The following is a 51,396-nucleotide window of genomic DNA, read 5'->3' as shown; positions in this document are numbered from 1 at the left end:
GACCGACCCCACCACCGACCCCATCCGGCCAACGCCGTTGGCCCAGCTCACGCCTGTGGCACGGCAGTCGGTCGGATAGAAGCTGGCGGACAGCGCATTCGCACCCACCTGCGACCCTGAGACGCAGAAGCCCGCAAGGAACACCGCCATGCCCGCAGCCACCGGGTCGGAAGCAAAGCTGCCCACCGCCGCGATGCCAAGCGCCGCCAGTGAATAGCTGGACGCCAGCACATAGTGCGGATTGATCCGGTCCATCAGCCAACCCAGCGCAATCGCCCCCACCGTCCCGCCGACCTGGAACATGGTTGTCACCAGCGCGGCCGTGCGCAGCGAATGGCCCGCGGTGCGCAGCAGCGTCGGCAGCCAGCTGGACAGCAGGTAGATCACCAGCAGGCTCATAAAGAACGTCAGCCAGAACAGCAGCGTGCCCCGCAGCAGCTCGGGCCGGAACAGGTGCCGCACGGGCGAGCTGGTGCTGCGCTGTTCGCCGACCACGAAGGTGGCGTCGCGCAGGTCGGCTTGCGGCGCGATCTTCTGCAGCGTGGCGACGATGCGTTCGCGCTGCTTGCCGGCCAGCACGAGGTAGCGCACCGATTCCGGCAGCAGCCACAGCAGCAGCGCCGCCAGCACCAGCGGCATGACCCCGCCGGCCACCAGCACCGAGCGCCAGCCAAAGGCATCGATCAGCCCGGCGGAAGCCAGGCCGCCGAAAGCCGAGCCCAGCGTGAAGCCGCAAAACATGGTCGTGACCAGGAACGAGCGCCGCTTTTCCGGACAGAACTCCGAGGTCAGCGTGATGGCGTTGGGCATGGCTCCGCCCAGGCCCAGGCCGGTCAGGAAGCGCAGCAGCACCAGCGTCCACAGGTCCTGCGACCAGGCCGAGGCCAGGCTGGCGGCACCGAAGAACAGCACCGACAGCACCAGCACGCCCTTGCGGCCGAAGCGGTCGGCCAGCGGGCCGAAGACGAAGGCGCCGACCATCAGGCCGCCGAGTCCGGCGCCGAACAGCGGCGCCAGCTGGGCCGGCGTCAGCTGCCATTCCGCGCGGATGGCTGGCGCGATGAAGCCGATCGCCGCGGTATCGAAGCCATCGACCGCAACGATCAGGAAGCACAGCACGACGATACTCACCTGGAACGCCGACAGCGGCTGGCGGTCGATGAACGCGGTGACGTTCAGGGGTTGGCTGGCAGGCATGGTGGTCTCCTCCTTGATGCCAGGATTAGGGGCGAGTCACGTCCGGCTGCCTTATGCGCGGCCGCCAGATCGTTTCGGATTGACTGCGAAGAAAAGTTGCGCCAGCGGCTTACAGCCACGGCGTGGGGCTCAGGCACTGGTCGGCACGCCAGCCATGCAGCCACTGCAGCGCGTCGTAGAACTGCGCCTGCGTGCGGCCAGTCCACAGGCTGTTGCGCACCAGGCGGTCCACACCCTTGGCGTGGTAGACGCGGCCCATGTCGCGCGCGGCGTACAGCACGCGCGCGGTACGCGGGATGCGGGCCTGCTCGTACAGCTTGAATGCTGCCTCGTAGTCGCCGCCGGCGGCCTGCACCGCGGCGCCCAGCGTGACTGCGTCTTCCAGCGCCTGGCAGGCGCCCTGGGCCACGTATTGGGTCATCGGGTGTGCGGCATCGCCCAGGATGGTGGCGCGGCCGAAGCTCCAGCGCTCGACCGGGTCGCGGTCGGCGGTGGCCCAGCGCTTCCAGGAAGTGGGCCGGTCCAGCATCTGGTGTGGCAGCGGATGGATGCCTTCGAAGTACGACAGCACTTCCGCCTTGCTGCCGTCGCGCACGCCCCAGGCTTCCTGCTCGCGGCTGTGGAAGGTCACCACCAGGTTGTACTGCTGGCCGCCGCGCAGCGGGTAGTGGACCAGGTGGCAGTGCGGGCCGGCCCACACCACCGGTGCATTGACCTGCAGGTCCTGCGGCATGTCGGCGACGTCGACCACGGCGCGGTAGACCACATGGCCGGTGACGCGGGGTTCATCGCCGATCAATGCCTGGCGGATGGCGGACTTGACGCCGTCGCAGCCGATCACCGCGTCGCCATGGTGATGCTCGCCGTGCTGGTCGATCACGGTCACACCCTTGTCGTCCTGCAGTAACCGCTCCACGCGCGTGCTCGTGCGAAAAGTGATCAGCGGATGGTCCTGCACCGCCTCCAGGATCGACACGTGGATATCAGCGCGATGGATCACCGCATAGGGGTTGCCGAAGCGTTCACGATACGCCTGCCCAACGTCAACCTCGGCGATCACGCTGGTATCGATCGCATCGCGCAGGCTGAGGTAGTCGGTAAAGACAGCCCGGCTGCGCGCAGCTTCGCCTACGCCCAGCGCATCCAGTGCGGCAAAGGCGTTGGCGGCCAGCTGGATGCCCGCGCCGATCTCGCCGATCTGCTCGGCCTGTTCCAGCAGTTCGATGCGGATGCCCTGGCGTGCGAGCGCCAGCGCAGCGGCGAGGCCGCCGATGCCGCCGCCGATGATGAGGACCTTGCCGGTCGCGTTGTTGGTACTGCTCATGCTTGTCTCCTGGCCTGCGTGGTGGCGTCAGGCGGTGTAGTCGGGCTGGTGCGCTGGCGCGGCCTGGGCAAAGGCGGGATGGACGCTGGCGTGTGCGTAGACCGCCATCGCGCGCTGGTACCGGCTCAGGTCGCAGCCCATGCGCAGGGCGTTGGCAACTTGCGGCACCAGCGTGACGTCAGCGAGCGTCGGCGCATCGCCGAAGCACCACCTGCCATGCCCGTGCTGCGCCAGCAGGCGTTCCACGCCGGCCATGCCTTCATCGATCCAGTGGCGGTACCAGGCATCCTTCTGCTCGGGCGTGACCTTCAGCACGTCCTGCAGGTAGCGCAGCACGCGCAGGTTGTTGACCGGGTGGATGTCGCAGCCGATCAGCGTGGCCAGTTCCAGCACCCGCGCGCGCTGCACCGGGTCTTGCGGCAGCAGGCGCGGCACCGGCTGGAGCGCGTCCAGGTAGTCGATGATCGCGAACGACTGTCCGAGCGCAAAACTGCCATCCACCAGCGCGGGCACGGTCGCGGACGGGTTGATGCTTCCGACATATTCCGGCTCGCGGTGCTGGCCGGTGCGGATATTGACCGGCAGGTAGTCGTACGGCAGGCCCTTGAGGGCCAGCGCGATGCGCACCCGGTAGGACGTGGAGCTGTTGAAGAAACTATAGAGCTGCATGATCGGTAATGCCTGTGCTGCGATTCAGAGGTTCAGACCACGCGCACGGCCAGTTCGCCGAGGCCGTCCACGCCCGTGACCATGGTCTCGCCGGCCTTGACCGCGCCCACGCCTTCCGGTGTGCCGGTAAAGATCACATCGCCCGGTTCCAGGCGGAAGAACTGCGACAGGTAGGCCACCGTCTCGGCTACCGACCAGATCAGGTGCGACACGTCGCTGCGCTGCTTCGTGTCACCGTTGACGGTCAGCCAGATGCCGGCCTGCTGCGGATGCCCGATCTCGCTGGCGCGGTGGATCGGGGCGACCGGCGCCGAGGCATCGAAGGCCTTGCCGATTTCCCAGGGGCGGCCCATTTCGCGCATCTTCATCTGCAGGTCGCGGCGGGTCATGTCGAGGCCGACGGCATAGCCCCAGACGTGTTCGAGTGCCTGTTCGACCGGGATATCCGAACCAGCCTTGCCGATCACGGCCACCAGCTCGGCCTCGTAGTGGTAGTTCTGCGTCTGCGCCGGATACGGCAGGTCCAGCGTGGTACCTGCCTGCACCGGGACGATCGCGTCCGCCGGCTTGCAGAAGAAGAACGGCGGCTCGCGGTCGGGATCGAAGCCCATCTCGCGCGCATGGGCGGCGTAGTTGCGGCCCACGCAATAGACGCGGCGCACGGCGAACTGGTCGTCGCTGCCGGCAACGGGGATGGAAACGGTGGCGGGGGGCGTGAAGACGTAGGACATGGTTCGAGGTTTCCGGAAGTCGTCAGGTAAGCGGGAGCCTCAGGCGGTGCGCGCAGGCACCGCCCGGGGCAGGTCGGATCAGGGTCGCGAGACGCTCAGGTGCGCGCTTCGCGCAGCAGGTTCATCGCGGACAGCACGGGTCGGTCGGAATAGCTGAACAGCACCGCGTCTTCCAGCGCGCCCAGCTGCACCGGCGCCCACGACGGGGCCACGAAGGTGTCGCGCGGCTCGAACTGGAACTGGTCGTCGCCGATGCGCACCGTGCCGCGCCCTTCCACCACGCTGTAGACGGTGGCGTCGGTGCTGCGGTAGGTCTTGCCCTGGAAGCCCGCCGGCAGGTACTGCATGAAGGTGGCGATGGTCGGCATCGGCCAGCCGCCGGTGGCCGGGTTGATATAGCGCAGCTTGACGCCGTCCCAGGCATCGAGCTCGCCGTTGCGGTAGAGCTGGTCCAGCGCCTCGCGCGAGCGCTCGTACGGGTAGCTGAAGACCGGCGAAGTGGGATCGGTCACGCGGTGCCGCACCGGCACCATGTTATGGCCGAAGCGGGCAAAGCTGTCGCCCTCGACGCGGGTCACGGGCTGCTGGGCTTGCGGGTAGTTCTCGGCAAACCCGGCATCGAACTGCTGCACCAGCGGAATATCCAGCCCGTCCAGCCACACCACCGGCTCGCCTCCGTCCTCGACGGCGGGGTTGCCATGGTCATGCCAGGTCCACGACGGCGTGATGATGAAGTCGCCGGGATGCATGGTGGTGCGCTCGCCGTTGACCGCGGTCCAGGCGCCCTTGCCTTCCACGATAAAGCGCAGCGCGGACTGGGTATGGCGGTGGCTGGGCGCAATTTCGCCCGGCAGGATCAGCTGCAGGCCGGCGTACAGCGTGGAGGTGATGCTCGACTTGCCGGGAATGCCCGGGTTCTCCAGCACCAGCACGCGGCGCACCGCTTCCTCGGCGCTGATGACGCCGCCGGCCTGCATCACCAGCGGGCGGATCTGGGCGTACTTCCAGATGGCGGGAACGATCTGCGGCCGCGGTTGCGGCGGCACCAGCGCGTGCAGCGACTCCCACAGCGGGGTCATGTGGCTGCGGCCGATTTCTTCGTAATAGGCCACGCGGGCCGGGTCTGGGGTGTGTTCGGACATGCTGTCTCCGTGACTTTTGCAGGTGCTTTGGGGAGCGCTCTTTGCGGGTGCCTGTGTCGATGCACACCGTCTTGTTGTCGTTATACGCCCGGCCCTATAAGATTTGAAATGAACTTTTCATCTTATCGATACGTTTTTTTATATAGGTAGCTTCATGGACTGGACCCAGAGATTGCGGCTGCGCAACCTGCAGATGCTGCTGAGCCTGGCCGAGACCGGCAATATGAGCCAGTCGGCGGCCATGCTGAACACGACCCAGCCGGGCCTTTCCAAATGGCTGAAGGACCTTGAGGACGATATCGGGCTGCCCCTGTTCGAGCGCCAGGCGCGCGGGCTGCGGCCCACGCCCTACGGCGAGTCGCTGATCGAGCACGCCCGCCGGATCGAGGCCCAGCTGGATACCGCGCGCGACGACCTGCAGGCCATGCGCGACGGCGGCAGCGGGATCGTGGTGGTGGGTACGTCGGGCGCGTCGTCGGCGGATACCGTGCCGCTGGCAGCGCTGCAATTGCTGCAGCAGATGCCCCGCGCCAGCGTGCGGCTGGTGGAAACGACCATGGACCGGCTCATGAGCCAGCTGGCGCACAGCGAGCTGGATATCGTGGTGGGCCGCTCGGCGCCCGAGCTGCAGGACGCGCACATGCGCACCGAATCGCTCTACATGGAGCCGATCCACTTCGTCGCCCGGCCACGCCACCCGCTGCTTCAAGGCGGGCGCATCGGCTGGGACGACCTGTATCGCCACCGCTGGGTGGTGTGGCCGCGCGGCACGCCCATCCGCAACGCGCTGGAAGGCGCGCTGGCCAGCGCCGAGCGTGCCCTGCCGGCCGATTGCGTGGAGAGCAATTCCACTGTGCTGAATCTCACGCTACTCAACAACAGCGACATGATCGGCCTGGCCTCGCACCGCACCGCGCGCAGGCTGGAAGAGCTGGGCGCGCTGCGCATCGTGCCGCTGCGGCTGGCGGGGTTCGGCTCGGTGTCGATGTACTGGCGTGACGACGCGCAGTCGCGCGCGGCGGTCATGGCCATGCTGGATTGCCTGCGGCGGGCGGCGGGGGCACCGCAGGTGCCGGCGGAAACGCCGGCCTAGTCCAGATCGGGAGACTCTGCCGGCCGCTGCCGGCGTGGCTCAGCGGCTGACCGCGCGCTGGATCGCGAGCGCCGCGGCCACCATGGCCTCGGCGGATTCCAGCGCCCGGGCCGGATCGTCGCGCTTGCGCACCGCGGCTGCGCTGGTCGCACGCGCGGCGCCGTCCGGGCTGGCGGAGAACTTCACCACCGTCAGCCCCCTGGCCGGATTGATATAGATCTTCTGTCCGAAGCGCCCGCTGGCCTCGATGCTGCCGTCGCCGTCGTTGCGCTGGAACCAGTAGTTGCGGTAGCCATAGCCGTCGCGGCCCGGCATGGTGTTGCCGCGCGCAAATCGGACCTGGTTGCCGGCCGGCTGCAGCGCAATGCGAACCGCCGCCGGCGAGATCCCGCCCGAGGCGTCGCCCGCGGCCGCCCGGCGCACGGCCTCGGCAAAGCGGGCGGCGTCGCGCAGCGTGGAATTCATGCCACCGCTGGCCATTTCCGTGCCCTGGCGGTCCACCTGGGTGTAGGCATCATCGTCGGCAAAGCGGGCCCACAGCCGCTCGGTCACCAGTTGCGCCCAGCTCTTGCCGGTGATGCGCCGCAGCGCCCATGCTACCGCTTCCGGCGAGCCGTTCTGGTAGTACCAGACGCCGCCATCGTCGCGCCCGCCGGTGGCGTGGACGACCTTGAGGAAGTCATAGATGGTGTCCGGCGCCTCCGCCTTGCGCGGCACGATCCCCACCGCCCCGAACAGCGCCAGGTCCGGCGGCAGCCCCTCCGGGTAGCCCACCGGCACCTCCATATCCAGGTTCTGCTGTACCGTGGCCTCGCCGAACGGATTGCCGGCCAGTTCCGGCACATACTGCGCCAGCCGGGCCTGCGGATCGAGCTTGCCCTCCTCGACCAGCATGGCGGCCAGCAGCCCGGTGACGGACTTGGTCATCGAGGCCCAGATATGCGGCTGGTAAGGACCAAAGCCCGCGAGGTAGCGCTCATAGACGACCTTGCCCTGGTGCAGCACAATAAAGCCGTCGGTATGGGTGTCGCGCAGGTAGTCGGCCAGTCGGACCGTCTTGCCGGCCACGGCAAAGGTGGTGCCGTCCAGTTCCGTGCCGGGCTGGCCGGCCAGGGCCAGCGGCTGGCTGGCATGCCGGATGCCCGCCGTCGGCGACATCTCGCGCGCATGCCGGAACGCCCAGCGCATATACGGCGGACGCAGCCCGCTGCCGCGGCTGACCTGCTTGTCGGGCGGCGGCGGAAAGCCCTGCATGACCTCGTCCTCGGCAACGGCCAAAGGCTGGCCGGTGCCCTGCGCCAGCGCAACGCTCATGGGCGCCACCAGCAGCGCCACGGCCAGCCACACCCGACTGCGTCCGAATCCCGTCCTGCGCGACACTGTTTGCGCTTGCATGCTGTCTCCATTCCTGTCCAGGCGGTTGCACGCACGGTGCGCCGCCTTGTATGCATGAGGTGCAAGCCCGCATGGTGCAGGCCGCGGGCGCCATCTTGGAGGAAGCGGATTCCGACCACAATGATGCATTCGGAATAGAGCCATAACCCGGTGGAATGTCAGGCATCGAAGCCGCATAATGGCGAAACCCCTTCCTCTCCGATGTCTGCCATGCAGCTTCCCGACGCCCGCGTCCGTGACCTGCTCCGCCATCCGGGGCGCTTTGCCTGGCACACGCTCAGGCAGTTCCGCGCCAACCAGGGGCTGCTGCTGGCCGGCGCGGTGGCCTACTACGCGCTGCTGTCGATCGTGCCGCTGCTGATCCTGATGATCATTGCCCTGTCGCACGTGATCGAACCAGACCTGCTGTTGTCCACGCTCGCGCGCTACCTGGAGTGGGTGGTGCCGGGGCAGTCCAGGGCGCTGATCACCGAGCTTGCCGCCTTCCTGCGCAACCGTGGCACGATCGGCTGGGTGCTGCTGGTCACCATGCTGTTCTTCAGTTCGCTCGCCTTCACCGTGCTGGAGAATGCCATGTCGGTCATCTTCGAGCACCGCGTGGCGATCCGGCGCCGGCATTTCCTGGTCTCGGCGCTGCTGCCCTACTGCTATATCGCGGTACTTAGCGTGGGCCTGCTGCTGGTCACGGTGGTGTCAGGCGGCCTGCTCGCCATCGGCGAACGGCATGTGGAAGTGCTGGGCCGCGACTGGTCGCTGGACCGGCTCTCGACCGGCCTGCTCTACCTGCTCGGCTTCATTGGCGAGGTGCTGATGCTGACCTCGATCTACATGGTGATGCCGGTTGGCAGGCTGTCGCTGCGGCATGCGCTGAGCGGCGCGTTGGTTGCGGCCGTGCTGTGGGAAATCTCCCGCCATGTGCTGGCGTGGTACTTCACCACGCTGTCGCAAGTGAGCCGGGTCTATGGTTCGCTGACCACGGCGATCGTGGTGCTGCTGAGCCTGGAGATCGCGGCGACCTTGCTGCTGTTTGGGGCGCAGGTGATTGCGGAGTTCGAGCGTGGCGGCTGGGAAGGAAGGCCGGCGCATGCGGAACCGGAAGAATTCCACACCTGAGCGGCGCCGCAGCGACGCCGTTCGCGCGCCCGCTCAGGCGAGCGCCAGATCGAGGCAGGCGCGGATACGCCTCTCCTCCTCCGCACCGAAGGCACCGATCAGGACCATTGCAGACCCTGCCGCATCGCCTTGCGCCATCGGACTCAGCCGCATGCGGCCCGCGACCACATGCAGTTCGTGCAGGCGCGGATCGGCTGCCAGCCTGACCATGCCCTTCGCGCGCAGCAGCCGCACCGGCAGCGCCTTCAGCGCCTGCCGCAGCAGCGCCTTGTCGAAGCCGCGGCCGGTCTGGTATGAAATGCTGCGGATGCCGGCGGGCACGGTGCCGACGGCTCGCCGCCAGTGCCCGCCCGCCTGCAGCACGGCATCGGCATGTGGTTCCGGCGGGGCGGCGTCGACAAAGACCGACAAGGGCACCTCGCCCTCGCATGCGGTCAGCACCGCGGCATGCGGCGCGATGGCGTCGACCGTGGCGGCAGCCATTGCCAGCGCATCCGCATCGGCAAGGTCTGCCTTGGTCAGCACCACTACCGAGGCCCCCGCGATCTGTTGCCGCACCATGTCGCCCACCAGCGGATCGTGCAGGTTGTGGCCGACCTCGGTCACGTCCACGGCCACCGCCACGGCATTGAGCACAAAGGCCCGATCCAGCAAGCCGACCTGAGCAATGCGCTGCGGGTCCGAGACGCCGCTGGCCTCGATCACCAGCAAGTCCGGCCGCTGCTCCCGCGCTGCGATGGCCACCAGCGCCTCGGCCAGCCGGCCGCCAATCGAGCAGCAGATGCAGCCGTTCTCCAGCTGGATCACGTCGTCGCTGCGCGTGCGGATCAGCGCGGCATCGATATTGATCTCGCCGAAATCGTTGACCAGCACCGCGATGCGGCGCCCCTGCGCGTTGGCCAGCAGGCGGTTGAGCAAGGTGGTCTTGCCGGCGCCAAGGTACCCGCCGACCACCGCCAGCGGGACCGGAGCCCGCGCGTTCATCGTGCCGGCGCCGCGAACACGCGCCCGCCCAGCACCGTGCCCCAGACGCGCACATCCTTCAGGCGCTCTGGAGCCACCTCGGTCGGGTCATCTTCCAGCACGGCAAAGTCTGCCAGCTTGCCGGGCGCGATGCTGCCGATGCGGTGATCGAGCTTCAGCGTATAGGCCGCACCCATGGTGATGGCATACAGCGCGTCGGCGGCCGGCAGGCGCTCAGCTTCGCCCAGCACGCGGCCGGAAGCGGTCTGGCGCTGCACCGCGCACCACGCCGTAAAGAGCGGGTTCAGCGGTGTGATCGGCGCATCGGAATGGATCGCGAACGGAATCCCCAGCCGCCGCGCCGTGCCCGCCGGGTTCATGCGCGCGGCCCACGCCGGTCCCACGGTCTGGCCGGCATGCGCATCGCCCCAGTAGTACAGGTGGTTGGAGAAGAAGTTGATGCACAGGCCCAGCCGCGCCGCGTGCGCCAGCTGTGCCTCGTCCGCCAGCTGGCAGTGCTGCAGCGTATGGCGATGGTCCGCGCGCGGATGGCGCGACAGCATGGCTTCCAGCACGTCCAGCACCACTTGCGTCGCCTCGTCGCCATTGGTGTGGATATGCAGCGGCAGGCCGGCCAGGTGGAATGGCGTGAAGGCGTCGAGCAGTTGCTCGGGCGGGATCAGCCACAAGCCATTGGCCTGGCCCCCGGCATACCCCGGCGCGCGCAAGCGCGCGGTAAAGCCCTGGATCGAGCCGTCGACGATGAACTTGACCGGACCGAAGTGCAGCTTGTCGGTGCCGGCCGCCGCCGCGGCCTGCACGCGGGCGGGGCCGCCCTGCGCATTGCGCTGCGGCGAGAACGCCGGAACGATGCGCAGCGGGAAGCCGGGGTCGGCAGTGACCGCCTGCAGCGTCTCCAGCCCCTTGGGCGACAGGTCGTTGACCAGATCCGTCGCCGTGGTCACGCCCGCCAGTTGCGCCACGCGGCCGAAGCGGCGCACCGCGTCGGCATTCTCGGCCGCCGCCAGCGACAGGCCGCTGCCAAGCACGCGCTGCACCGGGAACATCGCCGCGAATTCCTGCAGCTCGCCGGTGGGCAAGCCCCGCGCGTCCTTGTGCACGCCGTCGATATCGGTGTCCTCGTCGATGCCGGCCCGCGCCAGCATCGCGGAATTGACGTTCATCAGATGCACGCTGGCATGCATCACCACGATGGGCCGCGTGGCCGACACACGATCCAGCTCGCGCACCGACAGCCGGCTGGCGCCGAAATAGATCGGGTCGAAGCCCCAGGCCAGCAGCGGTGTGTCCGGGTCATGCATCTGGCTTGCCGCGCCCGCCAGGCGATCGATCACCTGCTCCAGCGTGCGCAGGCCGCGCCACAGCTTGCCGTCCGGATCGCGGCGGTCGAAGTAGCCGACGTAAACCGCATCCCACATCGCGCCTTCCATCAGGTGGCAATGGCCTTCCACCAGCCCGGGCATCAGCACGTTGCCACGGAAGGTGTCGACCTGCACCGCATCCGGCCAGCCGGCCATCTCGGCGGCGCCGCCCACGGCAAGGATCCTGCCGTCGCGCACCGCGACATGTGTCGCCTCGGGCTGGCCGGCTTCCATCGTGAGGATCTTGCGCGCCACGAATACCTGCGTGCGCGCCGTGTCGTCTTGTGTCATGGATTGCATGATTCCGGTCATTCACGCCGCCTGCACGCGGGCCAGTCGGGGCGTGTAGTTCACCAGCGCGGTCACCAGCAGGTTGACGCCCAGGCTGACCAGCCCGAGGTTGATGCCGCCGAAGTCGACCTGCTGCACATACAGCGCGATCGCCAGTGCCTGGCCGGTGACGATGCCGAGCGCAATCGCCAGCGGACGCACCTTCAGCGAGAACAGGATCACCAGCACGCCAGGGAAGAACTGCGTCACGCCGTAGTAGGTGGTATTGATCAGCGTCAGCATCAGGTTCGGCGTGGCCAGTGTCATGGCGATCGACAGCACCAGGTAGATCACGATCACCACCTTGGCGCCCTGCTTCTGGCGCGCCTCGGGCATGCCCGGCAGCAGGTTGCGCGTGACGATGGGGCCGATCGCCAGGCAGATGCCGGCCAGCACCAGCAGTCCCGACAGCGCCGCGCCGGCGGTCACCAGTCCGAGCAGCCAGTCCGGCAACAGCCGCACCGCGGCCGCGAAGAAGGCCTCGTTGGGGGAGGCGAGCTGCAGGTTCTGGCTGATCGCGTAGTACGACGCCAGCACCAGGAACGGATACATCAGCATGTACAGCGGCATCGCCACCTGCGTGCGCCGGATGGTGTTGGCGCTCTTGGCCGTGAAGAAGTTCTGCACCGCGAACGGCATCACGTAAAAGCCCAGCGCCTGGAACAGCATGGTGCTCATCGAGAAGCGCAGCTGGGTGTCATTCATCTGGTTGCTGACCTGCATGCTGGCGGCATGGAACACTTCGCCCACGCCCGCCTTCCAGCCAACCGCAACGCCGGTGACGACGATCGCCACCACCATCAGGATGTCCTTGAGGATGGCGATATAGGCCGATGCGCGCACGCCGGAGATGGCAATGTAGGTAAAGGCCAGCGCCGCCGAGATCATCACCAGGTACACCGGCTCGAACTCCCAGCCCAGCCCCTTGAGCGCCGCCACCAGCCCGGTGAACTGCAGCTGGCCCCAGGGCAGCAGGAACAGGATCGCCGAGCCCGCCACGATCAGCTCCAGCGCACGGCTGCCATAGTGGCCCTTGAACAGGTCTGGCAGCGTGATCGCGTTATAGCGCGCGCCCGCCTGCCAGATCTTGGGCCCGAGGAAATAGCCGAGCGGATACGCCAGCAGGATGTAGCCGAGGAACCAGACCCCGTAGGTCGGTCCCTTGGCGTAGATGCCACCGGGAAAGCCCACCATCGTGCCGATGCTGTAGATCTCGCCCGCCGCGAGGAAGAACACCAGGTAGGCGCCGAACTGCCGCGACGCCACGAAGAAGTCATGCACGCTCTGCGCGCCGTGGCCTTTCTTCGAGCGGATGGCGAGGTAGAGCGAGAAGACAATGAAGCCGACGAATACCGCTGTGGTCATGGTGGTCTCCCTTCAGGCTTCATGCGCCGCGTCGGCGGCGTGGCGGTCGAACAGCAGCCAGCACGCCAGCATGCAGCCGGAGGTCAGCACGAACCAGGCAAAGATCCAGGCGTAGATGAAGGGCACGCCGAGCACGAAGCGCTCGACAGCCGCCACCCAGGGCAGCATTCCGATGACGCCGATAAACGGCAGGCCTAGGCCGATAAACAGCTTGAGCATGATGTCTCTCCGATTTCCGATGGACGGTGGATGGCGGACGCCGTGTGTGCTGTCACCGGCCCGCTCTTGTGTTCCGGTCATCATAGGGAGCGCGGGGGTATGATTCAAATGCAAATGTTGAACCGCTCCCATAACCAACGCGCATGGTTTTCCGCATGGACACACAGAAACTTCTGCATCTGCTCGCCGTGGTCGAGCACGGCACGTTCTCCGAAGCGGCCCGTGCCGTGCACCTGACCCAGCCGGCGCTGAGCCGCAGCATCCGCGCGCTGGAAGACGAACTCAAGGCGCCGCTCTTTGACCGCGGCGCGCGGCGCGCGCGCCTGACGGTGTTCGGCGAGCTGGTGGCCGAACGCGCGCGCCGCATGCGGCTGGAAGAACGCCAGTTGCGGCGCGACCTGGACCTGGTGCGCGGCGCCGAGGAGGGCTCGCTGACGATCGGGGTGGCGCCCGCGCCGGCGGCGCTGCTGCTGACGCCGTTCCTGATCCACATGGCGCAGGCCCACGCGCGCGTCAAGGTGCGCACCGAGAGCGGCGCCACCAGCGCCCTGCTGGAGGCCCTGCGCAACGAGACCATCGACGCCATCGTCGGCGATGCCTATGTGCTGCGTGCGGCCGACGACATTGACGTGGAGCCACTGGGTGAATTGCCCGCAGGTCTTGTATGCCGCGCCGGGCATCCGATCCTGCGCAAGCGCCGCATCGATATCGAGACCATCCGCGCCTACCCGGTGGCAACCACCACGCTCAGCACCGTCATCAGCCGGCAACTGGCGGAGCTATGGGGGCCGGGCGCCGCGCCGGACAAGCTCTTCACCCTGCATTGCGACAACCTCGACATGCTGCGCAGCGTGACGCTGGCCAGCGATACGCTGTTGTTCGGCGTACTCTCGATCACGCGGCAGGAGCGCGCCGCGGGGCTGATGGCCGAAGTGCCGATGCCGCCCGATCCGCGCCGCTGCGGCCGCTATGGCATTGCACGCATGGCGGCGCGCTCGCTGTCGCCGGCGCTGGAGGTGCTCTATCGGTTCACGCGCGAACACTGGAAAGCGCTGTCGTCCGAAGCTGGCGGTGCCAACGCGCGCCGCTGAGCCTGCCCCTTGCCGCGCGCTGTTGTATGCTCCGCCCTGAACCATCGCCCGTGTCCCGCATGACCGAATCCACGCCAGACCGCCCTCGCCGCATCACCATCCATGACGTCGCCCGCGCCGCCGGCGTGTCGCTGACCACGGTGTCGCACGCGCTGAACGACCGTGGCGTGCTGGACCCGGCCACGCGTGCGCGCGTCAAGCGCGTTGCCGCCGAGCTGGGCTACCGTCCCAGCGTGCGCGCGCAGCGGCTGCAGTCGGGCCGCGCCAACTGCATCGCGCTGTTGTCGTCGATGCCATTCGCGGTGGCGGGCGGCACATCGCGGCTCGGCTTCATGATGGAAGTGGCGGCGATTGCCGCCGAGGCGGCAATGGGGCGCGGCCTGGGCGTGGTGCTGGTGCCACCGCTGGAAGGCGCGGGGGGCCTGCTCGATACATTGGATATCGACGGCGCGATCGTGATCGAGCCGATTGCGGGCGACCCGCATATCGCGCGGCTGCGCGAGCGCGGCGTCAGCATCGTGTCGATCGGACGCGAGCCGCTGACCGACACGCCGGTGCCTTGCGTCGACCTGCAATCGGCCGACACCGCCCGGCTGCTGCTGGAGCACTTGCACGGGCACGGGCGCCGGCATATCGGCCTGATGATCGGCGCGGCGCCGCGGCAGTCGTATGTGGAAACCGAACGCGCTTACCGCGAGTTCACGCAGGCAATGGGCCTGCCCTGCCATATCGTCAAGGCAGCCGAGGAACACGGCGAAGCCGCGGGCGCCGACGCCTGCGCGCAATTGCTGGCGCAGATGCCGGCGCTCGATGCGCTGTGCGCGCCGGTGGATGCGTTTGCGGTGGGCGCCATGGCCCACCTGCAAGCGCTGGGCAAGCACGTGCCCGACGATGTGCTGGTGGTGACGCGCTATGACGGCATCCGCGCCCGCAGCGCGCAGCCGCCGATCACCGCGGTCAACCTGCACCTGGAGCGCGTGGCATCGCTGGCCGTGGAGCTGCTGTTCGCACATCTGTCCGGCGACCGCAGCCGCGACGTGATCACCGGGCCCGCGCCCGAACTGGTGGTGCGGGCATCGTCCACGCCAGGCGTCTAGGACACTAACCGCGCAGCAGCACCACCGCACCGGAAACCAGCGCAAACACCAGCACGCCGATGCGCAGCATGCGCTGGTTGATGCGCTTGTGCACCAGGTGGCTGGCCACCATGCCGACCATCAGCACCGGCAGCAGCCCGATGGCATAGAGCACCTGCTCCATGCCGAGCCGGTCGCTCAGCGCCAGCACCACCAGCGAGATCGCTTCACCGACCAGGAAGCACAGCGCCACGGTGGCGCGCAGCGTCGCGACCGGCGCATGCTGGTAGGCCAGCGCCAGCGGCGGGCCGCCGACACCGGTTGCGGTCTCGGTCACGCCGGTGATCAGGCCGGTCGAGGCAAAGGTCAGCCGCCCCGGCGTAAAGGCCGGCGCCAGCAATGACACCACCGCTGCGGCAATGGTGCTGCCGCCGACCAGCGCGTTGAGCCATGCCATCGGCATCGCCACCAGCACCCACAGCCCGCCGAAGGTGCCGGCCAGCCGCCCGGCGCTGATCCAGCCGGCCCCGCGCATATCGATGGCATGGCGTTCGCGCCAGGCCACATAGGCGTTGAGCGGCAGCATCGCCAGCAGCAGCGCGCCGGGCAGCATTGCCGGCGCGGCCAGCGCCAGCACCGGCACCACGATCAGCGCGAAGCCCATGCCGGTCGCACCCTGGACCAGCGCGCCGGTAAAGACCGCCACGCCGACGCTGAACAACGTCATGTCCATGGTCAGGATGCCTCCGTGCCGGCATGGCGGACTCGGTGCACGTCCGCGGCTTCATGCAGCTTGCGGATCGGGGCGTTGGCGACGGTGTCCTCGGCCATGGCGTGGATCGCCCGCATCAGCGCGCGTGCGTCCCAGTCCGTGGGCCAGCCCTGCCACAGGCGCAGGCTGCCATCGACAAAGACCGCGCGGATCTGGTCGCGGTTGGCCAGGCGCACCAGTTCCCAGGTCAGGTCCCAGGACGGCGTCAGCTCAGGCACGTCCAGGTCGACCAGCAGGAAGTCGGCGCGCTTGCCTGCGGCGATCTCGCCGGTGAGCGCACCGAGACCCGCCACATCGGCCGCATCGTGCGTGGCCATGTCGACCCAGCGCCAGCCCGCGCCGCAGGAGGAATCGCCCACGCCGATGCCGAAGGCGAAGCGCTGGGCGGCCTCGGCATAGTCCAGCAGGCGGAAGCCGTCGCTGCGGGTGCCATCGGTGCCCAGGCCCAGGCGCACGCCGAAGGTAGCCATGGTCTCGGCCGGTGCCACGGCGTTGCCCTTCCAGGCGCTGGCCACGGGGTTGTAAGCCACCGCGCTGCCGGTGTCGGCCAGCAAGCGGATCTCTTGCGGCGTCACCAGCGTGGCATGCGCCAGCAGTGCCGCCGGACCCAGTGCGCCGACTGCGGCGAGATGTTCGATCGGACGGCGCCCGCAGGCGTTGAGCGAGCGCTCCACCGCCACCAGGTGCTCGTTGGCATGGGTCTGGAAGATGCGGCCGGACTCGGCGCACAACTGGTAGACGTGGTGCAGCATCGCGTCGGAGGCCACCTCGGGAATCGAGATCGCCAGCGACGGGGCCACCAGCGGATCGCTGGCGTACTTGTCCAGGTGGGCGGCGGCGCGGCGCAGGATCGGCGCGGCGTCGAGCGTTTCGGCGCCGGGCTTGTCGTTGCAGATCAGGCCCAGCACGCAGCGCACGCCGGCATCGGCGACCGCGCGCGCGACCGCATCCAGCCCGGCGTCGCTGCGCGTGCCGGCATCGACCACGGTGGTGAAGCCGCCGCGCAGCGCTTCCAGCGCCGCCAGCTTGGACGACAGGTACAGGTGCTCCGCCTTCAGGCTGCCTTCCAGCGGCACCCACACGCGCCGGAAGATCTCCGATGGTTCGCCGAACACCAGCGACTTGCCGAACGACTGCGTCAGGTGGTGGTGCGTGTCGATCATGCCGGGCATCAGCAGCATGCGCGGCAGCGGCAGGGTTTCCAGCTCGGGGAAGCGCGCGGCGACTTCCGCGGCCGTGCCCACTGCCGTGAAGCGGCCGCCCTCCACCACCACCGCGTGGCCGCGTACCGCGCCCTGGCGCAGCAAGGTCCATTCCGGCAGCAGGATGCGCGGCTGCCTGAAGCTGTCCGGCACCAGGGCCGGGTTGGTATCGCCGGGCCAGGCCGGCGTCGAGTCAGAACGATCAGTCATTGCAATTCAGGAAGCCGGGTCAATGCGTGGCGGCGGCATCGTCGCGGGCAACCGCGCCCGCTGCCGCGGCTCGCAGGCCCGTATGGAAAAACAGGAAGTTGAGCAGCGCCGCGGTAATGGCACCCATGGCCACGCCATTGCCCACCAGGATGCGCACATTGGCCGGCAGGCCGCCATAGATGCCGGGCACCAGGATCGGCAGCAGGCCCACGGCCAGCGCCACGGCCACCACGTACATATTGGCGTGGTCGCGCAGGTCCACCTTGCGCAGCATGTCGATGCCCATGGTGCCGACGATGCAGAACACCACCAGCCCGGTGCCGCCGACCACGGCCTCGGGAATCGCGCTGATCAGCGACGACACCGGCACCAGCAGCCCGAACACCACCAGGATCGCGCCCGACATCGCCGTGACGAAGCGCGAGCGCACGCCGGTGGCACGCACGATGCCGATGTTCTCGCCGCTGGTGATGATCAGCGAGGTGCCGAACATCCCGCCCAGCAGCGAAGTCAGCGCATCGGCGCGGATGGTGCGCGGCACGTCGCGCTGCTGGTCAACCGGCCGGCCCACGGCATCGCTGATCGCCAGCGTCTGGCCGGTGGCCTCCACCATCGAGATCACGGCGAACACCATCAGCGGGATTGCCGCCACCACATCGAAATGCGGCCACCCGAACGGGAACGGCGTGGGCAACGCGAACACGGGCGACATCGACACATGGCCAGGCTGGAACGCGCCGGCCAGCCCGGCCACCAGCGCACCGCCCAGCAGCCCCAGCAGGATCGCCAGCTGCGCCAGCATGCCCGACAGCAGGCGCGATGCCGCCACGGTGCAGGCAATGGTGGCGAACGCCAGCAGCAGGTTGAGCGGGTCCACCGTGCTGCCCGCGGCCGGGTGGCCGGCAACCAGCTTGCCGGATACCTGCGCCAGGTTGATCGCCACCAGCAGCAGCATCGTCCCCACCACCACCGGCGGGAAATAGCGCAGACAGCGCCGGAACACCGGCAGCACGCAGAAGTAGAACACGCCGGTCAGGATCACCGCGCCGGCAGCGGTCTGCACGTCGGTCTGCTGCGCGATCAGGATAAACAGCACGATCGGGGCGCCGCCGGGCAGCATCACGAACGGCAGCCGGGCACCGATGCCGCGCTTGCCCAGCGACTGCAACAGCGTGCCGAGGCCGCAGATCACAAAGGTGGCGCTCAGCAGCTGCACCGCCAGCGCGGGCGGGAAGTTCAGCGCCTTGCTCATCAGGAAGACGGACGCGATCGGCGACGCGGCCATGACCAGTACGTGTTGAAGCCCGAAGACAAACAGGCGCCGCCATGGCAGCCGTTCATCCACCGGCGCGGGGGCGGGGTGGGACATGCTTTGCTCCTCGTTTGGTGTGTGAGCGTTTGTGCCGGTGGCTCGCAAGCCACTTGCTGCGTCTGTGCGCAATTCGCCTCGGATATTATCGATTTCCGCCAACAAAAACGTTTTGGTAAGTGTAGGGAAATGGAATTCGCGATGCAAGCGGTTTCTCGGCGGAACGCCCGTGGTCTTCCCCTATATCGATTCAATCGATAAGTGCTAGCAGCAAAACACGTTTCACAAGTTGATGCCGCGGCCTCAAAGTACCCGCCATAGCGCCTTGCGAGACACAACAAGCCCCTGAAGGAGACGCCCCATGCGAGACAAGAACAGTCCGGCGGAATCTGCCGACCCCGCCCAGCCGCTGCCGGCCCGGCGCCGCATCGTCCAGGGCGCGGGCCTGCTCGCCCTCGGCGCCACCCCGCTCGGCGCACTGGCCGCGCGCATCAGCGACGGCGTCACGCTGGCCGACGGCCCCCGCCCGCTGGTGCGCTATCCGGGCAAGCGCCCGCTGGTGCGCGTCAGCACCCGGCCGCCACACCTTGAGACGCCCTTCTCTGCGTTCAACGAGGGGCCGATCACCGCCAACGACGCCTTCTTCGTGCGCTACCACCTGGCCAACATTCCGCTGTCTGTAGACCTTGCCACCTTCCGCCTGACGGTCGGCGGCCACGTCAACAAGCCGCTGAAGCTGTCGCTCGATGAACTGAAGCGGCTGGCCGATCCGGTGGACATCGTCGCCGTGAACCAGTGTTCAGGCAACAGCCGCGGCTTCTCCGAGCCGCGCGTGTTCGGTGCCCAACTTGCCAACGGCGCAATGGGCAATGCGCGCTGGACCGGCGTGCCGCTGCGCAAGGTGCTGGAGCACGCAGGCGTCAAGGCCGGCGCCAAGGTGGTCACGTTCAACGGGATGGATACGCCGGTGTTGCCGAGCACGCCGGACTTCCGCAAGTCGCTCGATATCGCCCATGCCATGAACGGCGAGCCGATGCTGGCCTGGGGCATGAACGGCGAAGACCTGCCGCTGCTCAACGGCTACCCCGTCAAGCTGGTGGTGCCGGGCTACTTCGGCACCTACTGGATCAAACACCTGTCCGAGATCGAGGTGCTGGACCACCCGTTCGAAGGCCATGATGCGTTCTTCATGACCAAGGGCTATCGCGTACCGGATAACGACTGCCAATGCGTGGCGCCGGGCACCCCCGCCAGCAAGACGCGACCGATCTCGACGCTGGCGGTACGCAGCTTCATCACCAGCGTGGGCGCCGGCGGCGTGCTGCCCGCCGGGCGCACGGTGGAGCTGAAAGGCATTGCCTTCGATGGCGGCTCTGGCATCCGCGGCGTCGAGGTCTCGGTGGACGGCGGGCAGAGCTGGCAGGCCGCGACGCTGGGCCAGGACCTGGGGCGCTTCTCGTTCCGCGCCTGGCAACTGCCGGTGAAGTTCGCGCGCAAGGGCCCGGCGGTGCTGATGGTGCGCGCCACCAGCGTCCAGGGCGAGGTGCAGCCCGCCAAGGCCAACTGGAACCCGGCCGGCTATCGCCGCAACGTCATTGAATCCACGCCGGTCACCATCGCCTGAGGAGCGCACCATGCATCGATCCATCACCCCAGTGCTGCTCGCGCTCGCCCTGCTGGGCGCGGGCAGCGCGTCCGCGGCCCCCCAGGACATCAAGCTGCCGGCGGAGAACGTCAAGCTCAAACCGGCCAAGCTGCCCGGCTACGGCATCGCCATGCAGAAATGCGCGATCTGCCATTCGGCCGACTACGTCTCCTACCAGCCGCCCGGCCTGAGCCTGACGCAGTGGACCGCCGAGATGAAGAAAATGCAGCAGGCCTATGGTGCGCCGATCGACGATGGCGAGGTCGAGCAGCTCGGCGCCTACCTCGCGGTGGCCTACGGCTCCGCCAGGATCAAGGACCCGGAGATCGTGGCGATCGCGCAGAAGGCGGGCAAGCCCGCGCCGGCCACACCCGCGGCCGCCTCGGCGCCTGCCGCCGCCGCGGTGGACGTGCAGGGCCTGCTGGCCAGGAACGCCTGCCTGAGCTGCCACAGCGTGACGCAGAAGGTGGTCGGCCCGGCTTATCACGAAGTCGCCACCCGCTATAAGGGCGATGCGCAGGCACAGGCCAAGCTGGAAGCCAGCATCCGCGGCGGCAGCAGCGGCAAATGGGGATCGGTGCCGATGCCGCCGTTTGCCGGCTTGAAGGCGGATGAGGTCAAGGCGCTGGCGGCGTACGTGCGGCAGCAATAGCCTGCGCCCCGCTTCCCCGATCACAAGACGCCCCGGCTGATGCCGGGGCGTCTTGCATTTCGCGCTTGCAGTTTCCGCTTGCCTCCCTATACTTAGCCCCATGGCTAACCATTGTGCCGAGTTTGCTGACGTGTCCCAGGCTGTCGATATTTCCCCGCTTTCCGACGTGTTCTACGCGCTGGCGGACCCGACCCGCCGCGCCATCGTCAGCGTGCTCGGCCGCGGGCCGGAAACGGTCTCGGCGCTGGCGGCACCGTTCACGATGGCACTGCCCTCGTTCATGAAGCACCTGCAGGTGCTGGAGCGCAGCGGCCTGATCCGCTCGCGCAAGACGGGGCGCGTGCGCACTTGCGAACTGGTACCGCAACCGCTGTCAGACGCGCAGCAATGGCTGGCCGACCAGCGCGCCATGTGGGAGGCCCGTACCGACCGCCTGGCCGCTCTTGTCGAAGCCCTTCATCAGGAGGAACAGTCAGATGCCGAATGAAAACGCCGCCAGCCCTGAAAGCCAGGACCTGGTCATCTCGCGCCTGCTCAAGGCCCCGCGTGCCAAGGTCTGGCGTGCATGGAGCGATCCCAAGCTGCTCAAGGAATGGTGGTGCCCCAAACCCTGGACCACCGAGGTCCTGGCCTTCGACATGCGCCCCGGCGGCGCCTTCCATACCCTCATGAAAGGCCCGGACGGCGGCGTCAGCGACAACCCGGGATGCTTCCTCGAGATCGTGCCGATGGAGAAGATCGTCTCCACCTCGGCCCTGGTGGCCGGGTACCGGCCCAACAAGCCGTGGCTGTCGATGACCGCGGTCATCACCATGGCCGACGAGGGTGACGGCACCCGCTACATTGCGCGCGTGATGCATCCGGACGAGGCCACGCGCAAGCAGCATGAGGAGCTGGGGTTCTATGAAGGCTGGGGCATCTGCATTACGCAGCTGGATGAGTTTGCGCAGCAGTTGAAGTAGGGCTGCGGCAAGTGAATGGCGCCGGCACGGGATACCGTGCCGGCGCGACTTCCTTGATATTTCGCCGGTCTGCATGGTGAGGTGAGGGTCTCAAATTACATGGCCTCAAGGAAAGGCTGAATTGAACAACGTGTCGTCTGGCCGAGACGCTCCGAATCAACGTCAGCCTACCGTGGCGCTGTCGCCGCCTCCATGTGGGTGATTGTTCTCCGGCACATCGTCCATCGTCTGGCAAGGGACAAAATGCCATTGTTCCGCCTCCGGATCGAATACGGCGATCTGGTTCACGACCTGGCCAGCCGAATGCACTACCGTACTTGCGGTTGCCAGCGCGCTGTCTATTGCGTGCTTCATGCGGTCGCCCTTCCAGATCCTGGCTAGCGACTGCAGTGTGTCCTGCCAGGCAAAGAGACCTGCGCCCTCAAAGAGACGGCTGATCGCGCGTCGGCCATCGGTGGTGTATTCAGGCATAAGAATTCCCATCCGCAATGGCGCGCGCACGTCATGCACCAAGACGTTGCGCCGCCACTTGCCGCTTGGGCTGAGCAGGAGCTGTCCGTCGCGGGCGAGAAAGCCGCAGGCAATGTCCAACTCCACGCCGGTCGGGAAGGTTTGCTTCACGCGGGCTGCGGGCAGCCGGTCAAGGGATGGAAACTTGAAGGCTTGATTGGGGGCGCTGCCCCGCATTGAGTCCAACAGCAGGTCGATCGGCGACAGGTAGGCAGTCAGGACCGTCTTGTTCCCGTGAAGCCTTCCATTCCGCGCTTGCCCGGTACCTTGGAAGGTTGCTCTATCAAGATAACGTGAGGCGCTGGTAGCGGCGAAGTGGCGGTCATGTGGTCTGTTCCGTAGTGCTTCGAAGCAGGGCTTCCGCTTCCGCGCGGGTCAGCGCGCCACGCTTGCGTCGCTCCTGCTGCTGGTCGAGCATTCGCGCCAGATCCTCGCGGGAAGGCCTGGCATCCGGGCCGCTCGGCACGCCGATGTAGTCGTCGGCGTACGGGCGCGCGTACGGGTCATTGGGCATGGGCTTGCACGCCGCCTCGATCTCCGGCGGCCACACGGGATCACTGCACGTGACGAGCACGAGCCAGCGGGCGATCGCATCCAGCAGTGCGAACGGTGCAAAGATGACGTCGGTCAAGGTGAAGAACGCTCCGGAGAATTTACCCCCTCTGCAGATCTTGTAGCCTTCCCAGAACGTTTCCCGCGGCGCCCAGAAGCGATATGGCTCGGGCAGCCCAGCCGGCCCGTCCTGCATGTAGCGGCGGTAGTATTCCCACTGCGCGTAGGCTTCTTCCAGGGTGAAGACGAACTGGCCGAGCACGAATGCGCGGACGACGTTGCCACTCGCGTCGAGCTGGTAATGGCGGATGTCGTACATGTCATAGGCGCGTGACAAGCCGCCCATGCGCCGATGGCCCACACAGAAGAATTCGTCATGGTTCCATGGCACTTCCCAGATGCCGCCCGGGTCCTTGGTGCGAATGGCATAGATACGACGGGTCTTCCGGTTCAGGCGGATGGGGCGGCGCTTCAGCGTGAACATGTTGCGACGCATCGGATCGAAGGCAAGCAGACCGAAGAAGCCTGCAGAACTAAAGCCAAGTAATATGCCGACGATCGTACCGAACCAATACCCGTTCTTCGCCATCATTTCCTCAGAGTCTCTGAATGGGCTAGTTGCAAGCAATAATCCGTAAAAGAGAGAAAACGACGCAAATGCTGAACAGATAATCCAAAGCAGACCAACGTTCTGCATCCGAGCCTGCGACTCATCGGTGATCTCCAGGCAGGTCGAATCAATGCGGTAGACATTGCCGCTCTCCAGCACATGCTCGCTGGCAGGCTGGCCGACATGGAGCCGGTGTTCTTGCTCCCACTTGCCCAGCGGTTTGCCCTGTTGGCGGAAGTAGAAAGGCGTGCGTTCATCCTTGGTCGGGAATTTCATCGAAGAGTCCTATTTGACGTCCTTGAGGCCCAGTTGCACGAACTCGAACGACTCGGTCTCCAGGCTGGTGTAGCGTTCGCTGGCGGGTCCCTTGCTGAAACGGCAACGCTTGGCCCACTTGAGCGTCGCCGGGTCGTCTAGTATCAGGATGCCGATGTTCACCGCGAGCAACACGACTAGGAACGGCCAGCTAGGCACGCCAACGAGGAAGGCCAGGAATTCTTCAGTCGCCAGCGGGAGGACGGCTGCTGCGCCTCCGGACATCGCAGAGCCAAAATATAGTATTGAGACTGTCCGGTTTCCCCTCATGCCTTCATCGTAGGCATGGTACGCATCCCATCCCACCCCAACTGCAGCCCCGGCAAAACCAATCCAACGCCCTCTGACAGCCAGCTTCTTGCCCATTTCCAGCCATTCCGCCTTCGGCGGCGAGCGCATGATGCGCCGGACAATTACGTGCGTCGGCGCCTTCTCCAGCACGACGCCAGTCTGCTCGGCAAGGGTCCCGGCCATGGACACCAGGCCGCCGACCAGCTTGATTCCTCTTTCGGGTTCGTCGAACTCGCCCGCTGCGCGGAACGATTGCGTGGCGTGATAGAGTGCCAGTCCCTGCAGGATGCAGGCGACCGCCCCGACATTCACGAAGCGTGAACCCAGGACCGCCTTGACTTGCCGCACCCCAGGCACGTCATTGGCGGTACGCAGTTTGAGGGCGCTCAGTTCCGGAATGCGCTCCAGGTCCTCTGTCTTGAACCACACCAATCTGGCGGTTTGAGCCATGCGCTTGGCCGCGCGTCCGAGTGCCACGGCGTCCTCGCGCCGTCGGGTGCGGTCCAGTTGCTTGTACAACTCCGGATTCACTGTGGAGAGATCGTTCAGCACGACCGCGCGGATTTGCATGACGCTGGCCGTCGGGGCGATCAGGCGCACGCCGCCTAGCAGGCTCATCCCGTACAAGGCGAGCCTGGCCGATGCCGAACTGAAGCTGTTTGCAAGGGTCGGGATGATCTGGTCGGCCAGTATCCAGGTCAGGCGCGGTACCAGGCCCATCTTCGCTAGGGCTTCGGGAAGAGTGAGGCCCTTTGCCATGGAGTCCATCTTGTCGAGACCGCTCTTCAGGATGCCGAAGATGGCGGCATAGCCCTGGTCGGTCGGGTCCGGCACCGTGTCGATGATGGGCTTGTGGTCCAGCAACAGGGCGCGCGCAAGCAGATTGCTGTGGTTCTCCGGATTCGCCTCGTTGAACCAACGCTGGATGACCCGACGGCATTCCACGGTGTCGAGCGCGTTCTCCAGGCAGCGCGTCAGGGATTCGTTGTAGACATAGCCGTGCGGCAGGTCCATCTTGTCATGCCGGTATTGCATGTAGGAAGCAAGCTGAGGACTCATGAGCCACTGTGCGAGCGAGGTCGCAATGGGTGCCAGCACGTCCTCGTTGAGGGCCTTCAGTCTGGGACTCAGGTCCTGGTGGCGCTTGCCTGGCGTGAGTTCGTCTTCGTAGGGTTTCCAGGCGGCGTCACTGGCGGCTTTCTTGCGGGCAAGTCGCGTGGCTTCACGCTCCGCATCTTCGCGCTTCCATCGCTCGGCCGTCGCTTTTCCATTAAACAGAACCGACATGAGTTCGTAAGCCGGAAATCCATCCGGCGTGGTCTTCATGCGCTCAGCCTCGGCCGCCGCGGCCTCCGCCTCTTTCGTGTGCTGCGCCTCGGCGTTGGCCCGGATGTTCTTTTCGAGCGTATCCAGGAACAGATCTGTTGCCTTGTCCCAGATGACGCCGTTGTTTGCCTTAGCGTGCAGCTTGGGATTGGTCAGGATGCCCAGGTCTTCAGTGATTGCGAGCGGATCATTGAACGCCAGCATCATCGCCTTGCCGGGGGACACGATCTCCATCCGATCCGCAAGCATCGAACCGCTTATGGGGCCAATCGGAGCAATCTCGCCCAGGTTAATGGTTCCGGGTGGTGTGGCGCTCAGATGCCGGAATGCTTGTTGCTGCGCTTCGGGCGTCATGGCGAACGATGCCACGCGCTTGTTGATTTCCGTCGCGCGGCCGGCGTGTGGCTGGTTCTGGTTGCCCATCCAGGCGGCCACGTCGAGGCATTGCATATGCGCCCTGCGCACATCGACTTTGTGCTTGTTGTCGTTCAGTTGGGCCTTGGTCCAGGCCACATGCGAATAGGCGTACCAGACACGCGTCGCGTGCGCGGGATCGGGAATGGTGAAATACAGGGATTCAAGGCTGTGGTGCGAACTAACACAGCAACTGAACGCCTCCGGGACTTTGGCTGGGCCAGGATTCTCCGGTATGACCTTCCACAGGTGACCGCCCTTCATGACCACATAGGCATCCCACATTTGCATGGCTTCATGGAAGACGTACAGGAAGCCGGGGCGCATCGTGCGAAGGATGTACTGCACCCCGCTGCCGAGCTGGGCAGGGGCGTTCTCGATCCTGAAATTCCCTGAGAGCGGCGGCGCCCCGTTCTTGTCCTCGGGTCCGACGACGGCGTACCGGACCGGCAGCACGGCCAAGCCGGGCGCATGATGGCAAAAATTGCACGCCTTCACCGGTTTGGATGAACATTCCAGCGTGCTGTCAACCTTATACATGACCATGGTGGCGTTCCGATGAGATTTGCCTGGCGTGCTGCGCCATGATTTTCATGAGTTCCCAGTCGTCGCTGGACAGCGATCCCAGTGCCTGGCGCAGCGTCATTTCGCCTGCGGCCACGGCGGGCCATGCGGCCTGCAGTTTCGGTTGGTCTTCGAACGGCTGCCCAAACGCCGCGACGTGTGTGGCGTAGTGACGGCGATCCGCCGGCAGGGTCAGATGCAGCACTTCGTCGGCGTGCCGCAAGGCGCGGTCCACTGTGCGGGCCTGTGCCAGGGACGGCTTGTTGCGCCCGGCAATGCGTGTCAGGACCTGCGCAATATCGGCGGTTTGCTCGACGGTGGGCCACTGCCTGGCGTCTGGCCACCAGGGTCGCGGCAACGTCGGCGGTGCCTCCGCCAGCGTCGGTCTGGCGAACTGGTACCAATCGCCCGCCCAGGCGAAGCCCCACGACTCGCTCGGGCCAAGGAGCGCATGGAGTTGGACGGGACGCAGCAGCCACGTCATGTGCGCAAATACGCGAGGGTCGTAGAAGCGCCACAGCGCGTGTCCGCCGGCATGGTCGGTACCGGTGAGGCAGGACGCCAGATGGCTGCTGACTTCCTGGACAGGGGCGACGCTCTGCAGCCACGCGCAGATGAGGGGCGGATCTCCACGCGCGGCTTCATCCTGGGCCACGTTCAATAGCATCTGCCGGTCTGCCGGCGACACGGTGGCCAGCTCTACCACGGCGGGCATCAGGTGTGCGTTGTCGCCGATGCCGGCGGGCAAGCACTGATGTAGCGTCAGGGCAGACAGATCCGCGAGGGTGGGATCGTGATTTAGCGGATCGAGCACCAGGTAACCGTCGCCCCAGGCCTGCGGCCAGGGCAGTTGGGTCAATGGGTTGCCGATGGGTGCGGCCATGTTCGTCCTCAATGCAGAGGCACGGCACCGGCGCCGGATGCCGCCGCTCCCGCCGCCAGGTGCGAGCAGATCTTGGTGGTGGGCATCGTATAGGGAGCATTCTTTGGCCCGGTGAGCGACTTGCTGGCCGAGAACACAATCCACTTGCCCGTCGAAATGTTCTCGATGCCCTCCGGCGTGATGCGCAACTCGTTGCCTTCGACATTGACCCGAACGCCTTTCTTGCCGCTGATCTCCACCCAGTCAGTTGTGGACAGCAGGCGCAGCACCTTCTGTGCGATCACATCGACGTCATCCGACTGGGCCTGCACCTCCACCTTGCCCTTGGCCGAATACAGCTTGATCCCGTCGCGCTGGACGAAGAGCGAGAAACGGTCGCTGATCGTGGCGTACATGCCACCGCCGCAGGAGAATGAGAGGTGCTGGCCGCTGGTCAGCGCAATGTGTTCGCCGCTGTAAAGGTGCGTGGATCCCGGCGCGGTGGTGGCGATGCCCGCCCGGCTGGCAACGGTGATGTGCGGCTCGGTGAATTCCCCCAGCTTGCCGCCGCCCTTGACCGCATCGGCCTGGCTGCGCAAAGTCTTGGCAACCTCCTGCTGCTGCCCGGTCTGGGCCTGGGCATTGACCGCGCTCTGGGCGAGCGAATCCGCCAGGGTCAGGGCTTCCATGAACACATGGATGACATCCTCCACGTTCATGGCGTTGCCCTCGGCCCGTTCGCGCGGGTAGGTGGTTAGCAGCATGCCCAACGCCGCGCGTAGCGCGGCATGTCCATCGGTGCGCGCCTCCAGCCCCTCACCACGCTTGTCGCGGCGTCCCTGCACGTCAGGAATGCCGGTGATGTACCCCATGCTGATCTGCGACTGCAGGTGGTCCGATGCGAGCTGCGCCTGGATTTTTCCCTTGGTGTCGTCCAGCACCAGGTGGTTACTACGACCACCATCGTGCTCGCGGCTGCGAATGCCGGTGAGAGCGAGCTGGTCCGGCAGCTGCCATGGCGGCATGTTGAGGCTGTTCGGCACCGCCCCCATCACAATGGGCTTGTCCGGATCGCCGCCGTCCAGGAACATCACCAGAACTTCGCTGCCGATACGCGGGATGCTGATCTGGCCGTACTGTGAGCCCGCCCACGGCGTGGCCACGCGCACCCAGCAGGACATCTTGTTGAAGCGGTCCCACGGAAACTGGACGCGGACGCGCCCATACTGATCCGGCCACACGACATGGCTGTCTTCCGGCCCGACCACGGTCGCGCTTTGCGGCCCAGCGACCACCGGCCACGGGATGCTCAGCGCCGGACGGAAGACCTCATGGGTGGGGTGGCACTCGAACTCGACGCGGCAATGCCAGCGCTGGCCCTCGCCGGAGGCCTCGGCCACGTCTTCCAGCCTGAGGTTGGCGCCAAGCACCACGTACTCGCGGTTGGCCGCCTGCTGGGGGTGTCCCTTCACATTCATGGTGCAGCCTGGCACCACCGCGCGCAGGTTGCCGGTGCCAAAGCAGCGCAGGCCACGCGAACGGATTTCCTCCATGCGGATGCGGGCGATCATGTCGCCTTCGTCCCACGGGCGGTTGTCCGTGGCCGGCTGGGCATGCTCGCTGGGGAAGTCGTACACCTCCTGGTGCAGCGCGCCAGTGTTCAGGCCCGTGTCCCGCGGGTCCGAACTGCTGGCGCTCAGGTTGCCGCGCGGCTGGGTGAAGCTGTAGGCATTGGTCGTGTACTTGCCTGCGACCACGGCATCGACAACCGAGAACGCATCGAGGTGTTCCTGGTCGACCCTGACGCCAGGCGGATGGATTTCCAGCACCTGGTACGCCTCGCTCGGCATGCTGAAATAGCCACCGACGTGATCGACCAGAACCAGGCGGTGCTTGCCGTCAGAATGTTCGAAGAACCACGATATGCCCCAGTGCTGCATGAGGCGGGCGATGAAGGTGTAGTCGCTCTCTTCGCACTGGGTGCGGTAGACCCGCCTGGGGTATTTCGCCACGTCGAGCCTGCGCTCAACCGGAAAGGAGTATGCAGACAGGACCTCTTCGATGATCTCGATGTCGGTGCGGTTCTCGAAGACGCGGCTGTCCCGGTTCTGGGAGGCGATCCACAGCCAGGGACGCAGGGTCAGTCCGTAGACAAAGTGCCGCCCTTCGGCGCGCAGGTAGCGGGCGCGGTCCACTATGCCGCTGATCTCACGCGTGCCGGCACCCACGCCGCCTGCCATCCCGGTGCCCATGCCATCCAGTTCGATGCGAACGGTCAGCTCGCGCCCGTTCATCTCGCGCAAGTCGAAGTTGCCTTCCGGGCCGTGGAAGTTGTAGGCCTTGTCCGGCGTCTTCAGTTCGATGTCGTATTCGAACAGGCCGCAGACGCCTTCCTTGCCATCCAGGCGTACGAAGGTAAAGGGGGACTGTCCGAAGAGTTCCGGCAACGCCGGACCAGACACGGTGACGGTGCGGGAGGAAAGGAACGGCGGTCGGTTATCCAAGTGCAGCACTCCGTAGCGTTGAACTTTCTCTTGCCGCAGAAGCACCAGTGTTCCGGTGCTTTGCTTCTCGCGTCATTTGCATGACCGTCAAGAAGATGCGTTCGTCGCGTACGGTAGCCGTTATGCGTTGAGGAAGGAAGGTGGATTATTCAGATATCGCCATTGTTTTCGATTGAATGAGAATTCCAATAGAAATTAAGGGATGTCCTATATCAATCTCGTATCGCCATGATCTATAGGGTCGTTCCGTGCGATTTCGTTCGCCTTGTGAAGCGCGAAGAGTAAGCACAAAGGAAAATGACCCGACACGAGCGACAGCCCGGGATGCGTTCTAGAGATTGGCGCCTTCCCCCACTTTGCGGGGAGCGCCACGGGACAGGTGGCAGCCCGCCCCGGGTCTCCGTAGCCTCAGCCGCTTGGCCTCAGCGCCGCATGAACGGGCAGCAGTCCGTTTCAGAACCGATGCCGCAACCCCACGCTCACCGACTTCGCATCATCCCCGCTACCCGGATCGATCACGATGCTGTTGTTGCTCACGCTGCCGCCAGGGCTGTTATGCACCAGCACCGCCCGCACATAGGCGGTGGTGCGCTTGCTCAGGTCATGGTCCCACCCCAGCGTCACCGCCAGCGGCCGCTGGCCGCCGCCCAGGATCTGGCGCTTGAGTGCGGCGGCCTTGAAGGTGTCGCGCTGCGTCACGTTCCAGCTGAAGGTCACGCCGTAGTGGCGTGCCGAGCGGGTCTCGGGCCGGTCGCTGCTGGCGGCGCTGTACAGCAGGCCGATTTCCACCGGCTTGAAGCGATAGGAGCCGCCGACGAAATGGTTGGAAGTCAGCGTCGGTTCCACCGGCACGTTGGCGCCCGAATACATCCCCTGGTAGGAGTAGAACGCGTAGACGTTGCCGGCCTCGTAGGTCGCATTCATGCCGAAGTTCAGCCCTGAGCGCGCCGACCCCGGCACCTCGCCCGGCGCCACCGCTGCGCCGAAGGAAAAGCCGCCCCACTTGGGCGAGAAATACTGCACGGCGTTGTCGAAGCGGGCGCCGTAGGCCACGTGCCCGGTGCCCTGCGATGCAGTCGCGCTCAGCAGGTTGAACGGCGACACCGCGCCATTGAGCAGGAACGGATCCAGCCGCAGCAGCGCATAGAACGACGGCGTGTACTGCCGCCCCAGCCGGAACTCGCCCCAGTTGCCCGACAGGCCCAGATAGGCCTGCCGCCCGAACAGCCGGTTGTTGCCGAAGAACTCGGTGCCGTTGTCGATATTGAAGCCCGACTCGACCAGGAAGTTGGCCTTGAGCCCGCCGCCCAGGTCCTCGATGCCGCGGATGCCCCAGCGCGACGCGGCCTGCTGGCCTTCGCGCATGCGCACCACGCTTTCCGAGCCCCTGGCGTATTCGATCGATGCATCGACCACCCCGAACAACTGCATCGTGCCCGCCACGGCATTGCCCGCGGCCAGCGCCGCACCCATCACCATCCACTGTCTTACCTTCACGCTGCCTGTCTCCCGTTGTTGTTGTGGTCCAGCCTTACTTCGCCTGCAGCCCCGCCACCTTCACCACCTCGCCCCACGCGGCCAGGTCGGCGCTGACCAGCTTGCCCAGGTCGGCCGGGCTCGACGGCGCGGCCGGCTGCAGGTTCATGGCGGTGAATTTCTCGCGGTCGCCCGGTGTCTGCAGAATGCGATTCACCTCGGCGTTGAGCCGGTTGACGATCGGCGCGGGCAGGCCCCTGGGGCCGAAGATCGCGACCCAGCTGGCTTGCTGGAAGGGCACGCCCTGCTGCGACATGGTCGGCACGTCCGGAGCCGTCAGCAGGCGCTCCGGTCCGGAGATCGCAATGCCCCGTATGCGGCCGGACTTCAGGTGCGGGACCGACGAGATGGCGTCGGTGATGCCGACGGTGACGTGGCCCGCGGCCAGGTCGTTGCTGCACTGGGTGGCGGTCTTGTAGGGGATATGGCGCAGGTGGATGCCGGTCTTGGCCTTCAGGTATTCCATGGCCAGGTGGCCGCCCGAGCCCACGCCCCAAGAGCAGTACGCCAGTTCCGTCTTGCTGGACCTGGCGTAGGCAATCAGCTCCTGCAGGCTGTGCACCGGCACATTGGCGCTGACCGCGAGCAGGTTGCCGCCGGGCTGGCTGGGGCGTGCGATGGGGGTGAAGTCCTTGATCGGGTCATAGGGCAGCGACGGCGTGGTCCACGGGTTCACCGTCATGGTCGCGGCATAGGTGAACAGCAACGTGTAGCCGTCGGGCGCGGCGCGCGCCACGGTCTCGTTGGCGATGATGCCGTTGGCGCCGGGGCGGTTGTCGACCACCACCGGCTGCCTGAGCGCGGCGGTCAGGCGCTCGGCCACCAGCCGTGCCGTCTGGTCGGTGACGGTGCCCGCGCCCGAGGGCAGCACCATGCGGATGGGCTTGCTGGGGTACGGGGCCTCGGCGTGCGCGCTGGCGGCGCCCGCCAGGGCCAGCGCCGCGGCCAGGGCTGCTGTGCGCGTGGCACAAGCCCTGCGGGCGCCAGTGTGCTGGCTGCTCATATTGCTGTCTCCGTTGCGGCGCATTGGCCGCGCATGCCGGTGCGTTGCCGGCGTGTCATGGGTGGGCGCACCGGGCAGCGGCCCGGGCGCCCTGGCTGAACCGGCTCAGGCTTGCGCCTGCGCCGCGTGATCGAGTGCCGCCAGCCGTTCGTAGTGCCAGTCGGCATCGCCGAACAGGTTGGCGTGGGCTGCCAGGCGCTTGTAGCAGTGGCCGATTTCCATCTCGTCGGTCATGCCCACCGCACCGTGCAGCTGCACCACGTCTTCGCCGAGCGCGCGCCCGGCATCCGAGACAAAGGCCTTGGCATGGGATACCGCGCGCATGCGCGCCACCGCATCGCCATGCAGGGCGTTGGCCGCCAGCTCGGTGATGGCGCGTGCCTGCTCGACGCTGACATAGAGGTCCACCAGCCGGTGCCGGATCACCTGGTTGGCCGTCAGCGCGCGGCCGAACTGCTCGCGCGTCACCAGGTAGTCGCGGGTCAGGTCGAACGCGCGCGACATGGTGCCCACGGCTTCGGCGCAGGCCATCACCGTGGCCTGGTCGATGGCGGCTTCCACCAGCGGCCAGGCGCCGTCCACCGGGCCGATGCGCGCGCTGTCCGGCACGGTCGCGCGGCGCAGCGTCACGCTGGCGGTCTGGCGGCCGTCGTAGGTCGGCAGCGCATCGACGCTGATGCCGCGCATGTCGGCCGGCACCGCGAACAGTGTCAGGCCGTCGCGGTCGCGGCGCTGGCCGCCGCTACGCGCCAGCACCAGCAGCACCGCGGCGCTGCCGCCGCCCAGCACCAGGGTCTTGCGGCCGTCCAGCGTCCATTGCCCCGGCTCATGCTGTTGCGCGGTGGTGCTGATATCGAAGGCGTCATAGCGTCCCTGCGTTTCCCATGCGGCCAGCGCCAGCATCGCGCCACCCTCGGCCATCGACGCCGCGATCGCGGCGTGGGCGGGATCGCCGCAGGCGGCCAGCAGCGGCGCGCACAGCGCGGCATTGGCCAGCCAGGGCTCGGCAGGCTGGGCGCGGCCCAGTTCCTCGGCCAGCAGGGCCTGGTCCGCGGCATCGCCCAGGCCGCCGCAGGCTTCGGGCAGCCCCACGGCCAGCCAGCCCATTTCGGCAAACGCCTGCCAGTGCTTGCGCGAGAAGCCATCGGGCTCGGCCAGCGCCGCGCGGCGCTGCTCGAAGCCGTAGCCGCGTTCGACATAGCGCCGCACGCTTTCCTGCAGCATGCGGCGATCGTCCGTTGGATCGCTCATGTGTTCAGTTCCTTGTCCTGGGTTGCGGGCACGATTGGAGCCACTACAGGCCCAGCACCTGCTTGGCCAGCAGTTCGTGCTGGATCTCGCTGGAGCCGCCGGCAATGGAGTAGCCGCGGGTGACGAAGCGGCGCGCCGATGCCGCCGCGGCGTACGCCGACTGTCCCGCTTGCGGCACGGCGGGCTCGAAGTGCGCGGCGCGGTCATAGGCCAGCGTGTCCGGCCCCAGCGCATCGACCGCCAGGTTCTCGATGTCCTGGATCAGCCGGCTGCCCAGCAGCTTGAGCATGCCGGTCTCCGGCCCCAGCGTTTCGCCGGCGCGCGCCCGCTTGCGAAAGCGCAGCACGGTTGCAGCCAGCGCTTCGAGCCGCACCTCCAGCGCGCGCATCCGGCGTGCAAACCACGGGCGCTGCGACAGCGGCTGGCCGCCCTCCTCCAGCTCGTTGCCGATGGCGCGCACCTTGGCCAGGCGGCGGCGGTTCTCCGCCACGCGCGCCAGGTTCAGCCGCTCATGCTCGAGCAGGGACTTGGCGATGGTCCAGCCGGCGTTCTCCTCGCCGACGAGGTTCTGCACCGGCACTTCCACCTCGTCGAAGAACACCTGGTTGAACAGGTGCCAGCCATGGATGCCCACCAGCGGCCGCACGCTGACGCCGGGGCTGCGCATGTCGATCAGCAGGAAGCTGATGCCCCGCTGCGCGCGCGCCTCGGTATCGGTGCGCACCAGGCAGAAGATCCAGTCCGCGTACTGCGCGTAGGAGGTCCAGATCTTGCTGCCGCTGACCACGTAGACCTCGGTGCCGTCGGGCCGCGTCTTGCGCACCGCACGCGTCTTCAGCGAAGCCAGGTCGGAGCCGGAGTTCGGTTCGGAATAGCCCTGGCACCACCAGTGCTCCTGGTTCAGGATGCGCGGCAGGAAGTACTGCTGCTGCGCCGGCGTGCCGTAGCGGATCAGGATCGGGCCGATCATCTCGAAGGTGATGCCGCCGCTCTCGGGCGCGTGCGCCAGCACCAGTTCTTCCTGGAATGCGGCGCGGCGCTCGGCGCTCCAGTTGCAGCCCTGCCATTCAGCCGGCCAGTGCGGCGCCAGCCAGCCGCGTTCGGCCAGCCGGCGCTGCCAGTCGACCAGCTCTGGCTTGCTGAGTTCCAGTCCGAGGCGGACTTTCTCGCGCACGGCATGGGGCAGCGACCGGGCGACGAACTCGCGCACCTCGCGGCGGAAGTCCTGCAGCGACGCGTCGTCGTCGGTGGTGATGGAATCTGTCATGGAAATATCGGTCCTCAGGAATTCTTGTCGCGCGCAGCAGATGCCATGCGCCTCGTCGCGGCGCGCATGCCGCCCTTGATCGCAGCCACGCCACCAGCCGGAAAACCCCCGATGGTGGCGGCCAGGCCGCGCGCGCGGTCCAGCACCTCGGCGTCTTCGACCAGTTCGGTGGCAATGCCCAGGCGCAGCAGCTCCGGCGCGGGCACGCGGTCGCCAAGCAGGCACAGGCGCGCGGCCACGGCCTCGGAATGGCGCAGCGCCAGCCAGTCGGCATTGCGCGGCGCGGCCATGCCCAGGCGGATCTCGCCGATCTGCAGGAAGGCCCCGGCGCCGCACACCAGCAGGTCGCCGGCCAGCGCCAGCGCCGCGCCGCCGTTGATGGCATGGCGCTCCAGCGCCACGATCCATGCCTTGCGGCTTTGCAGCAGGCCCAGGTGGACGCGCTCCCAGAGCGGCGCAAACGCGGCCAGCCCGCCGCGCTCCGCCTGCAGTGCCTGCAGGTCCAGGCCGGAACAGAAGGCGCCGTCGGCGCCGCGCAGCAGCACGGCGCGCACGCTGTCGTCGGCGGCCAGGGTCTCGATGGCGTCGCCCAGCGCGCGTGCCAGCGACATGTCGACGGCATTGCGGCGGGCCGGGCGGTTCAGCACCACCTCGGCCCAGCCGGCATGGCGCTGCAGCAGTACAGGGGATTGGGGGGTGTTCATGCGGGCTCCTGCCGGGCTTGTTCCACGCCGATCGCGCCGGCGCGGGCCATGGTGTGAATCTCCGCGGCGCTGAAGCCGAGCTCGGCCAGCACCTCGGTCGTATGCTGGCCGAGGCGCGGCACCGCGGGCATCGCGCCTGCCGGCATGCTGGCCATGGTGAAGGGCAGTCCCGGCAGCTCCAGCTGGCCGCCCTCGCCGTCGTCAACGGCTTGCAGCACCCCACTGGCGCGCACGTCGGGGCTCGCGTTGACCTGGTGGTAGTCGCGCACCACGCCCACCACCACCTGGTGGCGCTCCAGCAGCGTGCGCGCGGCGTCGCCGCTGAGGTGGCGCATGGCGTCGTGCAGGATGGCCAGCAGCGCCGGGCGGTTCTGCACGCGCAGCGCGTTGCAGGCAAAGCGCGGATCGTGCGCCAGCGCCGGCTGGCCGATGGCCTCGCACAGGCGCGTCCAGTGCTCGTCGAGATAGGCCGACAGCACGATATGCCCGTCCGCCACCGCGATCACATCCGCGGCCGGCGCGGCCTTGGGCTGGCTGTTGCCGCTGCGCACCGGCAGCGCGCCGGAGCACTGGTACTCGGCCCACAGCTGGGCCTGCATCTGCACGCCGACCGACAGCAGCGAGGTCTCGATGGTCTCGCCGGCGCCGGTGCGCTCGCGCCGGAACAGCGCCGCCAGGATGGCGTTGCCGGTCGCCAGCGCGGTGGCCGCGTCGATCAGCGCAAAACCGGCCTTCAGCGGCTGCCCGCCGGCCTCGCCGGTGACGGACATCATGCCGCTCTCGGCCTGCGCGGCAATATCCAGCCCGGGGCGCGTGCGCGACGGCCCACGCGTGCCGAAGCCGCTGATGGAGGCATGGATCAGGTCGGGACGCGCCGCGCGCAGCGTGGCGGCGTCCAGCCCCAGCGCTTCCATCACGCCGGCGCGGGTGTTGTGCAGCACCACGTCGCTGGCCAGCGCCAGCCGCCGTGCGGCGTCCAGCCCGCCGGGCGTGCGCAGGTCCAGCGCTATGCCGCGCTTGCCGCGGTTGTAGGCCAGGTACATCGGGCTCTGCGGGCTGGTGCCGTCAAAGCGCCGCGCGCTGTCGCCGCGCAAGGCCTCCACCTTGACCACGTCGGCGCCCAGGTCGGCCAGCATCATGGCCGCGCCCGGCGCCGCGATGAACTGCCCGAACTCCGCCACGCGTATGCCTGCCAGCGGCAGGTCTTGCCGGTTCGTCATGCGATGCCACTCCTCGAAGATGCCGGCGCGGCCGGCGGTTTGCGACGATGTGGAGCGATCATGCGTTGGCACGGCGCATCACGGCAGATGCTAAAACTGCCTCGGTGCAAACCAATGGTTAGCACCCTGGGGTTATCCCGAACCCGCCGGAATGCCGCTATGCTGTGCGCCCAGTGCGTCGTTTGAGTGGAGCCAAATCCATGCGTCTGAGCCAAGTCCAGGACTTCATCGCCGTGGCCGAGCACGGCAGCATCCGCGCCGGGGCCCGTGCGCGCGACGTGTCGGCACCGGCACTGACCAAGAGCATCCGCCAGCTGGAAGAGGAGCTGCATGTGCCGCTGCTGACCCGCACCACCCGCGGCGTGGTGCTGTCGCGCTACGGCGATGCCTTCCTGCGGCGCGCGCGGCTGATCGCCACCGAGGCCCGCAAGGCCAGCGAGGAAATGGCGCAGATGCTGGGCGCGCGCAACGGCGTGGTGCGCGTCGGCACCACCCGCGGCCCGGCGCATGTGCTGCTGCCCGCGGTGGTCAAGCGCTTTCGCGTCCAGCACCCCGACGTGCTGGTGTGCATCGACAGCTGGGGCTACCCGACCCACCTGGACGAACTGCGCTCGGGCGTGATGGACATGGCAGTCAGCCCGGTCCCGGATGAGGGCATCGAGCGCGAATTCACCTGCGAGCCGCTCTACAACAACGACTCGGTCGTGATGGCGCACCGCGAGCATCCGCTGCGCAACGCCCGCAGCCTGCGCGAACTGATCGGCTCGGACTGGATCCTGACCGGCCAGCGCATGCACGGCCCGGGCGCCGCCATCCTCGATGCCTTCCGTGAACGCGATCTGCCATTGCCGCGCGTGGCAGTGCGCTGCGACACCATCGGCATGATCGAGCACCTGATGCAGGACCGCCACCTGCTGTGCATGCTGCCGCGCCAGATGGTGGCAGGCCGGCTGGCCGCCAATGGCCTGGTGCCGTTGCCGATCGAGGACAAGCTGCCCAGCCACACCGTCAGCCTGATCTACCGCGCCGATTCGCCGATGACGCCGGTGGCGGCGCAGTTCGCCACCTTGCTACGGCGTGAAGTCCACTATCTGTCCAACCTGCCTGACAGTCCGCTGCGCCGACTTGACTGAAGGCAGCCGCTACCGCAGCGCGCGCCGGCGGGGAACTCCCTGCACCCGCGCGGTGCTAACCAGCGGTTTACACATGAAATTCCAAAACCTCCGCCGGGCCGCACCGGCGCTTGGTTTGCGGCCGGTTCGCCGCATCCCGGCGGGATTTTCCCCAATCCCCGGGATGCCCCTTCTTGCGTGACAGTTGCGCTGGACGCGACCTGGTTCGCGGAGGAGGCAAGCATGCAGGACATTGAGGACCGGCCGGCCGCACTGGTCACTGGCACAGGAATCGAAAGCGTCGGCGACGGCGTGTGGTTGCTGCACGGGCAAGGGCAGAGCTTTGTCGCAGACGTGGGCGGCGGCCTGCTGGTGGTCGACAGCGGCCCCGGCGGGCGCGTCACGCGCGGCATGATCGAGGCGCTGCGCACGCAGACCTGGCTGCCGGTGCTGGCCATCTGCTACAGCCACGGCCATATGGGCTACAACGCCGGCCTGCAGCAATGGCTGGACCACGCCGCAGCGCGCGGCGAGCCCGCGCCACGCGTGCTGGCCCACGTCAACGTGCTGGCGCGGCAGGCGCGCTACCGCGAGACCCAGCGCATGCAGGAGCGCATGGCAGAGATCCAGTTCCGCCAGCCGGCCGGCGCGCTGGCGGGAAAGCTGGTCCACATCGAACCCACCGAGACCTTCGCCGATGGCCTGACGCTGGGCCGGGGCGAGCGCCGCGCGGAAATCCTGTGGGCGCCGTCCGAGACCGACGACGCCGTGGCGGTCTGGCTGCCGGGCCGGCGCCTGCTGTACGGCGGCCCCGCGGTGATCGATTCGATCCCGAACATCGGCACCCCCTTCCGCACCATGCGCGACACCGTGCGCTGGGCCGATACGCTGGAACGATTGGCCGGGCTGCAGCCGCGCACCGTGGTGCGAGAGTTCGGCGCCACGCTGCAGGGCGAGGACGAGTGCCAGCGCGTGCTGTGCCAGACCGCCAGGGCCCTGCGCTGGCTGCGCGCGGAGGTGGTGCGGCTGATGAACGCCGGCTGCAACGAACGCCAGGTGCTGGCCGCGCTCAAGCCGCCGGCGGACCTGTTCGACCAGCCCTGGATGCGCCCCACCTATGGCGACCCCAGCTACATCGCGCGCGACATCTACCGCTCTGAGAACGGCTGGTGGGACCGCAATGCCACCACGCTGCATCCAGCCGCGCCTCAACAGGCGGCCGCCGAGATCGCCGCGGCCGTGGCCGACCATGGCGCACTGATCCGCCACGCGCAGGCCCTGGCCGCGCGCGGCGACACGCAACTGGCGCTGCACGTGATCGACGTGCTGGCGCTGGCGCCCGATGAAACGCCCACCGTGCGCGAGGCCCGCCAACTCAAGGCCGCCTGGCTGCGCCAGCGCGCCACGCAGATCCGCAGCTATGTGTCGCGCAGCCTGTACGGCGCGGCCGCCGACGCGCTGGAAAGCGACGCGGCGGACAACTTCGGCATGCACTAGGGAGACGCCATGCCCCGAGCAATGAACCCGGCTCCGACAGAACTGCCTGGCAACGCGCGCCGGCGCGACGTGCTGCGCGCGCTTGCCGCACTTGGTCTTGGTGCTGCGGCCGGCCCGCTATGCGCCAGCAATGCCTGGCCCGCCAAGCCCATCCGGCTGGTGGTGCCGGCCCCGCCCGGCGGCGGCACCGACCTGTTCGCGCGCGCGCTGGCCGCATCGCTCGGCAAGGCGCTGGGCCAGACCATCGTGGTCGACAACAAGCCCGGCGCGACCGGCATCATCGGCAACGATACCGTGGCCAAGGCCAGCCCCGACGGCTACACGCTTCTGTTCACCTATGCCGCCACGGTGGTGATCAACCAGACCCTGCAGCCCAGGCTGCCCTATGACGGCCTGCGCGACCTGTTGCCGGTGGCGCAGGTCGGCGCTGGCGGCAATTTCCTGGTGGTGACGCCGGACTTCCCGGCGCGCACGCTCAAGGAGCTCGTCGCCCACGTGCTCAAGCGCCCGGATGCATACGACTACGGCTCATGGGGCATCGGCTCGGGCGGCCACCTGACCATGGAAGCCCTCAAGATGCAGACCGGCATGAAGCTGCGCCACGTGCCGTACAAGGGCGTGGCGCAGATCCTGACCGACATGCAGGGCGGCGTGGTCAAGGTGGCCTTTGTCGATACCTCGTCGTCGCTGCCGCTGATCCGCGCCGGCAAGCTGCGCGCGCTGGCCATCAGCGGCACGCGCCGCGCGCCGGCCACGCCGGACGTGCCGACCATGACTGAACAGGGCTACCGGTTCGATACCGACAGCTGGTATGGCCTGTTCGCGCCGGCCGGCACCAGTGCCGCCATCGTGCAGCGGCTCAATGCGGAAGTGACCCGCCTGCTGGCTGACGCGCCCATGCGCGAGCGCTTCCTGCAGCTGAACATGGGCATGGCGCCCGCCAGGAGTGCCGAGCAGTTCGCGCAGACCGTGCGCGACGACGTGGGCGTGTGGGGCAAGGTGATCCAGGCCAACCACATCACGGTCGACTGAAGACCACCGGGGGGCGCCGCGCTGGAGGGGCTTGCCGCATGAACCCTGGCGCTGCGCTTCAGTGCGAGAACAGCACCGGCACCGTCATCGACTCCAGCACCACCCTGGTCACGCCGCCCAGCACCAGCTCGCGCAGCCGGCCGTGGCCGTAGGCGCCCATCACGATCAGGTCGGCACCAAAGTCCGACGCTCGCGACAGGATCAGCTCACCGATGGCCAGGTCGCCACCGCCCGGGCCGTGCTCCACCTCAACTGCCACACCCTGTCGCTCCAGCACGTGCACGGCATGGCTGACCGGAGTGGCATCGGCACGCGGCTCCCTGGCGGCATGGGCGCCCAGCACCCGCGCGCGTGCCCCGGCCATCAGCGGCAGCGCGTCGTGCAAGGCACGCGCGGCCTCGCGGCTGCCGTTCCAGGCCACCAGCACGCGTGTGCCCACGGTGGCGAAAGCGCCGGAACAGGGCACCACCAGCGCCGGCCGGCCGCTCTCAAGCAGCAGCGCCTCCAACAGCTGCCGCGCCACCGGGCCTTCAGCGTTGTCGGCGTCATACTGGCCGGAGACGATCAGGCCGGCCTCGCGCGCCTCGCGCAGCGCCAGTGGCACCGGATCGCGCTCGACGGTGCGCCAGTCGCAGGCAACCGCCAGCTCGCGCGTGGCGGCCGCGAAGGCACAACGCATGTTCTCGCGCTGCAGCCGGCGCCGCTCCTGGTCTTCGGCCAGGCAGCGCTGGGCATTGTTCATGCGGTAGAACCAGCTGGGGTCTGGCACGCGCCCGGCCAGCAGGCCGATCAGCGGACACTGGCTGGCGGTGGCAAGGCGTGCCGCAACCTGCAAGCGCTGCATGGCCTGCCGGTTGCCGTCGAGATGGACCAGGATGCTGTCGTACGCCATGATGCCCTCGCGTCCGAATCTTTTGCTTCCAGTCTAGGCCGCGTCGCAGGCAATGCATGCCGACTTGCCGATCGCGCCAGCAACGGTGGTGCGCGGTGCGCCAGCGCCGGCACGAACCAGTCGACTTCCTCCTATATCGATGTCGGAACCTCACCGACGGCGAGCGTGCAGGCCAGCCACTAGTATGCATTCAGCAACCAGCACGCCCCCACGAATCCTGGTGCCGCAAGCGGCATCGTGGCCGCGGCTGCGCGCTGCGTGGACCGAGACCGCAAGCACAGGAGGAGCGCCATGGACCGCCGACAGTTTCTCAAGTGGGGAAGTTTCCTGACCGTCACCGTTGCCACCGGCGGGCTGAGCGCCTGCGGCGGCGGCGACGACCCGGAACCCGACACCGGCAATCCGGAAAATTTCAATTTCGTCCATGGCGTCGCCTCGGGCGACCCCAAGCCCGACAGCGTGGTGGTATGGACGCGGCTGGAAGGCAGCAATGGCAAGCGGCCGGTGGTGGTGCGGCTGCAGGTGTCGGCGCAGCCTGACTTCCCACCACCGAGCCTGCTGGTCAATCAACCGCTGATGGCCCTACCGGACTGGGACTACACCATCCGCAACAAGGTCACGGGCCTGAGCCCCGGCACCCGCTACTACTACCGCTTCCTGCTGGGCAACCGCCCCAGCACCGTCGGCCGCACCCGCACCGCGGCAGCGGCCGGCACGCCCTTGTCACAGCTGCGTTTCGCCTTTGTCAGCTGCCAGGACTGGAATGCCAACCACTGGGCCGGCATGGAAGAACTGGCGCAGCAGGACCTGGACTTCATCGTCCATGTCGGCGACTACATCTACGAGGCCGTCCCGGGCGGCTCGCGCGCCGGCAATGTGGAGGATCGCCACGGCGTGCTGCAACTGCCCAATGGCACCGCGCTGCCGGACGGCAGCGTCTACGCCACCACGCTGGACGACTATCGCTACCTGTACCGCAGCTATCGCACCGACGCGCGCCTGCAGGCCCTGCATGCCGCGTTCCCGATGATTGCGATCTGGGACGACCATGAATTCTCGGACAATTGCTGGCAGGACCGGCAGACCTACGACTCCGACGACGACCTGACGCCGCGCACCGCGCGCCGGCGCGCTGCCAACCAGGCGTGGTTCGAGTTCATGCCGGCCGATGTCAGCCTGGACGTCAACAACCCGTCGTTCCAGAACATCCAGATCTATCGCTCGTTCACCTTCGGCAATCTCGCCACCCTGCTGATGACCGACGAGCGCCTGTACCGCGCCGACCACATCATCTCCGAGCAAGCCACCGGCCGCGCAGTCGGCGCCCTGTACTTCGTCCCGGCCGAGACACTGGCTGCGGCCGAAGCGCAGAAGATTGCCGCCGCCGGCGGCACGCTGACACCGGTGTCGATGCTGGGCGATGCGCAGCGCGCGTGGTGGCAGGACCGCGTCGGCGCCGACGCCACCGCGTGGAAGCTGTGGGCCAACCAGTTGTCGCTGTTGCGCATGCAGGTGGATGTGATCCAGGCGGTGGCACGGCTGATCGCCAGGGCGCTGGTGCTGGCCAACAATTCCCTGTCCTCGCTGGAGAGCGCCATTGCCAATGCGCTGGCCGACGACCTGCGCGCGGCCAAGACCGCCGGCACCTATGCCAACCTGGCCTACACGGCGCTGCGCAATGTACTGGCGCAGGTCGGCATCGACAGCGCCACGTTCGATGCCAACATCAAGCCGCTGATCGAAAGCCGGTTGCCGGCCATCGCGCTGCTCGACCGCTTTATCCTCAATGCCGACCAGTGGGATGGCTACAACGCCGAGCGCAAGAACCTGATGGCGTTCCTGAAGAACAACGGCGTGCGCAATGTGGTGGCGCTGAGCGGCGATATCCACGCATTCTTTGCCGGCCAGGTGATGGACGACTACGATGCGGCGACGCCAGCGCCGGTGATGGTGGACCTGGTCACGGCCGGCCTGTCGAGCAACTCCCTGCTCAGTTCATTCCGCTCGATCGTCGACAACGACCAGGCCTTCGCCGCACTGCGTGAACTGGTCTACAGCGACGTGGGCAGCACGGTGGTGAACACCTTCGACACCACCTTGCGCACCTTCAACGCGTGGCTGCGCCATGCCGACTCCAACGCCGAGGGCTACACGCTGGTCACCCTGACGCCCGAGAAGCTGAGCTGCACCTTCCATACGCTCAAGCCGCTCGAGGGCGGCACGGCGCCGGCGCTACCTGCCACGGCGAGCACGCGGCTGCTGGAGGTGGCGGCGGGAACCGCGGATGTAAGCGTGACATAGCCACCCGGACGGACCGGCACGCCGGGCGCTCAGTAGCCCGCTTGCCGGTCCACCTGGTTCAACAGTTCACGCCCGTCGCGCGCGCGCCGCAGGTTCTCGATGCATTGCCGCGCCACCAGTTCGTACGAGGGGTCGGCCGCGATATGCGGCGTGGCCTCGATGCGGGGATGGTTCCAGACCGGATCGTCCGCCGAGGGCGGCTCCTTGGCGAACACATCAAGCGCCGCGCCGGCAAGGTGGCCTTCGTCGATCAGTGCGACCAGGTCTGGCTCGACCACATGCTCGCCACGCCCGACGTTGATCAGGAACGCCCCCTTGGGCAGCCGCGACAGCGTCTGGCGGTTCAGCATGCCCTCGGTGCGCGGCGTCAGCGGCAGCGTGCAGACCAGGATGTCGCTGTGCGCGAGCATGGCATCCAGCCCGTCGTCGCCGGTGAAGTCGGTCACGCCGGGCAGATGCTTGGCGCTGCGGCTCCAGCCGCTGACCGGGTAGCCGATGGCGGCAAACATGCGCGCCACCTCGCTGCCGATCTCGCCCAGCCCCAGCACACCCACGCGGCAGCGCGACACATCGCGCCCCGGGTGGCGCTTCCATTCGCCGCGGCGCTGCTGTTCGGCGTACCGGCCGAGCGCGCGGGTATGGCGCAGCGCCATCGCCAGCACGTAGTGGGCGATGCCGGCCTGCTGGCCGGGATCGACGATGCGCGTGACCGGCATGCCAGGCGGCAGGTCCGGCGCCGCCAGCAGCTTGTCGACGCCCGCGGTGGCAGCGCAGACCAGCCGCAGCTTCGGGTAGGCCGGCAGCACGCCGGGCTTCAGGCCCCAGGCGATGATGGCTTCGACCTGTTCCGCGACGGCGGCCTCGCGGCCGTTCCACACGGTGATGTCCGGCGCGGCTTCGCGCAGCGCGGCAGTGATGGGAACCGCCATGAACGACGGCAGGTGAACGAGGATGGCCATGGTCAGTTGCGGTAGTCAGGGTTGATGCGGTCGAGGCGGCGCAGCAGGCCCGGCCAGGCCAGGTTGGAGCCCTTGCCCTTGGTGGCCTGGCGCGCCTGCTGGCCCATGTTGGCGCTGGCGGCTTCGGGCACCATGGTCAGCGGCGTGCCGCCGCTTTGCGCCAGGATCTGGATGCGGCAGGCGGACTCGAGCGTGTACATGGTCAGGAAAGCATCGGATACCGTGCGCCCGCACGTCAGCAGGCCATGGTTGCGCAGGATCATCTGCTTGCAGCGGCCCAGGTCTGCCACCAGCCGCGCCTTTTCGTCCTCGCGCAGCGCCACGCCTTCATAGTCGTGGTACGCCAGCCCGGTCAGCGCGAACATCGACTGCTGCGAAATCGGCAGCAGGCCCGCCTGCTGCGCCGAGACGGCGACGCCGTGCGAGGTATGCGTGTGCATCACGCAGCCGACTTCGGGGCGCGCCTCGTGCACGGCGCTGTGGATGATGAAGCCGGCCGGGTTGACGTCATACGGCGTTTCCAGCACGGGCTGCCCTTCGTGGTCGACCTTGACCAGGCTCGATGCCGTGATCTCGTCGAACATCATCCCGTACGGGTTGATCAGGAACTGGTCCGGCGCATCGGGCACGCGTGCCGAGATATGGGTGAAGATCAGGTCGTCCCAGCCGAAGTGGGCGACCAGGCGGTACGCGGCCGCCAGGTCCACGCGCATCTGCCATTCGGCGTCGGAGACGCGGTCCCTGATTGAATCGACGAGATGGATTTGCGCCATATGCGTACCTCCCGGGGGCATGTGAGTCATTGAATCGATGCATTGTCCGGGCGCACCGCGCCAAAGTCTGTTAAGTATTGGACAATCTCGGCTCCAGCAGGAGAGCGATGTGAAGGCTGATGTGAAGAGTGGATCGAGAGCGGTGGAGCCGGCGCACACGCTGCCGCGCAGCGTGCTGGCCAGCGGCTGGCTGCGCAATGCGCCGCCGGGCGTGCTCGATGCCGTGGCGAACGCCGCACGCCGCCTGCGCTTTGGCGACGGCGAGATGATCTTCGCGCGCGGCGATCCGCCCACCTACTTCTGCATGGTGCTGTCGGGCCGGGTGCGCATGAGCCGGGTCAGCACGGGCGGGCGCGAGTCAGTGTACTCGGTGATCGGGCGTGGCCGCTGGTTCGGCGAGATCTCGCTGCTGGACGGCAAGCCGCGCACGCACGACGCCTTCGCCGTAGGCAATACGGAACTGATGGTGCTGAGCCAGCGCGACTTCCACCGCATCCTGGCCGCGCATCCGGAAGGCATGCAGCTGATCGTGCAGCAGATCTGCGCGCGCCTGCGCGTAGCGTTCGACCACGCGCAAAGCGCGGCGCAGGCGCCCATCGACGCGCGCATGGCGGCGCGCCTGCTGGAACTGGCCGACCGCACCGACCATGTCGTGCGCATCAGCGCTGAGGACCTTGGCGACATGGTCAACCGCTCGCGCCAGACCGTGGCCAAGTACCTGCAGGCGTGGGAAGACGCGGGCCTGATCCGCCGCGAGTACCGCCAGATCGAACTGCTGGACCCCGCGGCGCTCAAGCGATTGGCCCGGCGTTGACGGCCGCGCAAGATTTGCAGGCCGCGCGCGCAATTAACCTGCCCTGGCCGCAATGGCAAGGCTGGTTAACGACCGTTGCAAAATCAAACAGAATGTCAGGTGCTGCGGCGCTACAGTGACTGTTCCCTTGCCTGTAGGCGTTCTAGGAGGTACACGAATGAAGCAACATCTGGCGAAATCCCTGGTCGTGGCTGGCGCGATGATCGCGTCCTACCCGCTGTTTGCGCAGCAGGCTCAGCCCCTGCAGCCGAGCCAGCCGATGCCAATGACGCAGCCGATGCAGCCGATGCAATCCAGTCAGCCGGTGCAGTCCGCCCAGCCCGTGCAAGCCATGCCGTCGGCAGCGCCGTCGGCCCAGGTGGCACCCGCAGCGGGCGGCAGCTATGCCCAGGCTCCCATACAGGCGGCCCAGCCGGGCATGGCGCCGGCAGCCGCCGACCCGACCATGGCTGGCAGCCCCGCCTCGGCCGTGGACCCCGCCAGCATGAGCCTGGCCCCCGATGCGCTCGGCTCGCGCCTGGGCCAGCGCAGCGCGTTCCTCGACGGGGCCTGAGCTCCCGTCTCAGCGCAGGCCCGCATCGCGCGGGCCGCGCGCCACACTCGCCCCGCTTCCCCGGCTCGCGCCGCTTCAGGTCGCTGCGGCCGTCTGCCCCTGCTGCTGCAGCCACTCCAGGAACGCGCGCAGATGCAGCGGCTTGTCGGCATCGCGCGGCACCAGCGCATGATAGGTATTGCCCGGTGCGCGGATGGCGGCAAACGGCGTCGCAATGCGCCCGCCCGCGCGGTCCGTTTCCAGCGTCGGAAAGGTGCCGATGGCAAAGCCAAGGCTGTCCACCACCGCCTGCAGCGTGACAAAGAAATGGTCGAAGCGCAGCGTTCGCACCGGCAGCAGCGAGGCATGTCCCGCCTGCTGCAGCCACGATTCCCAGCTTCCCGGCCGGGTCTCCGTATAGAGGAAGACGCCCTCCACCAGGTCCTCTACACCTTGCAACGGCACCTGCTCCAGCATCGCCGGACTGGCGATCACCGTCTGGTACTCCGAAAAGATCGGCACTGACTCGAACTGTTCGCCACGTTCGAGGGTGCGCCGTATCGCCACGTCAAAGGTGCCATTGAATCCTGCCTCGTTGCTGAAGGCGGTCGACACACGCACGTCGACCTCGGGCTGCCGGTGCCGGAAGTCATCCAGCCGCGGAATCAGCCAGCGCATGGCAAAGGTTGCCGGGGCATTGACGCGCACCACCTTGCGCGTGGCGATGCGGCCATAGCGCTCGGAAGCGGCGCTGATCTGGTCGAACGCCGTGCTGATCTCGCGCGCGAACGCCTGCGCGTGGACAGTCGGCACCATGCGCTGGCCCTGGCGGATAAACAGCGGCTGCCCCAGCCATTGCTCCAGGATCTCGATCTGCCGGCTGACCGCGCCATGGGTCAGGTGCAGCTCGCGCGCGGCCGCCGAATAGCTGCCGGCGCGGGCGGCAACCTCGAAGATGCGCAGGGCGTTGAGCGGGGGCAGCTTGTGCGGCATTGTGAGATTTCCTGACAGAATCTGGAAAATAAACTCGATTGTGAGAGTTTATCGCCTAACTTAGCATGGGTCTCAGGCAAATCCCCTTCACAATCCTTCCGCAAGAGACGCCATGAGCACCCAGATCCAGGTCAACGGCCACCACTACCAGCTTCCCGCCCGGCCCACCGTCATCGTCTGCATCGATGGCTGCGAGCAGGAATACATCAACCTTGCCGTGCAGGCGGGCGCCACCCCGTTCTTCGCCAGCCTGGCCAAACGCGGCACCGTCCTGACCGGCGATTGCGTGGTGCCGTCGTTCACCAACCCCAACAACCTGTCGATCGTGACCGGCGTGCCGCCGTCGGTGCACGGCATCTGCGGCAACTTCTTCTACGACACCGAAGCCGGCGCCGAAGTGCTGATGAACGACGCCCGCTACCTGCGCGCGCCCACCGTGCTGGCTGCGGCAGCGCAGGCCGGCGCATCGGTGGCAGTGGTCACCGCCAAGGACAAGCTGCGCGCGCTGCTGGGCCACAGCCTCAAGGGCATCTGCTTCTCGGCGGAGAAGGCCGACCAGGCCACCATCGAAGACAACGGCATCGACGACGTGCTGCGCAAGGTCGGCATGCCGCTGCCCTCGGTCTACAGCGCCGACCTGTCCGAGTTCGTGTTCGCCGCCGGCGTGGCCTTGCTGGAAACCGTCCGCCCCGACCTGATGTACCTGTCCACCACGGACTACATCCAGCACAAGCATGCCCCGGGAACGCCGCAGGCCAATGCCTTCTACGCCATGATCGACAGCTACCTGCAGCGCCTGGACGCGCTCGGTGCGGTCATCGGCGTCACCGCCGACCACGGCATGAATGCCAAGACCGATTCGCTGGGCAAGGCCAACATCCTGTTCCTGCAGCAGGTGCTGGACGAGCGTTTCGGCGCGGACGCCACGCGCGTGCTGCTGCCGATCACCGATCCCTACGTCGCCCACCATGGCGCACTGGGCTCCTACGCGACCGTGTACCTGCCTGCCGGCACCAATCAACAGGCCGTGCATGAAGCCATCGCCGCACTGCCCGGGATCGAACTGGTGCTGGACAAGCGCGCCGCCAGCGAGCGCTTCGAACTGCCGCCCGACCGCATCGGCGACCTGGTGGTGGTCAGCGAACGCCTGACCGTGCTCGGCACCACGCCGGCGCGCCATGACCTGAGCGGCCTGGATGCCCCGCTGCGCTCGCATGGCGGCCTGTCCGAGCAAAAGGTGCCGCTGCTGTTCAACCGCAAGGTCACTGCGCCCGCAGGCCAGCGGCTGCGCAACTTCGACATCCTGCGGCTGGCGCTGAACCACGCGGACTAAGTCCGGTGCGTGCCGGCCTGGCCGGCACGCTTCCTCAACAAGCAGATAAAGGTGGCCGCGAAGACAGCCACCACCAGGGGGCGGCGCCATGCAAATCCTGCTTTCCCTGATGTCCGGGGTCGCACTACTGATCTGGGGCGCGCATGTGACGCGCCACGGCATGCTGGAGCTGTTGGGGCCGCGCTTGCGGCTGGTGCTGGCCGCGGGCACGGCCAGTCCCGCGCGTGGCTTCGTGGCCGGGCTTGGCGTGACCGCGCTGATCCAGAGCAGCAGCGCCACGGCGCTGATGACCAGCGCCTTCGTTGCAGGGGGCCTGGTGTCGTTGCCGGCGGCACTGCCGATCGTGCTCGGTGCCGACGTCGGCACCAGCCTGATGGCGCGTCTGCTGACGGTCGATATCTCCTGGCTCTCGCCACTGCTGCTGGTGATCGGCATCGCACTGCGCCTGTCCGGCAAGGCCAGCCTGCGCGGACAGGCCGGCGAAGTCATCGTGGGACTGGGGTTGATCACGCTGGCCTTGCAGCTGATCCGCCTCTACGCCGCGCCGCTGCTGCACGCCGAGATCGTGCGCGCCATCTTCACCTCGCTTGGTAACGACGCACTGCTGGCCCTGGTGATCGGCGCCTTCGTGACCTTGCTGGCCTACTCCAGCCTGGCCGCGGTATTGCTCACCGCAACGCTGGCCATGGGCGGCGTCATCGGACCTGCCACCGCCTTGCCGCTGGTGCTTGGCGCCAATCTGGGCAGTGGCCTGATTGCCTGCCTGGCCAATTCCGGCACTTCGCCTGCCGCGCGACGGGTATCGCTCGCGAACCTGATCTTCCGGTTCGCGGGGATACTGGCATTCCTGCCGCTGCTGGACGCCATCCCCTGGCTGCTGGCGCGCCTGGGCAGCAGTGCCGGCACCATGGCCATCGACTTCCACATGGCCTTCAACCTGACCCTGGCCGCAACGCTGATCTGGTTTGTCAACCCGGTGGCGGCCCTCTGCACCCGATGGCTGCCTGATGCGCACGACGACGCAGCGCCCGGCGGCGCGCGCTACCTGAGCCAGAGCGACCTGCGGCACCCGTCCGTCGCGCTGGGCAATGCCACGCGCGAGGTCGTGCGCATCGGCGACGTGATCGAGGAAATGCTCGATGGCATGAAGCTCTCGATCGTGGGCAACGACCGCGCCGCTAACGCCCGCTGCCGCGCGCTGGACGACCGCATCGACGACCTCTATTCGTCCGTCAAGATGTACCTGACCGACGTCGACGCCGGCAGCCTCGACGGTGAGGATGCGGAACGCTGGGATGCGATCATGCTGGTCAATATCAACCTGGAGTACGCGGGCGATATCGTCGAACGGATCCTGGTCGACCTGGACCAGCGCAAGCTCACCCGCAACTACTGCTTCTCGGCCGAGGGCAGCGCCGAACTGCTGGAACTATGCGACATGCTGGTGGCCAACCTGCGTACCAGGATGTCGCTCTTTGTTGCCAACGACCGCGCAGCTTCGGCATTGCTTCTCGAATGCGCCGGCGACTTCCAGGCGCGCGCCGAGCGCTTCACCGCCCGCCACATTGCCCGCGTCGCGCAGCGCCGCACCGCGAGCGTGGAAACCAGCGCATTGCACCTGGACACCCTGCGCGAGCTGTCCCAGATGAACGCGCTGCTGTGCGCCGCGCCGGCAGGCATGCCTGGCGCCCTGCGCGAAGATCCTTCGTTCCTGGCTGCCGGCAACCACGGCACGCCGCACGCAAGTCCCAGGCCAAGCTCGACATGACCCATGTCGCCTACAAGGGCGGCGGCCCGGCCATGCTGGCCGCGATGAGCGGCGAGGTCACCCTGACGATCGAGACCATTGCGGAATGATCCCGCGCGTCAAGTCTGGAAAGCTCAAGGGGCTGCGGTCACCTTGGGCCAGCGCTCGGCGGCACTGCACAATTGTCGACCTTGTCTGAATCGGGCATAGTCGCGCCGCATCTTCAGCGTGCCTGGCCAAGCTGCTCCAGGATGGCCGGATTCTCCAGCGTCGAGGTGTCCTGCGTGATTTCCTCGCCCTTGGCCAGCGACCGCAGCAGGCGCCGCATGATCTTGCCCGAGCGCGTCTTGGGCAGGTTGTCGCCAAAGCGGATGTCCTTGGGCTTGGCGATCGGGCCGATCTCCTTGCCGACCCAGTTGCGCAGCTCCGTCGCGATCTTGACGGCCTCTTCGCCAGTCGGACGCGAACGCTTGAGCACGACGAAGGCGCAGATGGCCTCGCCGGTCATGTCGTCGGGGCGGCCCACCACGGCGGCTTCAGCCACCAGCGGGTTGGACACCAGAGCGGACTCGATCTCCATCGTCCCCATGCGGTGGCCCGACACGTTCAGCACGTCGTCGATGCGGCCCATGATGGTGAA

At 67.5% G+C, this 51,396-nt stretch carries 45 protein-coding genes; 16 read left to right on the top strand and 29 right to left on the bottom strand.

Annotation, left to right across the window (positions count from 1 at the left end; all coding sequences use genetic code 11):
- The 5 genes from AC3WQZ_RS26225 to gtdA all read right to left on the bottom strand — a co-directional run.
- On the bottom strand, positions 1–1,197 hold a 1,197-nt coding region (locus AC3WQZ_RS26225; protein ID WP_492301516.1), incomplete at its 3' end, for an MFS transporter.
- A gap of 109 nt (positions 1,198–1,306) precedes the next feature.
- Positions 1,307–2,521 (bottom strand): 3-hydroxybenzoate 6-monooxygenase, encoded by a 1,215-nt coding sequence (locus AC3WQZ_RS26220; protein WP_492301514.1) that lies wholly within the window; start codon positions 2,519–2,521, stop codon positions 1,307–1,309.
- Positions 2,522–2,548: 27 nt separating this feature from the next.
- Entirely contained in the window at positions 2,549–3,190 is a 642-nt protein-coding gene (gene maiA, locus AC3WQZ_RS26215) for a maleylacetoacetate isomerase (RefSeq protein WP_011616858.1), read from the bottom strand.
- Positions 3,191–3,222: 32 nt separating this feature from the next.
- Entirely contained in the window at positions 3,223–3,921 is a 699-nt protein-coding gene (locus AC3WQZ_RS26210; protein WP_010813403.1) for a fumarylacetoacetate hydrolase family protein, read from the bottom strand.
- Positions 3,922–4,016: 95 nt separating this feature from the next.
- Positions 4,017–5,063: a gentisate 1,2-dioxygenase gene (gene gtdA, locus AC3WQZ_RS26205; RefSeq protein ID WP_010813402.1), complete on the bottom strand. Its 1,047-nt coding sequence runs from the start codon at positions 5,061–5,063 to the stop codon at positions 4,017–4,019.
- A gap of 154 nt (positions 5,064–5,217) precedes the next feature.
- Here gtdA and AC3WQZ_RS26200 point away from each other — a divergent pair, with 154 nt between their 5' ends.
- The gene (locus AC3WQZ_RS26200; protein ID WP_011616857.1) at positions 5,218–6,156 is read left to right on the top strand and encodes a LysR family transcriptional regulator; all 939 of its coding nucleotides are present in this window, start codon (positions 5,218–5,220) and stop codon (positions 6,154–6,156) included.
- A gap of 39 nt (positions 6,157–6,195) precedes the next feature.
- Here the strand turns inward: AC3WQZ_RS26200 and AC3WQZ_RS26195 are convergent, their stop codons facing one another.
- Complete coding sequence (locus AC3WQZ_RS26195) at positions 6,196–7,551, bottom strand: serine hydrolase domain-containing protein (RefSeq protein ID WP_492293888.1); 1,356 nt, start codon at positions 7,549–7,551, stop codon at positions 6,196–6,198.
- Positions 7,552–7,752: 201 nt separating this feature from the next.
- On the opposite strand from AC3WQZ_RS26195, the gene AC3WQZ_RS26190 reads away from it, so the two are divergent.
- A complete protein-coding gene (locus AC3WQZ_RS26190; RefSeq protein ID WP_011616855.1) occupies positions 7,753–8,664 on the top strand; it encodes a YihY/virulence factor BrkB family protein in 912 nt (303 codons plus the stop codon).
- A gap of 33 nt (positions 8,665–8,697) precedes the next feature.
- Here the strand turns inward: AC3WQZ_RS26190 and AC3WQZ_RS26185 are convergent, their stop codons facing one another.
- From AC3WQZ_RS26185 to AC3WQZ_RS26170, 4 genes are read right to left on the bottom strand one after another with little or no spacing between them, the layout of a single operon-like run.
- Positions 8,698–9,648 (bottom strand): CobW family GTP-binding protein, encoded by a 951-nt coding sequence (locus AC3WQZ_RS26185; protein WP_439669816.1) that lies wholly within the window; start codon positions 9,646–9,648, stop codon positions 8,698–8,700.
- On the bottom strand, positions 9,645–11,309 hold the full coding sequence (locus AC3WQZ_RS26180) for an amidohydrolase (RefSeq protein ID WP_492301512.1): 1,665 nt from the start codon (positions 11,307–11,309) through the stop codon (positions 9,645–9,647). The genes AC3WQZ_RS26185 and AC3WQZ_RS26180 overlap by 4 nt, the downstream gene beginning before the upstream one ends.
- A gap of 12 nt (positions 11,310–11,321) precedes the next feature.
- Positions 11,322–12,704: a sodium:solute symporter family protein gene (locus AC3WQZ_RS26175; RefSeq protein WP_011616852.1), complete on the bottom strand. Its 1,383-nt coding sequence runs from the start codon at positions 12,702–12,704 to the stop codon at positions 11,322–11,324.
- Positions 12,705–12,716: 12 nt separating this feature from the next.
- Complete coding sequence (locus AC3WQZ_RS26170; protein WP_010813395.1) at positions 12,717–12,923, bottom strand: DUF3311 domain-containing protein; 207 nt, start codon at positions 12,921–12,923, stop codon at positions 12,717–12,719.
- 155 nt (positions 12,924–13,078) lie between these two features.
- On the opposite strand from AC3WQZ_RS26170, the gene AC3WQZ_RS26165 reads away from it, so the two are divergent.
- A complete protein-coding gene (locus AC3WQZ_RS26165) occupies positions 13,079–14,014 on the top strand; it encodes a LysR family transcriptional regulator (RefSeq protein ID WP_037023897.1) in 936 nt (311 codons plus the stop codon).
- Between the two features lie 59 nt (positions 14,015–14,073).
- On the top strand, positions 14,074–15,111 hold the full coding sequence (locus AC3WQZ_RS26160) for a LacI family DNA-binding transcriptional regulator (RefSeq protein WP_492301511.1): 1,038 nt from the start codon (positions 14,074–14,076) through the stop codon (positions 15,109–15,111).
- Between the two features lie 4 nt (positions 15,112–15,115).
- Here the strand turns inward: AC3WQZ_RS26160 and AC3WQZ_RS26155 are convergent, their stop codons facing one another.
- From AC3WQZ_RS26155 to AC3WQZ_RS26145, 3 genes are read right to left on the bottom strand one after another with little or no spacing between them, the layout of a single operon-like run.
- A complete protein-coding gene (locus tag AC3WQZ_RS26155; RefSeq protein WP_010813392.1) occupies positions 15,116–15,823 on the bottom strand; it encodes a sulfite exporter TauE/SafE family protein in 708 nt (235 codons plus the stop codon).
- A 2-nt stretch (positions 15,824–15,825) separates the two neighbouring features.
- Complete coding sequence (locus AC3WQZ_RS26150; protein ID WP_439669813.1) at positions 15,826–17,274, bottom strand: amidohydrolase family protein; 1,449 nt, start codon at positions 17,272–17,274, stop codon at positions 15,826–15,828.
- A gap of 19 nt (positions 17,275–17,293) precedes the next feature.
- Positions 17,294–18,643 (bottom strand): uracil-xanthine permease family protein, encoded by a 1,350-nt coding sequence (locus AC3WQZ_RS26145; RefSeq protein ID WP_010813390.1) that lies wholly within the window; start codon positions 18,641–18,643, stop codon positions 17,294–17,296.
- 301 nt (positions 18,644–18,944) lie between these two features.
- Between AC3WQZ_RS26145 and sorA the strand changes: the two genes are divergently transcribed.
- The 4 genes from sorA to AC3WQZ_RS26125 all read left to right on the top strand — a co-directional run bounded on the left by sorA (position 18,945) and on the right by AC3WQZ_RS26125 (position 21,842).
- The gene (gene sorA / locus AC3WQZ_RS26140) at positions 18,945–20,207 is read left to right on the top strand and encodes a SorA family sulfite dehydrogenase catalytic subunit (protein WP_010813389.1); all 1,263 of its coding nucleotides are present in this window, start codon (positions 18,945–18,947) and stop codon (positions 20,205–20,207) included.
- Between the two features lie 10 nt (positions 20,208–20,217).
- A complete protein-coding gene (sorB, locus tag AC3WQZ_RS26135; protein WP_010813388.1) occupies positions 20,218–20,880 on the top strand; it encodes a SorB family sulfite dehydrogenase c-type cytochrome subunit in 663 nt (220 codons plus the stop codon).
- A 100-nt stretch (positions 20,881–20,980) separates the two neighbouring features.
- Positions 20,981–21,367 carry an ArsR/SmtB family transcription factor gene (locus tag AC3WQZ_RS26130; protein ID WP_051398556.1) on the top strand — a complete coding sequence of 129 codons (387 nt, stop codon included), beginning with the start codon at positions 20,981–20,983 and terminating at the stop codon, positions 21,365–21,367.
- Positions 21,357–21,842, top strand: coding sequence for an SRPBCC family protein (locus AC3WQZ_RS26125; RefSeq protein WP_010813386.1), 486 nt, complete (start codon positions 21,357–21,359; stop codon positions 21,840–21,842). Before AC3WQZ_RS26130 ends, AC3WQZ_RS26125 begins: the two co-directional genes overlap by 11 nt.
- A 162-nt stretch (positions 21,843–22,004) precedes the next feature.
- On the opposite strand, the gene AC3WQZ_RS26120 is transcribed toward AC3WQZ_RS26125, so the two are convergent.
- From AC3WQZ_RS26120 to AC3WQZ_RS26070, 11 genes are all read right to left on the bottom strand, one after another.
- Positions 22,005–22,463 (bottom strand): hypothetical protein, encoded by a 459-nt coding sequence (locus AC3WQZ_RS26120; protein ID WP_492301509.1) that lies wholly within the window; start codon positions 22,461–22,463, stop codon positions 22,005–22,007.
- A gap of 211 nt (positions 22,464–22,674) precedes the next feature.
- Positions 22,675–23,790 carry a DUF6708 domain-containing protein gene (locus AC3WQZ_RS26115; RefSeq protein WP_492301507.1) on the bottom strand — a complete coding sequence of 372 codons (1,116 nt, stop codon included), beginning with the start codon at positions 23,788–23,790 and terminating at the stop codon, positions 22,675–22,677.
- Between the two features lie 9 nt (positions 23,791–23,799).
- Complete coding sequence (locus AC3WQZ_RS26110; RefSeq protein ID WP_492293899.1) at positions 23,800–26,406, bottom strand: T6SS effector BTH_I2691 family protein; 2,607 nt, start codon at positions 26,404–26,406, stop codon at positions 23,800–23,802.
- The gene (locus tag AC3WQZ_RS26105; protein ID WP_058698734.1) at positions 26,393–27,307 is read right to left on the bottom strand and encodes a DUF4123 domain-containing protein; all 915 of its coding nucleotides are present in this window, start codon (positions 27,305–27,307) and stop codon (positions 26,393–26,395) included. The genes AC3WQZ_RS26110 and AC3WQZ_RS26105 overlap by 14 nt, the downstream gene beginning before the upstream one ends.
- An 8-nt stretch (positions 27,308–27,315) precedes the next feature.
- The gene (locus AC3WQZ_RS26100; RefSeq protein WP_492301506.1) at positions 27,316–29,790 is read right to left on the bottom strand and encodes a type VI secretion system Vgr family protein; all 2,475 of its coding nucleotides are present in this window, start codon (positions 29,788–29,790) and stop codon (positions 27,316–27,318) included.
- A gap of 453 nt (positions 29,791–30,243) precedes the next feature.
- On the bottom strand, positions 30,244–31,269 hold the full coding sequence (locus AC3WQZ_RS26095; RefSeq protein ID WP_010813380.1) for a porin: 1,026 nt from the start codon (positions 31,267–31,269) through the stop codon (positions 30,244–30,246).
- 52 nt (positions 31,270–31,321) lie between these two features.
- Positions 31,322–32,329 carry a Bug family tripartite tricarboxylate transporter substrate binding protein gene (locus tag AC3WQZ_RS26090; RefSeq protein ID WP_011616843.1) on the bottom strand — a complete coding sequence of 336 codons (1,008 nt, stop codon included), beginning with the start codon at positions 32,327–32,329 and terminating at the stop codon, positions 31,322–31,324.
- Between the two features lie 105 nt (positions 32,330–32,434).
- Complete coding sequence (locus AC3WQZ_RS26085) at positions 32,435–33,580, bottom strand: acyl-CoA dehydrogenase family protein (RefSeq protein WP_492301505.1); 1,146 nt, start codon at positions 33,578–33,580, stop codon at positions 32,435–32,437.
- A 43-nt stretch (positions 33,581–33,623) separates the two neighbouring features.
- A complete protein-coding gene (locus AC3WQZ_RS26080; RefSeq protein WP_439672550.1) occupies positions 33,624–34,847 on the bottom strand; it encodes an acyl-CoA dehydrogenase family protein in 1,224 nt (407 codons plus the stop codon).
- Positions 34,848–34,861: 14 nt separating this feature from the next.
- Positions 34,862–35,551 (bottom strand): enoyl-CoA hydratase/isomerase family protein, encoded by a 690-nt coding sequence (locus tag AC3WQZ_RS26075; RefSeq protein ID WP_492301504.1) that lies wholly within the window; start codon positions 35,549–35,551, stop codon positions 34,862–34,864.
- Complete coding sequence (locus tag AC3WQZ_RS26070) at positions 35,548–36,771, bottom strand: CaiB/BaiF CoA transferase family protein (protein WP_011616839.1); 1,224 nt, start codon at positions 36,769–36,771, stop codon at positions 35,548–35,550. Before AC3WQZ_RS26070 ends, AC3WQZ_RS26075 begins: the two co-directional genes overlap by 4 nt.
- A 200-nt stretch (positions 36,772–36,971) precedes the next feature.
- Here AC3WQZ_RS26070 and AC3WQZ_RS26065 point away from each other — a divergent pair, with 200 nt between their 5' ends.
- The 3 genes from AC3WQZ_RS26065 to AC3WQZ_RS26055 all read left to right on the top strand — a co-directional run bounded on the left by AC3WQZ_RS26065 (position 36,972) and on the right by AC3WQZ_RS26055 (position 40,412).
- Positions 36,972–37,904 (top strand): LysR family transcriptional regulator, encoded by a 933-nt coding sequence (locus AC3WQZ_RS26065; protein WP_010813374.1) that lies wholly within the window; start codon positions 36,972–36,974, stop codon positions 37,902–37,904.
- Between the two features lie 222 nt (positions 37,905–38,126).
- Positions 38,127–39,380: an alkyl sulfatase dimerization domain-containing protein gene (locus AC3WQZ_RS26060; protein WP_492301502.1), complete on the top strand. Its 1,254-nt coding sequence runs from the start codon at positions 38,127–38,129 to the stop codon at positions 39,378–39,380.
- A 9-nt stretch (positions 39,381–39,389) separates the two neighbouring features.
- On the top strand, positions 39,390–40,412 hold the full coding sequence (locus AC3WQZ_RS26055) for a Bug family tripartite tricarboxylate transporter substrate binding protein (protein WP_492301501.1): 1,023 nt from the start codon (positions 39,390–39,392) through the stop codon (positions 40,410–40,412).
- 58 nt (positions 40,413–40,470) lie between these two features.
- Here AC3WQZ_RS26055 and AC3WQZ_RS26050 read toward each other — a convergent pair whose 3' ends face one another.
- A complete protein-coding gene (locus AC3WQZ_RS26050) occupies positions 40,471–41,304 on the bottom strand; it encodes a universal stress protein (RefSeq protein WP_010813371.1) in 834 nt (277 codons plus the stop codon).
- Positions 41,305–41,595: 291 nt separating this feature from the next.
- Between AC3WQZ_RS26050 and AC3WQZ_RS26045 the strand changes: the two genes are divergently transcribed.
- Complete coding sequence (locus AC3WQZ_RS26045; protein ID WP_011616836.1) at positions 41,596–43,605, top strand: alkaline phosphatase D family protein; 2,010 nt, start codon at positions 41,596–41,598, stop codon at positions 43,603–43,605.
- A gap of 29 nt (positions 43,606–43,634) precedes the next feature.
- Here the strand turns inward: AC3WQZ_RS26045 and AC3WQZ_RS26040 are convergent, their stop codons facing one another.
- Complete coding sequence (locus AC3WQZ_RS26040; protein ID WP_011616835.1) at positions 43,635–44,564, bottom strand: 2-hydroxyacid dehydrogenase; 930 nt, start codon at positions 44,562–44,564, stop codon at positions 43,635–43,637.
- 2 nt (positions 44,565–44,566) lie between these two features.
- The gene (locus AC3WQZ_RS26035) at positions 44,567–45,337 is read right to left on the bottom strand and encodes a class II aldolase/adducin family protein (RefSeq protein WP_492301499.1); all 771 of its coding nucleotides are present in this window, start codon (positions 45,335–45,337) and stop codon (positions 44,567–44,569) included.
- 109 nt (positions 45,338–45,446) lie between these two features.
- On the opposite strand from AC3WQZ_RS26035, the gene AC3WQZ_RS26030 reads away from it, so the two are divergent.
- Together AC3WQZ_RS26030 and AC3WQZ_RS26025 are read left to right on the top strand one after the other, a co-directional pair.
- Positions 45,447–46,151, top strand: coding sequence for a Crp/Fnr family transcriptional regulator (locus AC3WQZ_RS26030; protein ID WP_492301498.1), 705 nt, complete (start codon positions 45,447–45,449; stop codon positions 46,149–46,151).
- 157 nt (positions 46,152–46,308) lie between these two features.
- Positions 46,309–46,704: a hypothetical protein gene (locus AC3WQZ_RS26025; RefSeq protein WP_010813366.1), complete on the top strand. Its 396-nt coding sequence runs from the start codon at positions 46,309–46,311 to the stop codon at positions 46,702–46,704.
- Positions 46,705–46,779: 75 nt separating this feature from the next.
- Here the strand turns inward: AC3WQZ_RS26025 and AC3WQZ_RS26020 are convergent, their stop codons facing one another.
- A complete protein-coding gene (locus tag AC3WQZ_RS26020) occupies positions 46,780–47,676 on the bottom strand; it encodes a LysR substrate-binding domain-containing protein (RefSeq protein WP_439669802.1) in 897 nt (298 codons plus the stop codon).
- Between the two features lie 112 nt (positions 47,677–47,788).
- Here AC3WQZ_RS26020 and phnA point away from each other — a divergent pair, with 112 nt between their 5' ends.
- Entirely contained in the window at positions 47,789–49,009 is a 1,221-nt protein-coding gene (phnA, locus tag AC3WQZ_RS26015) for a phosphonoacetate hydrolase (protein ID WP_439669801.1), read from the top strand.
- 88 nt (positions 49,010–49,097) lie between these two features.
- The gene (locus AC3WQZ_RS26010; RefSeq protein WP_439669800.1) at positions 49,098–50,777 is read left to right on the top strand and encodes a Na/Pi cotransporter family protein; all 1,680 of its coding nucleotides are present in this window, start codon (positions 49,098–49,100) and stop codon (positions 50,775–50,777) included.
- A 202-nt stretch (positions 50,778–50,979) separates the two neighbouring features.
- Here the strand turns inward: AC3WQZ_RS26010 and AC3WQZ_RS26005 are convergent.
- Positions 50,980–51,396 (bottom strand): AMP-binding enzyme (locus AC3WQZ_RS26005; protein WP_492301497.1); only part of this gene is annotated, 417 nt, incomplete at its 5' end.

This window comes from Cupriavidus sp. FW305-26 (assembly GCF_058787975.1).
Note: the sequence above shows the minus strand (reverse complement) of the source record. Positions and strands in the feature narration are given on the sequence as shown.

Bases quoted from the DNA above. Each gene is read 5' to 3' on its own strand.
- AC3WQZ_RS26220 (WP_492301514.1), bottom strand. From the start codon at position 2,521: ATGAGCAGTACCAACAACGCGACCGGCAAGGTCCTCATCATCGGCGGC.
- maiA (WP_011616858.1), bottom strand. From the start codon at position 3,190: ATGCAGCTCTATAGTTTCTTCAACAGCTCCACGTCCTACCGGGTGCGC.
- AC3WQZ_RS26210 (WP_010813403.1), bottom strand. From the start codon at position 3,921: ATGTCCTACGTCTTCACGCCCCCCGCCACCGTTTCCATCCCCGTTGCC.
- gtdA (WP_010813402.1), bottom strand. From the start codon at position 5,063: ATGTCCGAACACACCCCAGACCCGGCCCGCGTGGCCTATTACGAAGAA.
- AC3WQZ_RS26200 (WP_011616857.1), top strand. From the start codon at position 5,218: ATGGACTGGACCCAGAGATTGCGGCTGCGCAACCTGCAGATGCTGCTG.
- AC3WQZ_RS26195 (WP_492293888.1), bottom strand. From the start codon at position 7,551: ATGCAAGCGCAAACAGTGTCGCGCAGGACGGGATTCGGACGCAGTCGG.
- AC3WQZ_RS26190 (WP_011616855.1), top strand. From the start codon at position 7,753: ATGTCTGCCATGCAGCTTCCCGACGCCCGCGTCCGTGACCTGCTCCGC.
- AC3WQZ_RS26185 (WP_439669816.1), bottom strand. From the start codon at position 9,648: ATGAACGCGCGGGCTCCGGTCCCGCTGGCGGTGGTCGGCGGGTACCTT.
- AC3WQZ_RS26180 (WP_492301512.1), bottom strand. From the start codon at position 11,309: ATGCAATCCATGACACAAGACGACACGGCGCGCACGCAGGTATTCGTG.
- AC3WQZ_RS26175 (WP_011616852.1), bottom strand. From the start codon at position 12,704: ATGACCACAGCGGTATTCGTCGGCTTCATTGTCTTCTCGCTCTACCTC.
- AC3WQZ_RS26170 (WP_010813395.1), bottom strand. From the start codon at position 12,923: ATGCTCAAGCTGTTTATCGGCCTAGGCCTGCCGTTTATCGGCGTCATC.
- AC3WQZ_RS26165 (WP_037023897.1), top strand. From the start codon at position 13,079: ATGGACACACAGAAACTTCTGCATCTGCTCGCCGTGGTCGAGCACGGC.
- AC3WQZ_RS26160 (WP_492301511.1), top strand. From the start codon at position 14,074: ATGACCGAATCCACGCCAGACCGCCCTCGCCGCATCACCATCCATGAC.
- AC3WQZ_RS26155 (WP_010813392.1), bottom strand. From the start codon at position 15,823: ATGGACATGACGTTGTTCAGCGTCGGCGTGGCGGTCTTTACCGGCGCG.
- AC3WQZ_RS26150 (WP_439669813.1), bottom strand. From the start codon at position 17,274: ATGACTGATCGTTCTGACTCGACGCCGGCCTGGCCCGGCGATACCAAC.
- AC3WQZ_RS26145 (WP_010813390.1), bottom strand. From the start codon at position 18,643: ATGTCCCACCCCGCCCCCGCGCCGGTGGATGAACGGCTGCCATGGCGG.
- sorA (WP_010813389.1), top strand. From the start codon at position 18,945: ATGCGAGACAAGAACAGTCCGGCGGAATCTGCCGACCCCGCCCAGCCG.
- sorB (WP_010813388.1), top strand. From the start codon at position 20,218: ATGCATCGATCCATCACCCCAGTGCTGCTCGCGCTCGCCCTGCTGGGC.
- AC3WQZ_RS26130 (WP_051398556.1), top strand. From the start codon at position 20,981: ATGGCTAACCATTGTGCCGAGTTTGCTGACGTGTCCCAGGCTGTCGAT.
- AC3WQZ_RS26125 (WP_010813386.1), top strand. From the start codon at position 21,357: ATGCCGAATGAAAACGCCGCCAGCCCTGAAAGCCAGGACCTGGTCATC.
- AC3WQZ_RS26115 (WP_492301507.1), bottom strand. From the start codon at position 23,790: ATGAAATTCCCGACCAAGGATGAACGCACGCCTTTCTACTTCCGCCAA.
- AC3WQZ_RS26110 (WP_492293899.1), bottom strand. From the start codon at position 26,406: ATGGTCATGTATAAGGTTGACAGCACGCTGGAATGTTCATCCAAACCG.
- AC3WQZ_RS26105 (WP_058698734.1), bottom strand. From the start codon at position 27,307: ATGGCCGCACCCATCGGCAACCCATTGACCCAACTGCCCTGGCCGCAG.
- AC3WQZ_RS26095 (WP_010813380.1), bottom strand. From the start codon at position 31,269: ATGGTGATGGGTGCGGCGCTGGCCGCGGGCAATGCCGTGGCGGGCACG.
- AC3WQZ_RS26090 (WP_011616843.1), bottom strand. From the start codon at position 32,329: ATGAGCAGCCAGCACACTGGCGCCCGCAGGGCTTGTGCCACGCGCACA.
- AC3WQZ_RS26085 (WP_492301505.1), bottom strand. From the start codon at position 33,580: ATGAGCGATCCAACGGACGATCGCCGCATGCTGCAGGAAAGCGTGCGG.
- AC3WQZ_RS26080 (WP_439672550.1), bottom strand. From the start codon at position 34,847: ATGACAGATTCCATCACCACCGACGACGACGCGTCGCTGCAGGACTTC.
- AC3WQZ_RS26075 (WP_492301504.1), bottom strand. From the start codon at position 35,551: ATGAACACCCCCCAATCCCCTGTACTGCTGCAGCGCCATGCCGGCTGG.
- AC3WQZ_RS26070 (WP_011616839.1), bottom strand. From the start codon at position 36,771: ATGACGAACCGGCAAGACCTGCCGCTGGCAGGCATACGCGTGGCGGAG.
- AC3WQZ_RS26065 (WP_010813374.1), top strand. From the start codon at position 36,972: ATGCGTCTGAGCCAAGTCCAGGACTTCATCGCCGTGGCCGAGCACGGC.
- AC3WQZ_RS26060 (WP_492301502.1), top strand. From the start codon at position 38,127: ATGCAGGACATTGAGGACCGGCCGGCCGCACTGGTCACTGGCACAGGA.
- AC3WQZ_RS26055 (WP_492301501.1), top strand. From the start codon at position 39,390: ATGCCCCGAGCAATGAACCCGGCTCCGACAGAACTGCCTGGCAACGCG.
- AC3WQZ_RS26050 (WP_010813371.1), bottom strand. From the start codon at position 41,304: ATGGCGTACGACAGCATCCTGGTCCATCTCGACGGCAACCGGCAGGCC.
- AC3WQZ_RS26045 (WP_011616836.1), top strand. From the start codon at position 41,596: ATGGACCGCCGACAGTTTCTCAAGTGGGGAAGTTTCCTGACCGTCACC.
- AC3WQZ_RS26040 (WP_011616835.1), bottom strand. From the start codon at position 44,564: ATGGCCATCCTCGTTCACCTGCCGTCGTTCATGGCGGTTCCCATCACT.
- AC3WQZ_RS26035 (WP_492301499.1), bottom strand. From the start codon at position 45,337: ATGGCGCAAATCCATCTCGTCGATTCAATCAGGGACCGCGTCTCCGAC.
- AC3WQZ_RS26025 (WP_010813366.1), top strand. From the start codon at position 46,309: ATGAAGCAACATCTGGCGAAATCCCTGGTCGTGGCTGGCGCGATGATC.
- AC3WQZ_RS26020 (WP_439669802.1), bottom strand. From the start codon at position 47,676: ATGCCGCACAAGCTGCCCCCGCTCAACGCCCTGCGCATCTTCGAGGTT.
- phnA (WP_439669801.1), top strand. From the start codon at position 47,789: ATGAGCACCCAGATCCAGGTCAACGGCCACCACTACCAGCTTCCCGCC.
- AC3WQZ_RS26010 (WP_439669800.1), top strand. From the start codon at position 49,098: ATGCAAATCCTGCTTTCCCTGATGTCCGGGGTCGCACTACTGATCTGG.